Source organism: Thalassospira alkalitolerans (assembly GCF_002115745.1).
In the GTDB taxonomy this organism is placed as follows: Bacteria; Pseudomonadota; Alphaproteobacteria; order Rhodospirillales; family Thalassospiraceae; genus Thalassospira; species Thalassospira alkalitolerans.
The window spans coordinates 1-57,671 of record NZ_JFKB01000013.1 but is presented as its reverse complement, the minus strand read 5'-3'; the positions used below and the strand labels follow the sequence as shown (position 1 = coordinate 57,671).

Below are 57,671 nucleotides of genomic sequence, written 5' to 3'. Positions count from 1 at the left end.
ATTGACGGGCTGTTCTTTACCGGCAGTGTTCCAACCGGAAGCCATTTGCACCGTGCCTTTGCCGGACAGTTGGGTAAAATCCTGGCCCTTGAACTGGGCGGGAATAATCCGCTGGTAATCTGGGATGCCGCCGACCTTGATGCGGTTGCCCACCATACCGTTATGTCGGCCTTTATCACGGCGGGTCAGCGGTGCACCTGTGCGCGCCGATTGATTGTGCCCATGGGCGCAAAGGGCGATGCGATGATTGCCGCGATTGATGCCTATGCCGGTAAATTGATTGTCAGCGCGCCAGACCATGATCCCGAGCCCTTTATGGGACCGGTGATTTCCAACCGGGCGGCAGATTCCCTGATAGCGGCACAGGCAAAACTTGTTGCCAGTGGGGCCAAAATCATTCGTGAAATGACGCGCCCGGATGCAGCGCGCCCGTTGTTAACCCCCGGCCTGATTGACGTTACCAACGTAAAGAACCGCACGGACGAGGAACTGTTTGGCCCGATTTTGCAAATCATCCGGGTCGACAGATTTGATGACGCGATCCTTGAAGCCAATAATACCCGTTTTGGCCTTGCCGCCGGATTGCTGTCCGATAACGCCAAACTGTGGCAACGCTTCATCCATGAAAGCCGGGCCGGAATTGTGAACTGGAACAAACCATTGACCGGCGCATCCAGTGCCGCCCCGTTTGGCGGCATCGGCGATAGCGGCAACCACCGCCCGTCTGCCTATTACGCCGCCGATTATTGCGCATGGCCGGTCGCGACCCTTCAGACCGATAAACTGATCGCCCCCGAAAGCGCGCCCAAAGGAGTCCGCCCATGACCAGATATGCCATCGAGGCCAATTTTGACGGTCTGGTCGGGCCGACCCATAATTATGCCGGATTAAGCTTTGGCAATGTTGCATCGACCAGCAATGCCAGCACCCATTCCGATCCAAAATCGGCCGCCCTTCAGGGCCTAACCAAAATGAAGGCCTTGCACGATATGGGCTTTGTGCAGGGCGTATTGCCGCCCCATGAACGCCCGCATGTCAAAACCCTGCGCGATGTGTTTGGCTTTACCGGGTCGGATGGCGATGTTTTGGCGTCCGCTTGGAAAACCAATCCCAACCTTGTTCTGGCCACGTCATCGGCATCGCCGATGTGGACGGCCAATGCCGCAACCGTTTCGCCCAGTGGGGATACAGGTGATGGCAAGGTGCATTTCACCCCGGCCAATTTATGCGCGATGTTCCACCGGTCGATCGAACATTCGGTGACAGGCCGTGCGCTTGCCGCGACCTTTGCCGATGCCAATCATTTCACCCATCATGCCGCCCTGCCCGGCACGGACCATATGGGCGACGAGGGTGCAGCCAATCACACCCGGTTTTGTGGCGATTACGGTGCACGCGGTGTTGAATTTTTCGTCTATGGCCGCCATGCCTTCGAAGCCGGAAAAACCCGCCCCGGTCGTTATCCGGCCCGCCAGACATATGAGGCCAGCAGCGCGATTGCCCGCCATCACGGCCTGTCAGATAATAGTGTTGTCTATGCACAGCAAAACCCGGACCTGATTGATGCCGGGGTGTTTCATAATGATGTGATTTCAGTCGGTAATGGCAATGTGCTGTTCCATTACGAGGATGCCTTTGTTGATACGCCCGCCGTCCTTGATGACATCAAACGCAAGATGGCTGGTATTGCCGATTTCACCCATATCGAAGTCCCGAAAAGCGCCATCCCGCTTTCCGATGTGGTCAAAAGCTATCTGTTCAATTCACAACTTTTGCGCTTGCCGGAAAACGGCCAGATGATGCTGATCCTGCCGACCGAGGCCAAAGAAACCATATCGGTGCGGGATTATCTTTATGACCTGATTGGCAAGGGTAAGACCCCAATCAAACAGATCAAGTTTTTCGATCTGCGCCAAAGCATGCGCAATGGTGGTGGTCCGGCTTGCCTTCGCCTGCGCGTCGCTTTGACCGAGGCTGAATTGGCCGCCACCAACCAGCACAGCCTGATCAATGATCAGCGCTTTACCGAACTGACGGCCTGGGTCGAAAAACATTATCGCGACCGACTAAGTGCAGAAGATTTCCGCGACCCACTACTTCTTTTTGAGGTCCGCACTGCGTTGGACGAACTGACGCAGTTGCTTGATCTTGGTCCGATTTATGATTTTCAGCACGTGAATTGAAAATATTGATGACGAATTACTTGCGGTGATAAACGCGAAAAAATCTCGTCGATCCATCATGTGCTCTTGCTGCCAAGAAAAAACCTATAAAAGCGCCAACAGCGGCTCCAAAAAGGTAATAGTTGAACTCAAAAGAAATATCCAACCCACTTAAAATAAGTGCCTCGACAATAATGAAAATCACAGCACCAAATATAGCACCCTGCTTCATCTCACCGAACGTAGAACCGTAAACGACCTCAGCTTGACATCCAACACAAACATTTGCACCTCTCATTGCAAGAGTATGACAGTGTGGACAAATTATTTCAGACATATGCGCCCCTAAAATGCATCCAAAAAGAGAATAACTTAATTTAAACGATCAAGGGTTGAGTAATCAATATCATTTAACCGCATTCTCTGCCGTGATGCGTATCGGCTTCGAAATTTAATACGGTCCGCACCATGGCAGAATGTTCAAAATAACGAACGCCCCTGCACGGCCCGCCCACCCCCAACCCATCTCGGGAGACCTGCCATGTCGACCCAATATGATACCGAACGCCTGAGAAAATCCGATGCTGCCCATATCCTGCATCCGGCATCGGTTGTTGCCGATGTTTCCAATAACGGCCCGGCCCGTATCTTTGTCGAGGGCAAGGGCGCATTCATCACCGATACCGAGGGCAAGAAAATGCTCGATGGGGTTGGTGGGCTTTGGTGCATGAATATCGGCTATGGCCGGACCGAGATCGGCGATGCGATGAAGGCCGCATCCGATCAGATGGGCTATTTCCATACCTTTGCCGGGGCATCCAACCCGGCCCAGATCGAATTGGCGGAAAAGCTGATCGCCAAGATGCCCGATCATATCACCAAGGTATTCTTTGGCAGTTCTGGATCGGATGCCAATGATACGCTGATGAAGATTGTCTGGTATTACAACGGGCTTCGCGGCAAGCCGGAAAAACGCAAGATCATTGCCCGGCGCCAAGCCTATCACGGCACCACAATTGCAACCGCGAGCTTGACCGGCTTGGCATCGTTTCACCGCAATTTCGGTCTGCCCATCCCCGAAGTCAAACACACGTCGCTACCGCATTATTACCGCGAAGCCGGATTTAACGAGAGCGAAGAAGAGTTCTCAACCCGGTTAGCGCGCGAGCTGGAAGAATTGATCCTCGCCGAAGGGCCGGAAACCGTCGGGGCCTTCATCGCAGAACCAATCATGGGGGCCGGTGGCGTGATTACCCCGCCCAAAGGGTATTTCGCCGCCGTTCAGGCAATCCTGAAAAAGCACGATATTCTGTTCATCTGTGACGAGGTCGTTTGCGGCTATGGCCGGACCGGGCATTGGTTTGGTCATCAGCTTTATGACATTCGCCCGGATATGATCGCGACCGCCAAGGGCCTGACAAGTGGTTATTTCCCGATGTCGGCGGCCTTTATCAGCGATGACATCTGGAAGGTCCTGCGCGATGGCTCGGCAACACTTGGCGCCTTTGCCCATGGCTTTACCTATTCCGGGCATCCTGTCGGATCGGCCGTGGCATTAGCCAATCTGGCAATCATCGAAGGTGAAAATCTGGTCGCAAATTCGGCCCAAACCGGTGCTTACCTGCATGCTCAACTGAACGATACATTTGGCAATCACGCCCATATCGGCGAAATTCGCGGGGTTGGGCTTTTGGGCGCGCTGCAATTAATGGCGGATCGCGATACCAAAACCGGGTTCGACCTGAAACACAAGATCGCCGCACGCTGTGCGGTGGCGATTGGCAATCATGGCGTGATTGTCCGCCCGCTTCCGACCGCAGACAGCCTTGCCTTTTCACCGCCGCTGACACTGACCCTATCCGAAGCAGATCAGATGGTTGATGCGATCAAAAAAGGCATCAATCAGGTGATGGGCGAGCTTAACGCCGAAGAACGCAAGGGCATGGCCGCCTGATCCCGCCCCAGTATTTTATTCGTACCTTCTGGTAACACCAACCCTGTTATCAACGGACTTACCCGGCTGACATGTTCAGCCGGGTTCTTTTTTCAGATTGTTTTGTTCCCGGTACTTTGCGTGTAAGGTGGCGCAAACAAGATAACGGCGACCCCGATGATCAAGATCGACCAGATCAACCTTAAAATCCTGCGTGCGCTTCAGGCCAATGCCAAGCTGACCAATCTGGCCCTGTCAAAGCTGGTGGGGCTAAGCCCCAGCCCGTGCCTTGACCGGGTCAAAAAGCTTGAAAAAGAGGCCGTGGTTAAACGCTATCGTGCGGTGCTTGATATCGAAAAAATCTGCCCGCATGTCCGGGTTTTTGCCGAAGTCACCCTGACAGGTAAAACCACCGCCGATTTCAAACGCTTTGCCGATGCTGCCAAGACCATCCCCGAAGTCGTCGCCGCCTATCGGATTTCAGGGCCCTATGACTATATGCTGTGCCTTGTTTGCCGCGATGTGCAGCATTATCATTCCCTGTCCGAAGACATGATCCACGGCAACCTTGGCATCACCAAATTCATCGGCCATGTCGCCCTTGCCCAGACCAAGGCGTTCAAGGGTTATCCGGTCTAAAACCATAAAGAAAACACCAAAAGAACATAATTAATTTGTACTAAACTGCATCGTGTGATCTTTTTTGTGTAATTTGGGTAGATCGCGCTTGCATCAAAGCAAATTACATATTACCCATCGAAGTTAAGTGAAATACAATTATAAACACCAAAATATGTGTTGATTGATCGTCAGGAAAGAGAATGCAGCCGAAACTGACCCATCTCCGCCAGCTTGAGGCCGAGAGTATCCATATTATCCGCGAAGTGGCAGCGTCATTTGAGCGCCCGGTGATGCTGTATTCGGTTGGCAAGGATTCATCGGTGCTATTGCATCTGGCACGCAAGGCATTTTATCCGGCCCCGCCGCCCTTTCCGTTGATGCATGTCGATACCACGTGGAAATTCCGCGAAATGATCGAATTTCGCGACCGCATGGCGGCTGAATACGGGTTCGATCTGATTGTCCATATCAATCAGGACGGTGTTGATCGTGGCATTGGGCCGTTCACCCATGGATCGGGCCTGCATACCGACGTCATGAAGACCGAAGGCCTGAAACAGGCGCTGAACAAATACAAATTTGATGCGGCCTTTGGTGGCGCACGTCGTGACGAGGAAAAGGCACGTGCGAAAGAACGCGTGTTTTCATTCCGGACCGAGACCCATCGCTGGGATCCCAAAAAACAGCGCCCGGAATTGTGGGATATCTATAACGCACGGATCAACAAGGGCGAGAGCATACGCGCCTTCCCGATCTCGAACTGGACCGAGCTTGATATCTGGCAATATATCTATCTGGAACAAATCCCGATTGTGCCGCTGTATTATTCGGCAAAACGCCCGGTTGTCGAACGTGACGGTATGCTGATCATGGTTGATGACGACCGTATGCCGCTTAACCCCGGTGAAACTCCGGAAATGAAATCGGTGCGTTTCAGAACGCTGGGCTGCTACCCGTTGACGGGTGCGGTTGAATCAGAAGCCACCACCCTGCCCGACATTATCCAGGAAATGTTGCTGACCCGCTCGAGCGAGCGACAGGGGCGCATGATCGACCATGATGAAGCCGGGTCGATGGAAAAGAAAAAGCAGGAAGGGTACTTCTGATGGCACATAAATCAGACCTGATTGCCGATGATATTCTCGGCTACCTTAAGGCGCAGGAAGAAAAAAGCCTGTTACGGTTTATCACGTGTGGCAGCGTCGATGACGGTAAATCCACCCTGATCGGCCGCTTGCTTTGGGATTCCAAACTGATTTTTGAAGATCAGTTGGCCGCCCTTGAATCTGATAGCCGCAAGGTTGGCACACAGGGCGGCGAAATTGATTTTGCCCTGTTACTTGACGGACTTCAGGCCGAACGCGAACAGGGCATCACGATTGATGTCGCTTATCGGTTTTTCTCGACCGACAAACGTAAATTCATCGTTGCCGATACGCCGGGCCACGAACAATACACCCGCAATATGGCAACCGGGGCCTCGACTGCTGATGTCGCCGTCATCCTGATTGATGGGCGCAAGGGCATTTTGACCCAAACGCGCCGCCACAGCTTTATCACGTCACTGCTTGGCATCAAGCATGTGGTGCTGGCCGTCAACAAGATGGATCTGATCGACTATGATCAGGCCAAATTTGACAGCATCGTTGCCGAATACCGGGAATTTTCCAAAGACCTTGGCTATAGCTCGATCACAGCAATCCCGTTATCGGCCCTTCGCGGCGACAATATGATTGACGCCAGCCCAAATACGCCTTGGTATGAAGGCCCGTCATTACTGGCGCATCTTGAAACCGTTCAGGTCGAACAGGATGCGATCGACAAGCCATTCCGCATGCCGGTTCAGTGGGTCAACCGCCCGAACCTTGATTTCCGCGGGTTTTCCGGCACCATTTCATCGGGCATTGTCAAACAAGGCGATCCGATTGCCGTCACCGCATCGGGCCAGACCAGCAAGGTCAAAGAAATCGTCACCTATGACGGCAATCTTGATCAGGCTTTTGCCGGTCAGGCCGTGACGCTGACACTTGAAGACGAAATCGACATTTCGCGTGGCGATGTTCTGGCCCCGCCAGATGCCTGCCCCGAATTTGCCGACCAGTTCGAAGCCCGCATCATCTGGATGCATGAAGACCATCTTTTACCTGGACGCCCCTATATCATCAAGATGGGCGCGCAGGTCACCAACGCACAGATCAGCGACCTGAAATACAAGGTCAATGTGAATACGCTTGAACATATGGCTGGCAAGACGCTTGAACTGAACGAAGTTGGTATTGCCAATATCTCGACCGACAAGGCGCTTGCCTTTGACCCCTATGACCAAAACCGTCATTCAGGCCGTTTCATCATCATCGACCGCTATTCCAATGCCACGGTCGGTGCGGGCATGGTCAACCATTCGCTGCGCCGTGCGACCAATGTCAAATGGCAGGAAATGGACATCAACAAAAAGTCCCGTGCCTATCAGAAAGGTCAACAATCGGCCGTTCTGTGGTTCACGGGTCTTTCAGGCGCAGGTAAATCGACCATTGCCAATCTGGTCGAGAAAAAGCTGCATGCCATGGGCAAGCACACCTATACACTTGATGGTGACAATGTCCGTCATGGCCTGAACAAGGATCTTGGCTTTACCGATGCCGACCGGGTGGAAAACATCCGCCGTGTCGGCGAAACCGCCAAGCTGTTTGTCGATGCCGGGATTATCACCCTGGTATCCTTTATCTCGCCGTTCCGAAGCGAACGCCAGTTTGCGCGCTCGCTTGTCGATGATGACGAGTTCATCGAAGTGTTCATCGACACCCCGATTGAGGTCTGCGAACAACGCGACGTGAAGGGCCTTTATAAAAAGGCCCGTGCGGGCGAAATCGCCAATTTCACCGGGATCGACAGCCCGTATGAAGCACCAACGAATGCGGAAATTACGGTAAATACCTCGGACCAAACGGCCGAGCAGGCCGCCGAGGTCATCGTTGCCAAGCTTGAAGAATTCGGTGTTCTGGGTGCGTGGTACCCGGAAATCTGATCCTGATCCAAACCGGCATATTTGCTATCTGCTTTACAAACCCCGGCGCCAGAAGCGCCGGGGTTTAATGTCATATCAAAGATTTTTCCAGATCAAGCGTCTGCCATGCGTCATAGGCAGCAACAACCGTTGCCTTCTGGGCGGTATGGGCGGCAATGAAAGCATCGCCATAAATAGTTTCATCGGGATATTCGGTGATCAATGTCAGTGGCACATCATGGCGATCATCAATCGAAATCATACAGGGAAAACCATTGATGATCCGAAAACCGGTTTCCCCGGCATGAATGCGATAAAGATTGATCTGGGCGGCATTAAATTCCAAAAGGCCCGGAATGGCAGCAAGTTTTCGGGTCACCTGATCGATGAAGCTTTCCGCCCGGTCCGTCCAATTATCATGATGGCGCATGATAAGGAAAAAGCCCTTGGGCAAGGTCCACATATCAAAGCCGCGTGGCACATACCCGGAAAGTGGACGGGTCCATTCATGGGATGGATAGCCGTGCAGGTTAATATGCAGGCTTGCACCGCTAATCGCGCGCGCACGCACCCGGATTTCCTTTTCATAAAGGCCATCACCGCTGCGATATTCCATATCATCGCCCAATGCCGTATAACGCGCCGCGTGATGCATGTGGGTCGGGTTATCAACAATCAGGCGTTGATGCAGGGCATAGCCATCCGGGTTTTCCAGTGGTGAAATCGTAAAATGTGCGCCATCGCGTTTTGCAAGTTCCTGCGCCCCGCGCAAGGCACCGGCGACACCGGAAATTTCATTGGGATGTTGCCCGCCACTGATCATGACCGGCAAACCAGTGCCTTTGTGATAGCGCGCATTCAACTGACGCCCAGACCGTGAAACCGCATGGAAATCAGCCCCCCCGATAACATCCAGTTCAGCCCGGATTTGCGCGACCGTCAATGGGCGGATCGCATAATCAAGCGATTGAACATCACCAACTGTTTCGTCTTTTGACAATGGTCGCAATTCAACCGTGACCTTGGCATCCCCGGCCTCGTGCGACTGGCGAATTTCCGGCACAATTTGCCCCGGTTGCAAACCACGATCGCCCAGCGGACGACCTGATTTGATTTGGAAATACTCAAGCAACGAAAAATAGAAATCCTCGTGCAGGGCTTCATGCAGGCTGAGAACTTCATGGCCATGTGCGATCTTCTGATCAATGCCGGGCAGATCAACCGTGATGTTCAGTTCTTCGAAATAGGGTTCCTGATCGCCCCAATCATGGCCCGCGATTGCCGACATGGTTTGGCTAAACAAGGCCTCGTATTCGGTTTCAATGCGGTCATCACGAACAAGATTGCCATCGGCATCGGTCATCCGCAGCCAGCCGGTCGGCGACAGATGGATTTCGTTGACCATATCCCGATGCACCCGGTTCGGCGCAAAGACCGCATGACGGGTTTCCGTACCATCATCTGCCCGCAGGATCACATCATAAGTACAATTGTTCCACTCCCCGGCTTCGAACCGGATGACCACCGGTGCGACCAGAGCCGCCAGTGGATACGTTTCAAGCAAGAAACGATTATCGGCTGCATTTTCATGGCGCGGATAGCGCACCGTAATGTCAACAACCTCGGAGTTTGCCAGATCAAGGTCTTCAAGGAAGAAATGCAAAAGCGGCTTATAAGCGCTTCGAATGCGGGCGGTTATACCCTGCCCGGCCAATTCGGCCTCGGCCGCGCGACGGGTCGTCGCATCATTAAACAGCCATGCATCGACAATCTGCCCGGGGCTGGCAGCAGCCGCGATATCGTGGATCAAGGTCTGGATGGTCGGGGTAAAGCTGGTGGCGAAAATCTGTGTCATTTGGATGTCCTGCCGGTGGGATCAAGGCTATCGCGCAGCCAGTCGCCCAAGAGGTTCAGGCCAAGCACGGTCAGAAGAATGGCCAAACCGGGGAAAACCGACACCCACCAGGCATTTTGCAAATAGGTCCGCCCGTCGGCTAGCATGCCGCCCCAACTGGGAATCAAGGGATCAACCCCCAGACCAAGAAAAGTCAGACTGCTTTCAAGCAGGATATTATTCGCAACATTCAGGGTCATCAGAACAATGACTGGCCCGATCAGGTTCGGTAGAAGATGACGGAACAGGATATGGATATCGCGCACGCCGATTGCCTTGGCCGACTGGATAAATTCCCGATCCCGCAATGACAGCACCGATCCCCGCACCAAACGGGCATATTGCACCCACTGCGAAATGATCAGCAAAATGATCATATTGGTCAGGCCACCGCCGACTATGGCGATAAAGGTGATTGCCAACAAGATGAACGGCAGCGCCAATTGCACATCAGCAAACCGCATCACGATCATATCCCAGAACCCGCGATAATATCCTGATACCAACCCCATGATCACACCGATGACCACCGCACCGGCAACCGACAGCACCCCAACCTGAAGCGAGATTTTACCCCCCGAAACCACACGGGCCAGAACATCACGCCCCAGAGGATCGGTTCCGAAAATATGGTCCGCATGGGCAAATGGCGCCATCAAACGGGCCGCAAGATCGATCTTTTCTGCCCCACCGGGAAACAGAAGATCAGAAAACACGACCAGAAAACAAATGCCGCCAGTCAGAACAGCACCCAGAATGAATTCAAGATTTTTATAGCGCGCGAACCGCGCCTTGGTTGTCGTGGCGGCCATCGGGCTTACTCCGTCCGGATACGTGGATCAATCAAACCATAGGCAATATCGACAAGCAGGTTCACCCCGACAATCAGGATCGACAGAACCGTGATGACGGCTTGGAGAACCGGATAATCGCGCGCACCAACCGCATCAAATGCCAGCGTGCCCATCCCGGGCCAGTTAAACACCAGTTCAACCACAACAATCCCGCCCAAAAGATTGCCGAACTGCAAACCGAAATAGGTCACAAGCGGGATCGCACAATTGCGCAGCGCGTGTTTGTACAAAACGACATTCTCGCTCAACCCTTTGGCACGTGCGACCATGATATATTGTGATTGCAGGGTTTCGAGCATCGCCGTGCGCACCAGTCGCACATTGGTAGCCGTCAAGATGACGCCCATGGTGATGGCCGGCATAATGAAGTTTTCAATTCCGGTCATGCCGCTTGGTGGCAGAAGCCGGAAGGTAATCGACAACAACAGCACCAGCATGATTGCCAGCCAGAAATTCGGAAAAGACAGGCCAACCAGCGACAGAATGCGAATAACCTGATCAGGCCATTTACCGCGTGAAACTGCGGCCTTGATCCCCAACGGGATCGAAATCGCGATGGAGACAAACATTGATGTAAAAGCCAGCATCAAGGTCGCGGGAAGTGCATTGCCAATCAGGGTCGAAACCTGTGTTCCGCCCAGAAAGGATCGACCGAAATCAAGACTGAAAATCCCCAGCATAAAATTGGCATATTGGACAAAGAAGGGCTGGTTCAAACCAAGGGATTCACGAATACGTGCAAGGTCTTCTTCGGTGATGCTGCCCGCCCCCTGACTAAGCATAAGGGCCGGGTCACCCGTCAGGCGGATGGCAAACGCGACAATCAATGTCACAGCCACAACCACGAAAACGGCCTGCAAAAGGCGTTTGATCAGAAATCCAGCCAAAGCACTTGTCCTTTAAAGAAATAGGCACCGATATCGCCCGGACAGATTCCGGGCGATATCGTATTTCACATCAATCGACAGAAACTTCTGTCAGGCGCAGACGGCTATCAGGAACCGGGACGAAGCCCTTGACGCGCTTGGAAACCCCAAAAATGGCATTGAGGTTATAAAGCGGCATTTCCAGCGCCCGATCAGCGGTGTAATGCGCAATCGACTGCAAGATTTCTTCACGTTTGGCACGATCGGTAATGGCACGCTGGGATTCCAGCAGCTTGTCGAGGTCCGGATCGCTGTCATACGGGTTCCATTTTTCGCCCGTGTGATACATGAAATAGGCCGTGTTATCATAATCAAGCGTCCAGCCGCCCCACGACTGCTGGAACATCGCACCGGTTTTACCCGCCGGGATGATGTCATTGAGCAATACGTTGGTTTCATACGGCTTGATCGTCGCATTCAGACCGATAATCTGTAGATAGCTGGCAACCGCCTGAACAACTTCGTTAAAGGTTGCATCATTGCCGCGAATATCGATCTGAATTTTCGCACCCGGTGCAACGCCAGCTTCTTTCAGAAGCGCCTTGGCCTTGGTCGGGTCGTAAGGCAGTGGTTTCATTTCCGGATCGATACCAAACGACAGATCACCCTGGAAACTTGCAATCGGTGCGGCCTGACCACCAAGGATCGAGTCAATAATCGCCTGACGGTCTACACCGTAAATCATAGCCTTACGGACTTTTTCGTCCGCCGTAATACCGTTGCCAGTGTTAAAGCGCAGCGCATAAACCGTCGGGCTTACCGTAGAGACAACATCGATATTTTCGTCTTCTTGAATGGTCGGGATCATGCCGATTGGAATGGTCGGCGGAATGACCAGATCAACATTGCCAGCCTGCAATTCGGCAACGGCGGTGGAGGGTTCGCTGATAAAGCGATATTTGACCATCGAAAGTTTTGGCGCACCGCCCCAATGACCGGCATAGGCTTCAAGCGTCACGCCGACTTTGGGTTCATAGGATACCATCTTGAACGGACCGGTGCCTATCGGATGGGCGTTGAAGAAATCCTCGCCCTTTTCCGCGATATATTTCGGCGGCACGATCATCGCACCATAACCGGCAAGTTTGGTCAAAAGGACCGGATCAGGCTGGGTCAAATTCATATCGACGGTATTCTCGTCGATGACTTCAACCGATTTGATCGCAGCATAGTTTGACCGCTGCGGACCTTTTTTACCTTCGTCGCCCATCAGGCGATCAAAGGTGAATTTAACAGCATCAGCGTTAAAAGCTTCGCCGTTCTGGAAGGTCACGCCTTCGCGTAAATGGAAACGGATACGCGTTCCATTGTCGAGTTCTTCCCAAGACGTTGCCAGCCCCGGAACCAGTTTGGTATCCGGCCCGCGATAGGTCAGACCGTCGTAGATGTTGGTCGCAACCGACGACCAGTTTACCAGAAAGGTATCAACCGGGTCCCAGCTTCCCGGGTCCTGCGGTGATGAAACGGTCAAAGTGCCTTCGGCATGTGCCGGCGCAGTTGCCATCAGGCCGCCCGCAAGGGCAAGGGCCATCAGTGCACTACGCATTCCCTGTTTTTTCGTCATGTTTTTCTCCGTTGTTTGGTGGCGAGGTACTCGGGGAGACAAGATTGCGGCAAACGGGCCGCCTTAACGTGCGTCGGCCACAAAATGACCGGGCGCAATTTCTCGATGGGCAAGAATGGCGGGTTCATCCCCCACCCGACGGATCGGGCTTGGGATTTCACCATCCATCAGAACACGGTCACGCACAAACGTGGGGTCGGCGACCGGTACTGCACTAAGAAGTCGTTGGGTATAGGGGTGGCCGGGTGTTTCAAGAACCTGTTGACGTGTGCCAATTTCAGCTACCTGCCCAAGGTAAAGCACCGCGACACGGTGGCTCATTTTTTCAACCACCGCCATGTCATGACTGATGAACAGATAAGCCAACCCATGTTCTTCCTGAAGCTCCATGAACAGATTGATGATTTGTGCCTGAATTGAAACATCAAGGGCAGAAAGGGCTTCGTCAGCGATGATCAGTTTCGGATTGGATGCAAGCGCACGCGCAATGCAAATACGCTGGCGCTGACCACCGGAAAATTCATGCGGATAACGATCTGCATGGGCCGATATCAGGCCGACACGTTCCAGCAACTGATCAACACGCGCCGTAATCTGCTTGTCGCCTTCGATCAAACGATGGGTGCGGATCGGCTCGGCAATCGAAAACCCGATCTTTTTGCGCGGGTCGAGCGAGGCAAAGGGATCTTGAAAAATATATTGGATTTCCTGACACAGGCGTCGCTGTTCGACCTTGCCCATTGTTGCAAATGGACGTCCATCGAAACTGATGTTGCCTGCGGTTGCCTTTTGCAATTGCTGGATCGTGCGCCCGATGGTCGACTTTCCCGATCCGGATTCCCCGACAAGTGCCAGCGTTTCGCCGCGATAAATATCGAAACTGACATTTTCGACCGCATGCACGCGATGCGAAACACCACCAAACAGGCCTTTTTTGATATCGAAGCGTGTCACAAGGTCGCGCACGGACAAAAGCGGTGCTTCGTCATAACGTGCGGTATTTTGGATATGCTCCGCCCCGACGACGCATGGTGTTTCACCATCCATCACGGTTACCGGGAAACGTTTGGGGAAAACTTCGCCCGTCATACTGCCAAGCTTGGGAACGGCAGATAACAGCGTCTGGGTATAGGGATGCGCCGGATGGGCAAAGATATCAGCAACGGTTCCTTCTTCGACCTTTTTGCCCTTCCACATGACCACGACATCATCGGCAATTTCGGCGACCACGCCCATATCATGGGTAATAAAGATTACCGCCATGCCGAGTTCTTTTTGCAGATCACGGATGATGGTCAGAATTTGCGCCTGAATGGTGACATCAAGGGCCGTGGTCGGTTCGTCGGCAATCAGCACCTTGGGCCGACATGCCAAAGCCATGGCAATCATCACACGCTGACGCATACCGCCAGAAAGCTGATGGGGATAACGGTCCAGCAATTCCTGTGCATCGGGTAAACGCACCATATCAAGCAGACGTTTGCTTTCGGCGCGCGCATCTGATTTTGGCATGCCTTCATGCAGGATCAGGGATTCTGCGATCTGATCCCCAATGGTAAAGACCGGATTCAGCGACGTCATCGGTTCCTGAAAAATCATCGCGATGTCTTTGCCGCGAATGTTGCGCATCTGTTTTTGCGTCAGCGTCAGCAAATCATCCTTGCGATCATCCGGGGTAAACCGGATGGCGCCGGATGCATAGGACGCCCCCATCATATCAGCAAGGCGCATAATCGACATCGATGTCACAGATTTTCCCGACCCGGACTCACCAACAATTGCCAGCGTCCTGCCCGGTTTGACAGCAAAACTCAGATTTTCGACAACTCGGGTGTCGCCGAATTCAACGGATAAATCTTCGACAGACAAAATCGGCGTGGAAACAGCATCAGTCACGCAAACATCCTCGATAAATGTAAGGCGGATGCGCGGGTGGCGCACATCTGTCAAACCGATGTCAGTGCTGCAAGTATGGAACAAGCGCGCGGCAAGGAACTTTCAACAGGTACGGTTGGGAGCCGCGACCTTATGATAAAGCGTGACGGAAAGTTGTAACGCGATCCCTCGAAACGACGATTGCCGACAACCCTGATATCAAATTCTAGTTTTTTTAAGTTTATCCCTAAACATCATCATTTATTCGATAAATTGTCAACGAATTGAATTTAAACAGATTAAATGGCGGCTTCGGCCGCGTCGGTCTGTGACAATCCTCACGGCACCACACCAAATCAACTAATTGTTTTAAAACAATAAATTATCATACATGCACGACACAGGCACAACATTTGGTCCAATCAGAACAAAGCCGCCAAGGCGCTGTTTCTTAACAATTCGGATCAGGAAAACCCGCCAAGACTCCTTTTTTTTAAACGGCCAACACCCCAAAAAAAACGCGGCATTGCGGCTGTCTGACGACAAGATAACTGTCTGTGTTGACGCTTAAAATTGGCTCTGTTCATTTTACAAAACCGGACCTTTTTACGCCCCCAATAATGGTTCAGACTGCATGCATTCTTGCCCCCTAAACAAAGGTCTCGAAATGACATCAGACTTTAAAAACGAATTTGGTCAGCCGGTAGGCCGCCCGGCGGAAAATTGGACCAAACGCCCGTTGCCACCGCGCAGCGATATGATTGGCAACCACGTTATTGTCAGTCCGCTTGATATTACCCGCGATGCCAAACAGCTTTTTGAAGCCAATCGCGAAGCCATGGATGGATCGCGCTTTACCTATCTTTTTACGGACGCGTTCGACGGGTTTGATGCCTATCGCAGTTGGCTTGAAACCATGGCAAAAAATGATGACCCGATGTTTCACACCATCATCGATAAGGCATCCCAAAAGGCCGTTGGTGTTGCCGCCTTTATGCGGATCGACGTTGCATTTGGCGGGATCGAAATCGGCAACATCAATTATTCTCCGGCCCTGTCACAGACCATCGGCGGCACCGAAGCGATGTATCTGATGATGAAGCGCGCCTTTGATGAACTGGGTTATCGTCGTTACGAATGGAAATGCGACGATCAAAACGCCCCGTCACGCGCCGCCGCCGCACGATATGGCTTTACCTATGAAGGCACATTCCGCAACCACATAGTCTATAAAGGGCGCAACCGCGATACAGCATGGTTTTCCATCACCGACCTGGAATGGCCGATGGTCAAAGCTGCCTTTGAGGCATGGTTATCGCCCGATAATTTCGACGACAATGGCAAACAGCGCCGCAGCCTGCAAAGTTTCCGTAAATAACAATACGGCACCACCGCAACATCAGGAACACCCCGGAAATCCACCCGATTTCCGGGGTGAATGCTTGACTAAAAACCGGGGACCTCAATAACACCTTTAATTTTGCACAAATATTATACAGTAATATTTTATAAGATTATTTTTTAATCATTAATAAGCGTGCATCGCACAATTACCACCACATCCCAAAGCTCAAAAATCAACTAACCATCTGATATAAAACAACACACCCCCAATGGCATAACCTTTGCAAGTGCAATAGCAGTCCTACGTGGACAACGAAATATCGCACCCAATGGCGGGTGCACATAAAGGCAAAGCTGCCGAACGATGTAAACACGTTGCGCCCGCAACGGAGCTTACTGTTCGGCAGCTTTTTTTTGTTTTGGGTCAAGGAATGGATACGAAACGATGCGTTCATTGAAATTTTCTCGCCGTACCCTGCTTGCTGCAACAGCATCCTTCATGCTTGCGGCTGGCTTTGCTCTTCCGGCCAGCGCCGAAATGCTCGACGTTGAAAAAGACGAACTTAAATTCGGCTTTATCAAGCTGACCGATATGGCCCCGCTTGCCATTGCGTATGAAAAAGGCTTTTTCGAAGACGAAGGTCTTTATGTCACCCTTGAACCGCAAGCCAACTGGAAGGTTCTGTTGGACCGGGTAATCACCGGCGAGCTTGACGGCGCACATATGCTGGCCGGACAACCGCTTGCCGCGACAATCGGCTTTGGCACCAAAGCCCACATCGTGACCCCGTTCTCGATGGATTTGAATGGCAACGGCATTACCGTTTCCAACGAAGTCTGGGAAATGATGAAACCGCATATCCCGGTTGGCGCCGATGGCAAACCGGTACACCCGATCAAGGCCGACGCGCTGAAACCGGTTATCGATAAATTCAAGGCCGACGGCAAGCCGTTTAATATGGGCATGGTCTTCCCGGTATCGACCCACAATTACGAATTGCGTTATTGGCTGGCATCGGGCGGCATTCACCCCGGCTTCTATTCCGACACCGATATTTCGGGCCAGATCAAGGCCGATGCCATGCTGTCGGTGACACCACCGCCCCAGATGCCGGCAACCCTTGAAGCCGGCACCATCAACGGATATTGCGTTGGCGAACCATGGAACCAGCAGGCCGTCTTCAAAGGTATTGGCGTTCCGGTCATCACCGATTACGAAATCTGGAAGAACAACCCGGAAAAGGTCTTTGGCCTGACCGAACAGTTTGTTGAAGAAAACCCCAACACCACACTGGCCCTGACCAAGGCACTGATCCGGGCGGCAGAGTGGCTTGACGAAAACAACAACGCCAACCGCATGGAAGCCGTCGAAATCCTGTCCCGCCCGGAATATGTCGGCGCCGACAAGGAAGTAATCGCCAATTCCATGACCGGCACCTTTGAATACGAAAAAGGTGACACACGCGACGTCCCGGATTTCAATGTGTTCTTCCGCTATTATGCGACCTATCCGTATTATTCGGATGCCATCTGGTATTTGACCCAGATGCGTCGCTGGGGCCAGATCACCGATCACAAGGATGATAGCTGGTACGCCGAAACCGCCAAATCAGTTTACCGCCCGGACATCTACCTTAAAGCGGCAAAACTGCTTGTCGAAGACGGCGAAGCCGCCGAAGCAGACTTCCCGTGGGATAGCGACGGCTACCGCGAACCAACACCGGCCGCCGACATCATTGACGGCGTCACCTATGACGGCAAACAGCCCAACGCCTATATCAACTCGCTTGCCATCGGCCTGAAATCCAATCAGGTGGTCAAAGGCAACGAGGTTGCTGGCAGCTAACACCCATTTGGACGATGCAGGCCGCCCCGCATGGACGGCCTGCACCTGTTTTCCCGCACTGCAAGGAACCCAAAGATGTCCAATGCGACAGAAACTCTTTCATCCCCGGCATCGGCCCCGCGTCGCGAAAAGGTCTTTGCCGCAATCAACAAGGCCAGCAGTTGGCTTGATGCGCTGGGATTGTCCTGGTTAACGCCGATGCTGAAAATGGCCGCAGGTGACAATCCGCGCGAACAGCTTGGCGAACTCAAGCGTGTTTTGGTGATCCCGCTTTTGGGCATTGGACTGTTTCTGTTGGCCTGGGGTGTCCTTGCCCCAAAAGTCCAGACATCACTGGGCGCCATCCCCGGCCCGGTACAGGTTTGGGAACAAACCACCAATCTTTGGGCCGATCATCTACGCGAGCGTAAAAAGGCCGATGCCTTTTACGAAAGACAGGATGTTCGCAACGCCAAATTCGTTGCCGAAGGCAAACCTGACAAGGTGAAGTACCGCACCTACACCGGCAAGCCGACCTATATCGATCAGATCATCACATCATTGTTCACGGTTGGCCTTGGCTTTGTCATTGCCACGGTAATTGCCGTGCCACTGGGCATTGCATCGGGACTATCCAAGGCTGTCAACGGCGCGATCAATCCGTTGATCCAGCTTTTCAAACCGGTTTCACCGCTGGCGTGGCTTCCGATTGTGACCATGATTGTTTCGGCTGTTTACGTCGATGTGAATGACTTTTTCCCGAAATCCCTGGTGATTTCTGCCGTAACCGTCACGCTTTGTTCGCTTTGGCCGACCCTGATCAATACCGCCCTTGGCGTCGCGTCCATTGACAAGGATCTGATGAATGTCGGCCGTGTCTTGCAACTTCCGACCATGAAAACCATTACCAAACTGGTCCTGCCATCCTCATTACCTCTGATCTTTACAGGCCTACGCCTGTCACTGGGCGTTGGCTGGATGGTGCTGATCGCCGCAGAAATGCTGGCGCAAAACCCCGGCCTCGGCAAATTCGTCTGGGATGAATTCCAGAACGGATCGTCACAGTCGCTTGCCAAAATCATGGTCGCGGTTTTGACCATCGGGATTGTCGGCTTTATGCTGGATCGCCTGATGTATGCATTACAGCGTGCCTTTACCTTCTCGGCCAACCGTTAAGGGGACGAAGAAATGGCATTTCTGGAAATTTCCGCCCTGTCCAAACATTATGGCGAGGGTAAAAACCGCACCGACGTTCTGTCAGACATCAACCTTAAGGTCGAAGAAGGCGAATTCATTGCGATTGTCGGCTTTTCCGGCTCGGGGAAAACCACACTGATCTCGGCCCTTGCCGGATTGATCACGCCCGATCAGGGCGGCGTGATTTTCAAAGGCAAGGAAATCGACGGCCCCGGCCCGGAACGCGGCGTTGTGTTCCAGTCCTATTCGCTGATGCCCTGGCTTTCGGTTTACGGCAACGTTCAACTTGCCGTGGACAGCGTGCTGAAACATAAATCCCGCGCGGAACGCAAGGAAGTGGCTGAAAAATACATCGCCATGGTTGGCCTTGCCCATGCCAGCGACCGCAAGCCCGCCGAACTTTCCGGCGGGATGCGCCAGCGCGTTGCCGTTGCCCGCGCCCTTGCGATGCAACCCGAACTTCTGTTGCTGGACGAGCCCCTTTCGGCCCTTGATGCGCTGACCCGTGCCAAATTGCAGGATGAATTTGCCGCCATCTGTGAACAGGAAAAAAAGACCATCATCCTGATCACCAATGATGTCGACGAAGCCATCCTTTTGGCGGATCGGATCATTCCATTAAAACCCGGCCCCAAGGCAACATTGGGACCAGAATTTCAGGTCACGCTTGCACGCCCGCGCGACCGTGCGGAAATGAACAGCGATGCCGAATTCATCGAATTGCGCGCAGCCATTACCGACTATCTGATGACGGTTGGCGAAGCGCGCGGTACACAGACAGAACGCGAAATCAATCTGCCCAATATCGTTCCGATCACCCAGAAAGCCGCAAACCAAACCACAAAACCAGATAAAGCGCCGCCTGCTGCCTATCAGAAGGAAACCCAATCCGACGCGACGGAAGGCTTCCTTAAATTCAGCGGCATCAGCAAGGTTTACCCAACCGCCAAAGGTCCGCTAACCGTGGTTGACGGGTTTGACTTGTCGATGAACAAGGGTGAATTCATCACCCTGATCGGGCATTCCGGCTGCGGCAAATCCACAGTGCTTTCGATGGTATCAGGCCTGAACGAAATCAGCGATGGCATCATCACCCTTGATAACAACCAGATCACCAAGGCCGGCCCGGACAAAGCCGTGGTATTTCAGGCACCATCACTTTTGCCTTGGCTAAGTGCCTATGAAAATGTCGAACTTGGTGTGGAACAGGTTTATCCCCACGCCGCAAGTTCCGAGCGTCGCGACATTATCGAATATTATCTTGAACGCGTTGGACTTGGTGACAGCATGAAAAAGCTGGCGAACGACCTTTCCAATGGCATGAAACAGCGTGTCGGCATTGCACGCGCCTTTGCATTGTCGCCAAAGCTTCTTTTGCTTGATGAACCGTTTGGCATGCTGGATTCCCTGACACGCTGGGAATTGCAGGACGTACTTATGGATGTTTGGAAACGGACTCAGGTCACAGCGATCTGTGTCACTCATGATGTCGACGAGGCAATTTTACTGGCCGACCGGGTGGTGATGATGTCCAACGGGCCACGGGCAAAAATCGGCAATATCATGAAAGTCGACCTGCCCCGTCCGCGTTCGCGCAAGGCGCTTTTGGATCATCCGGATTACTATGCCTATCGCGAGGAACTGCTGGAGTTTCTTGAAGCCTATGAAGGCGGCGCCAATCCCAGCGAAGCACAGCTTCAATCCATCACACAAAAGCGCACCGAACGCGTTGCCCGGCAACACAGCGCAGAGGCCAGCCCCCTGCACCCGGCGCAAGACCACGAAACCGCCATCGCCGCGGCCCAGTAACAACGGCCCCAGCAATCCTGATAAAGCAAAACGGCATGCCCCATCAGGAGCATGCCGTTTTGCTTTGTCATTCTGTTTCGGGCAGTGCACCCCAACCAATTCCACTGCCTTGCCATGGCCATCCACAGCAGCAAGACCGAAATGATCAGGTGTCCGACGCCACCACCCGGTCCGCCGCCCCCGCCGCAGCAATGGGGGCCGCATTGCGCATGTCAAAAGTACTGTTATCAAGAAACGCATCAGCCCCGACAAGTGCGCGATCCGCAGCATCGTTTAATCCTTCGACCCGCCAATCATCACGCGGCAAGGCGACATCAAGCCCCGCCACCGCGCGGCGATAAAGATCCGGGCGATAGATTTCCGATATGACCGCGTTAAAGTCGACCGAGGCATCAACCTGCCCCCATCGCTGCATCTGGCGACCAACCCAAGCCCCCTGTGACAGCCAGGGGAAGGTCGCGGTATAGCGATAAAACACATGCCGATCTGGCGCATCAATGGGATTACCACCTGGCTTAAGAATCGGACGCCCCAACAAAGACGCACGCAGAATATCAAAAGATGCCCCGACATGATTTTCATCGGACAACAATTGCGCCAGCTCGGTACGGTTTTCAGGCTGATCTGCCCATTCAGCGGAACGCACCAGTGCACGCACCAATGCATCAACCGTATCGGGATTGGAAAGCGCCCAGTCTTCGCGCACACCCAAAACCTTTTCCGGACTGCGCGACCAGATATCATCCTTTAGCGCAACAATTGCCCCGTCCCCATGAAAAACAGCCCGCTGGTTCCAAGGTTCACCAACACAATAGCCATCGACCCAGCCATTGCGCAGACTGTCAAACATCCGCGGCGGCGCGATCACCCCGATATTGACGTCGTTATCAGGATCAATTCCGCTCGACGCCATCCAATAGCGCAATTCATAATTATGGCTTGAGAACGGAAATACCGTTGCAAAAGACATGATGGGGCGACCCGCGGCACGGTCTTCGTCAATCACCTTTTTCAGCGCCCGCGCCGACAGTCCGCGCGGGCCGTGCATGGCAGCCGGATCCGCTTCGAGCATGCGTTGATAAAGACGGATCGATACCGTGATCGCATTCCCGCCCCGACCAAGCGCCATCGGCACAACCAGACGCTGTGCAGGCACCCCGCCAAGACCAAGACGCGATGCCAATGGAATACCAGCCAAAAGATGGGCCGCATCAAAAACACCATAAGACAATTTGTCGCGGATCGCCGCCCAGGACATTTCCCGGGTCAGGGTCAGATCAATATTTTCTTCCTCGGCAAAGCCCTTGGTGCGCGCAACAACCGGCAAAGCACAATCCACAAGCGGCACAAAGCCAAGTCGTACCTGTTTTAGAGGCATGCGTTAGAACTCCAACTGAAAAGCCGTGATGACGCTTTGCGCAATCTCATAAATCTTGCGGTTCTGTTTCATGGCGTTTTTGCGCAGCAGGTTATAGGCATCCTCTTCGGACAGTCCCTTTTCCTGCATCAGAAGCCCTTTTGCCCGGTCGATCAATTTGCGCTCGCTAAGCTTGGCCTTGGCCTCGTCACGTTCCCGCCGAAGCTGATCAAATGCACCGAAACGCGAAATGGCCATCTCGACGATGGGCCGGATGCGATCCTGACGCAAACCATCAACGACATAGGCACTGACCCCGGCCTCCACGGCCTCGCGGATCATATTATGATCACTTTGGTCGACAAACATTGCAATCGGGCGTGCAATGGCACGAGACACCTGAAACATCTGCTCCAGCGTATCGCGATCCGGATTTTCAAGATCAATGATGATGATATCTGGGGCCAGGGCCTGAATACGCTCGACCAGATTGAATGACGTCCCGATACGACTGACGCGGGCATAGCCGCCCTCGACAAGGCCGCGCTCGACAATGGCAGCGCGGTCGGGGTTTTCATCGATCACCAGAATATTGAAGTCTTCTTGCTTCATTTAAATCAGATCCCTGACGATCAAGGTCTCTCTCCTATTTGTTCTTTTTTGACCCGGGCCTTGATGACCCGGTGCCATCGCGGGATGCGACAAATGCCGCATCCCGGCAAAATCAATTGTTATTCCGCCGGTACGGCCTGTGCCCCCGAAAGCGCACCGTTGCGTTCCAGCATGGCCTTTTCAAAACGCGCTTTTTCTTCGGCAACAGTTGCTTCGGAAAAACGCACGGCAAGGGCGGCAAAGGAACAGATAATCACAGCAAAGCCCAGATACATCAGGCCTTCCTGATAGGTCAAAGCCTCGGATTTGAATAAAAAGCCTGCGGCAACTGCACCGGCATTGCCCCCCGCACCAACGATACCGGCGACCGAGCCCAGCGCCTTTCGGTTAATGAACGGGACAATCCCAAAGGTAGCCCCCTCGGACATCTGCACAAACAACGAGAAGACCACCATCATCGACACGGCGATCAGCAATGCATCCATCATTGAAAATGCCACAAGCGCGATACCTTCGATGAACAGCGTCAGGAACAGGAACCTCACACGACCCGACAGACCGCTTTTGGCAGCAAACTTGTCAGAAAACGCCCCGCCCAATGTCCGGGCAAAAATATTCATCAAGCCAAACAACCCGGCAATCAAACCGGCGGTCTGCAAACTCAGTTCGAACCGATCAAAGAAATAGATCGCCGCAATGTTATTGATGGTCAGTTCAACACCGAAACATGCGCCGTAAACCAGAAACAGTGCCCAAACACGAAAATCCCCGGCCGCAGCCAGCATTCCCTTGGTCACGCCTGCATGGTCATCTTCGGGGGGCAACGCACCACTGTTGCGCATGTCGGCAAAGTTCCCATCTGGCGCATCCGTGGTGAAGAACCAGTAGAGAACAGCGACCACCAGCATGATCACACCGGGGAAAACCATTGCCAGACGCCAGCCCATGGTTTCCACAACCCCGAAACCAAGCACCATGGCAAGGATCAATGGCATCACCATCTGGGTCACACCACCGCCAAGGTTGCCCCAGCCCGCCGTTGTGGCATTAGCCGTGCCAACAACATTTGGCGCAAACATGGTCGAGGTATGATACTGCGTGATCACAAATGACGCACCGATCGACCCAATGGCCAGACGCGCCAAAAGGAAGGTTTCATAACTGTCGGCAAGGCCGATCAGCATGACAGGCAGCGACCCCATCACAAGAAGCCCGGTATAGGTTTTGCGCGGCCCGATCTTGTCACAAAGCGGACCGATCAAAAGGCGGACAAGAACGGTAATTGCGACAGACGCAATAATGGTATTGCCGATTTCCCCCTTGGTCAGACCAAGGTCATCCCGCACCAGCGGCATCAACGGCGCAATACCGAACCAGCCAAAAAAGCACAGAAAGAAGGCAAGCCAGGTCAGATGAAATGTCCGCATTTGAACAGTCTTGAGACTGAACAGATTGATGCGCGGCGCCTTGTTCTTGATTTCCATAACAATGAAGCCCTTCGTTTGGGTCGTGCGAACGTAAAGTTTCCCAAGTGTTGCGACCGACGGTTATTCCCCACGGACCGCACGCTTCATCAGTTGGATTGCGCTGGCGGCCCGTCATTCGATACGATCAAGGCTGCACCTTTGCGATGCGCCAGGATCAAACGTCTGATCGCCCGCCATTGGACGAAGAACAGCAAGACACCCATCATTGGGTCTGCCCAAAAGAGACAGCTCACTTAACTATGGACAGGTGCAAACGGTGCGCCAATTTTTCGCACCGCGGAATTTTTCAAGTAATCACCTGAAATAACGAGATTTTCCGCAACCGCAGGTGCACAAACGCAAACTTAACAACCGATACAAACCGATATTTTGTTCATTTTTTAATCCCCACGCCCCTTGTGTGTATATTTTTTAATCAATAAATGATCACACATAATTTACGTGCAGATTTCACCATTGGAAATCCGGTTCAAAATCAGGGACTTGAAAGTTTTCCGCACCACGCCGCAATTCTGGCACGCAACTTGTATAGTAAAAGGCAAGAGCGCGGGCAAGGTCGCCTGCTGCACCGGCAGAAATGCCAAATCTATATATAGAATCCAATGGCGGGTTCACCGGATAACGACGTCCGTTGCGAGATTGCTTTTTTGTAAGGCAGTGCGCATCGGGCGTTTTTTTTTGCCATTTCGCTTCCCGCGACCAGGAGCCAGAGACAAATGAACCACGTCCCTGCTGCACTTACCAAAAAACCCCGTCTTGTCGTTATCGGCAACGGCATGGCCGGCATGCGCACCGTCGAGGAAATCCTCGGTCGCGCTCCGGATAAATACGAGATCACCGTTTTCGGCGCAGAACCCCGTGTTAATTACAATCGCATCATGCTTTCGCCGCTTCTGTCGGGCGAAAAGGAATTTGACGATATCGTCATCAACACGCACGAATGGTATCAGGAAAACCGCATTCACCTGTTTTCTGGCGATCCTGTGATCAAAATCGATCGCGACCGCAAAGTTGTCGTATCCAAAAGCGGTTCTGAGACGGCCTATGACCAGCTTTTGCTCGCCACTGGTTCCGACCCGATCATCATCCCGGTTCCCGGTTACAAACTTTCCGGTGTTGTGACGTTCCGCGACGTTGATGATGTCGATATCATGCTGAAAGTCGCCGAAAATGGTGGCCCTGCAGTGGTTATCGGCGGCGGGCTTTTGGGCCTTGAAGCTGCCGTTGGCCTGCAAGCACGCGGCATGACGGTGACGGTTCTTCATCTTGCCGGTCATGTCATGGAACGCCAGCTTGATCCATCGGCGGGCTATCTTCTGGCGCAGGAACTTGGCCGTCGCGGTATTGATGTAATTACCGAGGCCGATACCGCCGAAATCATAGGTACGGAGTGCGTCACAGGTGTTCGTTTAAAAGACGGGCGCATGATCCCGGCTGATCTGGTGGTTATGGCCGTTGGCATCCGTCCGAACGGACGCCTTGGCGCCGATGCCGGCCTTACCGTTGAACGCGGCATTGTTGTTGACGACGTTATGACCACCAGCGATCCCGACGTTTTCGCCGTTGGCGAATGCGTACAGCATCGCGGCCAGTGCTATGGCCTTGTCGCCCCACTGTTTGAAATGGCAAAATCCTGTGCGGATCATCTGGCTGAAATCCAGACCGATGGCTATGCCGGTTCGGTCACATCGACCAAACTAAAAGTCACCGGTGTTGACGTCTTTTCCGCCGGTGATTTTTCCGGCGGCGGCGAGACCGAGGAAATCGTGTTCCGCGATGCCGGGCGTGGCGTTTACAAACGCATCGTTCTGGAAGACGGCAAGATCAAAGGTGCGGTCCTTTATGGCGACACATCCGATGGCGGCTGGTATTTCCAGTTAATCAAGGATGGTCAGGACGTTACCGAACTGCGCGATACCCTTGCCTTTGGCCAGGCTTTTGCCGGAGGTGCCGCTGGAAACCCGCTTGATGCCGTTGCCGCCCTGCCAGATGACGCAGAGATTTGTGGCTGCAACGGCATTTGCAAAGGAACCATCGTATCGGCCATCACCGAAAAGGGCCTGACCACGCTTGACGAGGTCAAGGGACACACCAAAGCATCCGCATCATGCGGTTCCTGTTCGGGGCTGGTTGAAAACCTTCTGGCCGCAACGCTTGGCGGTGATTACGAAGTTGCGGCTGTCAAACCGATCTGTACCTGCACCGATCACGATCATGACAGTGTCCGACGCCTGATCAAGGCCAAGGATATGAAATCCATGCCCGCCGTGATGCAGGAACTGGAATGGAAATCATCGGATGGTTGCCATATTTGCCGTCCGGCATTGAACTATTACCTGTTGGCAGCATGGCCCAATGAATATGCCGATCATGGCGCATCGCGCTTTATCAATGAACGTGTTCACGCCAACATCCAAAAAGACGGCACCTATTCCGTGGTCCCGCGTATGTGGGGTGGTTTGACCAATCCGCGTGAATTGCGCGCCATTGCCGATGTTGCCGACAAATTCGAGATCCCGACGGTTAAGGTTACTGGCGGTCAGCGTATTGACCTTTTGGGCGTTAAAAAAGAAGATCTTCCGGGTGTCTGGGCCGATTTGAACGCGGCCGGGATGGTTTCGGGTCACGCCTATGGCAAGTCATTGCGCACGGTCAAAACCTGTGTCGGGCAAGAATGGTGCCGGTTCGGCACCCAAATGTCGCTGAGCATGGGGGTCGAACTTGAAAAAATGACATGGGGCTCCTGGATGCCGCACAAATTCAAGATGGCGGTCTCAGGATGCCCGCGCAACTGCGCCGAAGCCACGATCAAGGACTTTGGCATCATCGCAACCGATGGCGGATGGGATCTGCATGTCGGCGGGAATGGCGGCATTCATCTGCGCGGCACCGAGCTTTTATGCAAGGTCACAACCGGTGACGAGGTCAAGGAATATTGCGGTGCCTTTATCCAGCTTTACCGCGAAGAAGCGCGTTATCTTGAACGCACAGCACCTTGGATCGAACGGATTGGTTTGAAACACGTTCAGGAACGTGTGGTGGATGATGCGCAAAACCGTGTCGCCCTGTTTAACCGGTTTATCGAAAGCCAGAAAACAGCACAGATTGATCCATGGGCAGAACGCGCCAGCAAGGCCGTTGATGCGCATGAATTCAAATCCCTTTCCCTGGTCGCGGCGGAGTAACGGCAATGACACATATCGTAAACTGGGTAAATGTCGGACCAATCGCCAATATCCCGCGCCAAGGTGCACGCACCTTGCAAACAGAAACCGACCGCATTGCGATTTTCAAAACCCTTGATGATCAGGTCTTTGCCTTGCTGGATCGTTGCCCGCACAAGGATGGCCCGCTTGCACAGGGGATTGTTCATGGTCATTTCGTGACCTGCCCGCTTCATAACATGGTGTTCTCGCTAGAAACCGGCGAGGCACAGGGCCTTGATGACGGATGCGCGGCCAAAGTTGAAATTCGTCTGATTGACGGCTCGGTTCATGTTGGACTGACGGCCGAACAAATCGGATTGCGCCATGCGGGGTGAGGTTAAAACCACTTGTCCCTATTGCGGGGTTGGCTGTGGCTTGATCGTGTCACCGGCACGCGATGGCTGGGCTGTTGGCGGCGATCCAGATCACCCGGCCAATTTGGGGCGCATTTGTTCCAAGGGTGCGGCATTGATCGACACCATTACGGCGGAAATGAACCGCGATTTTCGCCTGCTAAAACCCGAAGTCGACGGCAAAACCGTCGACTGGCCGACCGCGACACGCGAAACCGCGGACCGTCTGCGCGCTACCATTGAACAACACGGGCCAAAATCGGTGGCGTTTTATGTCTCAGGTCAGCTGTTGACCGAAGATTATTATATCGCCAACAAGCTGATCAAAGGCTTTATCGGGTCGCCCCATATCGATACCAATTCGCGGCTTTGCATGGCATCAACCGTGGTTGGCCACAAACGCGCCTTTGGCGCGGATGTTGTTCCGGGTTGCTACGAAGACCTTGAAATTGCCGATCTTGTCATATTGACCGGATCAAACCTTGCATGGTGCCACCCGGTATTGAACCAGCGTTTACGCATGGCCAAGGAAAAGCACGGCACCAAAATCGTCGTAATCGATCCGCGCAAGACGGCAAGTTGTGATATCGCCGATCTGCATCTGCCGATCAAACCGGGCAGCGACGTTGCCCTGTTTAACGGGTTGCTGGCTTGGCTTGATCAAAATGGCCACACCGACCTTAAATATATCGCCCGCCACGTCAGTGGCTATGAAGCAGCCGTCGCAGAAGCCCGTGCCGATTGCCCCGATATAGCAAGCACTGCAAAAAAATGCGGCCTCGATTACCCTGCCGGGATCAACGAGCACAGTAATGAAGATGGCTCGGGTCTGGGGAAACTGGAAACGTTCTTTGGCTGGTTTGCCGCGTTTGATCGCACCGTCACGGTGTTTTCACAAGGCGTGAACCAGTCCAGCAGCGGCTCGGACAAGGTCAATGCAATCATCAACACCCATCTGGCAACCGGACGGGTCGGCAAACCGGGATCAAGCCCGTTTTCCGTCACCGGACAGCCAAATGCCATGGGCGGGCGCGAAGTTGGCGGCCTTGCCAATCAGCTTGCCGCCCACATGGACCCGAACGATGTTAACGATGTTGACAGGGTCAAACGATTTTGGAAATCCGACATTCTTGAACCGGGCGAAGGATACAAGGCCGTCGATATGTTCCGCGCCATTGAAACCGGCAAGATCAAAGCCGTCTGGGTCATGGCGACCAATCCCGCCGTCAGCATGCCGGATGCGGACCGAGTGCGTCTTGCCCTGTCGCGGTGCCCGCTTGTCATTGTTTCCGATACGGTCAACGATACCGACACGCTGCGCTATGCCCATATCAAATTGCCCGCCGCGGGCTGGGCCGAGAAATCCGGCACGGTAACCAATTCTGAACGCTGCATTTCGCGCCAGCGCCCGTTCCGCGACCTTCAGGGGGATGCCAAACCCGATTGGTGGATCATGACCCAGATCGCGCAGGCCATGGGATATGGCAAGGCGTTCAAATACCATGACCCGGCCGAAATTTTTGCCGAACATGCCGCTCTGTCAGAATTCGAAAACGAAGGCCTGCGGGCCTTTGACATCGGACAATGGCACAAGGCAAAGAAACCGGCCTATGACGCAATGACACCGTTCCAATGGCCTGCATCCCGCAAAAACCAGCCTGCGGGTGGTGCAGAACGCCTTTATGGCAATGGCATCTTTACCACATCAAATGGCCGCGCGCGCATGCTGGCGGTACAACAGACCGCACCACTTTCGCAGACCAACAAGGAATTTCCGCTGGTCGCGAACAGCGGGCGGTATCGCGATCAATGGCACACGATGACCCGCACCGGCACGGCGGCACGGCTTTCGGCCCACCGCCCCGAACCGTTACTTGAACTCAACATCTGTGATGCAAAACGATACAAGCTTATCGATGGTGGGCTTGCACGGATCAAAAGCCCGCAGGGAACGGCATTGATGCGGGTATCGATATCCGATGCCCAGGCACCCGGCGACGTCTTTATGCCAATGCACTGGAATGATGTCTTTTCATCGGCTGGCGGGATTGGTCGATTATTACCGGCCAATGTTGATCCATATTCAGGCCAGCCCGAAAGCAAATATATCCCGGTTTCGGTTGAACCGTTTGAACCGCTTTGGCAGGGATTGCTGTTTTCCAATACGCCGGTTGATCTTTCCAATCAGCCCTATTGGGTGGCGGCAACCGGCCCGGGTTGCATGATTTATGAAATCGCAGGCGATCAACCCTGTCTGTTCAAATCAATGCTGCCCGTTGCCGCCAATTCAGACAGCGACGCCGGTCCCGAACAGATCATTGAATACAATGACGGGAAAAAAGGCGTTCATCGCTATGCCCGCATGCGCAAGGATCGTATCACCGGGGCGCTTTTTGTCGGCCCGGATCGCCCGGCACTTGGCCGGGACTGGATATCGGGATTGCTGGGTACTGATGCGATCAGCGGCCCGGAACGCATTGCGCTTTTGGCTGGCCGCATGCCCGATGCCCGGGCAATCAATGATCGATTGATCTGTTCGTGTTTCTCGGTCGGGCTGGCGGCGATCACGCGTGCTATTCATGAACAGAATGCGGTCAGCACGACCGATATCGGACGCCTGCTTCAGGCCGGAACCGGATGTGGATCGTGCCTGTCAGAACTCAAGGAGATTCTTGATGACGCATTACCACGCGCCGCAGAATAGCGCGCACAAACCAATAGATCCGAACCCGGCAGACATTTCTGCTGATCAACTGCCATTGAATGCAAAGGCAAAGGAAACCTTTCCCTATTTTCCGGCCTTTATCAATGTTACCGGCAAAAAGGTGGTTGTTCTTGGTGGCGGCGAAGTTGCGGCGGGAAAACTTCGCCTTCTGGTGCGAAGCCAGGCCGATATAACGGTTATTTCCCCCGAAATATGCAGCGATATCGCCACCATGCATAACGGCGGAACCATCCACTGGGAACCCGCCCCCTTTGTCGATACCATGCTGAACGGGGCGGTGATGGTTTTTGATGCCACAGATGACATGCATCTGACACGCCGGGTAAAGGCAGCGACCAAACCCCGCAATATCTTGTTAAACGTTGTCGATAAAACCGACCATTGCGATTTCATCGTTCCGGCAATCCTTGATCGTGCGCCGGTGATGGTCACGATTTCGACCGGTGGCTGTGCCCCCGCATTGGCGCGCATCATTCGCCAGCGCCTTGAAACCACCCTGCCTGCCTCGATGGCACAACTGGCAAGCCTTGCGCGCAGTGCTCGCAAGCGGGTGGCGGCCCATCTGCCCGACAATGTCGCACGTCAGCGTTTCTGGACCCACTTTTTCCAGAACGGATTACAAGACACCCATCTGACCCAAAGCACCCCCGGCGATATCGACGCCGCCCTGACGCGCTTTATCCCCGAAGGCAGTGCCGCAACCGTGCCCGGTGGTCAAATCCTGCATGCCGATATCAAGGTCGATAATGCCTTTGACCTAGCACACGGCATTGCGCGTGCCATCGAAACATCAGATATCATTTTCCACATGCCGGGCATTGCGCCTGATATCCTTGGCCTTGCCAGACGCGATGCCACGGTGATTGAACTTGAAACTGACGATACCGCCGATATTGACGATGATGCGCGTGAACGCCTGAAACATCAGGCCACGTTCTTTGCCCGACAAGGTAGCAACATTACCTGTCTGTATCGTGCGGTGAGTTAAGCCAACGAAATCATCCCTAACGTTTCAGGAACTTTGCCAAGCCGTCCATCGCCTTGTGAATGCGACCCTCGGAGACGGCATAGCATGCACGAATATGCCCTGCCCCTTCGGGACCGAAGGCCTCGCCCGGGGCCAGACCGATGCCCTTGGACAGCAACAAATCCTTGGCGAAAGCAAGTGTATCGTCAACGCCCTCGACCCGGAAAAACGCATAAAATGCCCCATCCGCCCGGGGAAGATGGATGCGGTTCATATCACGCAACCGTTCAATGATTGCCGCCCGGGCGCGTTGATATCGAGCGCGGGATTGGGCAACGAAATCTTCGCCCTGTGTTACCGCTGCAATGCCAGCCTGTTGCACGAAACCGGCCGGGCAAGACACATTGAATTCCATCAGCTTTTCAAGTTGATCGCCAACACCACAGGGTGCGGTAATCCAGCCCAGCCGCCAGCCGGTCATCGCCCAGCTTTTGGAAAAGCTGTTGATCACCATGATCCGCGTGTCATCAGTCACATAGGGCACAAAGGATGGTGCCGCCTCGGAACCATCATAAATCAACCGAGCATAAACCTCGTCCGCGATTAGCCATATCCCGCGTTCGGTGGCAAATTCAACCAGACGTTTCTGATCGTCGGCGGGCATCACCCAGCCGGTCGGGTTATTGGGCGAATTGATCAGGATTGCGCGTGTATCGGGCGTACAGGCCGTGATCAATTCATCAATATCAAGCTGCCAGCCGATATCCCCGGCTTTACCAACGCGTAAAGGAACCGTGGCAACATGTGCCCCTAAAACCTTTGGCATGGCTACGATATTTGGCCAGATCGGTGCTGTCGTCACCAATCTGTCACCTGCTTTCAGGATCGATTGCATCGCAATCATCAGGGCATTCAACCCCGATACCGTCACAGTAATATTGCCCGCCGCAAGTGAGGTGCCATAAAGACGATTACCATAATCGGCCAGCGCATCGCGCAACGGCGTAATACCGCGATTGGGCTGATAGAATGTATCGCCTGCTTCCAGTGCGGCAATCGCCGCCTTGCGAATGAATTCGGGGGTTGGTTGGTCCGGCTCGCCAAACCACAACGGCACAATATTGTCACGCCCCATGCCAAGATGGGCGACCTCGCGGATCAGCGACGCCCCGATATCGCGGACATCATCCCGAATACCGTTTAGGGCAAAGGATGACGTTGTAAAAGGCTGGGAAATAGACATATGACAGCGCCCTGATCTTATAGTTTTTCTGTAAACGACAGCCAATCCGGTTTTCCCGCCCACGTCAATCGGACAATTTCAAAACCATACCATCGCGCATGCGTGATTTCCGAAAACACCGTGTTAGGATTATGGTCGCGCCAACAATGATTTAACCGGGAAATGCAATGTTTGATGCCCGCCTGCGCCCCCTGATCGACATCCCGCTAAATGCGATGGCCCGTCGTCTTTCCGGAACTGGAATCACGCCCAATATGATTACCGGGCTTGGCTTTGCAATCGGCTTTCTGGCCGCAACGGCACTTGCCTTTCAGCTTAATCAGATCGCACTGGTCCTGATCCTGCTGAGCCGTTTCATGGATGGTTTGGATGGGGCTGTTGCCCGCCACAGCAAACCACGATCGCGCCATGCCGGATCAAAATCACAGGAAACCGACCTTGGCGGTTATTACGACATTGTCGCCGATTTCCTGTTTTATTCAGGGATCATTCTGGCCTTTGCCATTGGGCGGCCCGAACATGCGTTAATGGCGGCTTTTCTGATCTTTTGTTTTGTCGGAACAGGATCAAGCTTTCTGGCCTATGCTATTATTGCTGCCAAAACCGGCCGCAATCATGAAAAACAGGGGCGGAAAAGTTTCTATTACCTGACCGGCATTACCGAAGGCAGTGAAACCATTTTTGTTCTGATTCTGATTTGCCTGTTTCCACACTGGTTTGACCGGATTGCCGCGATCTTTGGTGTACTGTGCCTGATGACAACAATGGGACGCGTCATGCAGGCACGCCGCGATTTTGGATAACGCCCGGATATCATTTCATTCTTGAACCCGGCATCACCAAACGCCATATCAACTGCACTTGGATACTGCGCCTTTTACGCAATAACAACGAGACAGGCATGAGATTTCCCAAAGCCCTTTATGCATTAGCGATCAGTAGCGTTGTATTATTTGGCTGCGGAGATACCGGCCCGATCAAAATCGGCTTTATCGCAGGCCTGTCCGGCGGGGATGCCGATACAGGAAATGCGTCGCTGAATGCCCTGAAACTTGCCGCGTCCGAAGTCAACAAGACAGGCGGCATCAAAGGACGCACAATCGAAATCATCGCACGCGATGATCAAAAAGACCCGAAAACAGCCCTGGCCGCAATCCGTGAATTTGACCAGCTTGGCATCACCGCAGTTATTGGACCGATCATCAGTTCAATCGGCATGGCAATGCTGCCGGTGATTAACGAACTTGGTATTGTCACCGTTTCACCAACCGTTTCAGCCGCCGAATTCGCGGGCCTGCACGACTACCTTTTCCGCATCAACTCAACGACACGTGATAATGCAACCGCCTATGCCCGGCACAATATTGAAAAAGGCCGCAAGCGTATCGCCCTTGCGCTGGACGGCGAAAACGAAGCATTCACCGAAAGCTGGTATCGGGAATTTCTGCTCGATTTTGACAAGCGGAACGGACGCGTGGTGTCAAAAGTCTGGATCAATACGCCCGAGACTTCGATCGCACTTGCCGCCCGACATCTCTTGGCTGAAGAACCGGATGCAATTGTCCTGATCACCAATGCCGCCGACAGTGCAAAACTGGCACGCGAAATCCGCAAAATCGACAGAAATATTACCCTGTCCGCCGCAGAATGGGCCGGATCAGAACAGTTAATTGAGCTGGGCGGGGATGCCGTCGAAGGAATGGAACTTGTCCAAGCCTATGACCGCTATTCAAACGATACCAAATACAAAAAATTCATCGATGACTATCAACAGATGTTTGGCACCCAGCCGGGTTACACCAGCGTTTTGACCTATGATGCGGCAACAATCCTGTTTGCGGCCCTTGATCATCAAGACCCGAAACAATCGCTTGCCGATGCAATGATCACCCTTCCTCCGCAGCAAGGATTGCAACAAGACCTGATCTTTGACCAGTTTGGTGACGGAAACCGCAATGCCTATTTCGTCCGGATACGAGACGGGAAATTCATTGTTGAATAAACAAAATCCCCGAAAAATCGGGGATTTTTTCTTTTAGCCAAACATCACGATCAGTGATCTGATTCTTCAACGAAATTCTCGGCAAGGCCGGTATCATATTCCAGCCCTTCACGGGTCAGAACGACGCTTGTCGGGAAACCTTCTCGGGCAAGCCCCTTGCGGGCCAAGACCACCCAAACAGCCGGATTGGAAAAACCACTGGCATCACGGGCGGCAACAACAAATTTACCAACATGAACGTGATCACCATGGGCATGGGGAATGCGCAACAAGGTCGCATCACCAGTTGCTTCATCAATCGAACCTGAATTCGGATCCTTGGCAATAATCTGTGCCAGCACAAGCGTGCGCAGTTGCAAGTTATTAAGCTTCAGCGGATTTTTGCGTTGTACCGGCATGATGTCATCCTGATGGTTTGAATGTTGTGGCCACATATCTGTGACTGCGCGCAAATATTCAAGTCCTGATTTGTTGACCGCCTATCCACCCGCCAGCATTTTGCGCAATTTACGATCCCGTTTCAGGTGCCATTCACGGCTCATGGCGTCGCCAAAGGTACGGAACCGTTCAACATAGACAAGCTGCCATTGCCGTCCGCGCGTTGTCTTTGCCCCTTTGCCACTATTATGCGTCATTAATCTGGCTTCAACATCGGTTGACCAGCCAACATAAGTGCGCGGGCGGGGAACATCCCGCTCGCGCAATACATAGACAAAGGTGAAGCTTGCCATATAACAGCCCCGAACCGGTGGCTTAGCCCATGGTCGAATTAAATGCCCCGCCATCCAGCAAGACATTCTGTCCGACCATGAATTTCGCATGCTCGCTGCACATAAATGCGCAGGTCGCCCCGAAATCAATTGGGTCGCCAAAACGCCCGGTCGGCAAACCGGCCTGAGTTTTATTGCGCGCGTCTTCAAGGCTGATCGCCTCGTTTTCCGCACGTTTGGTCATCAAGGCATTAATGCGATCGGTATCATGCTGCCCCGGCAAAAGATTATTCATGATCACCCCGTCTTTGGCGACCTGACGTGCGGTACCGGCAACAAAACCGGTCAGACCGGCACGGGCCGCATTGGACAAGCCCAAATGCGGTATCGGTGATTTGACCGAACCCGACGTGATGTTCACGATCCGGCCCCACCCGCGCGAAATCATCCCCGGCAAAACCGCGGTTGCCAGCAAGATCGGCGTCAGCATGTTGGACTGAACGGCGGCTTCCCATTCGGCTTGTCCCCAATCGGACCATACACCGGGCGGCGGGCCACCGGCATTATTAACCAGAATATCGGGCGCGCCCTGTGCCGCCAGAACCTTATTGCGGCCTTCCTCGGTTGTGATGTCGCAGGCAACTGTCGTCACATTGACGCCAAAGGTATCACGAATATATTCCGCTGTTTCCGCAAGCGGCCCTTCGGAACGCGCATTCAGCGTCAGATCAACACCGGCTTCTGCCAGTTTGATCGCACACCCACGCCCCAGCCCCTTGGACGAAGCACAAACGATGGCCTTACGGCCCTTAATTCCCAGATCCAATGGATCCTCCCATTTTTAAGAATTCAAACAATGGCTGGAATTTAAACCGCGCACCCATCCGGGGTCAAACACCGTTCCACGATCCGGAAGACAATTAAGAGATCCCGCCCCTAGCCCGCAAATACCGCGTCATGCGCCGTTACGAAGGCAACAGCGCGCCCCGATACTTCGTCCGCTGTCAGGCCGGGTTTATAAATCCCCGATCCAAGGCCAAAACCATCGCACCCCGCCTTGGCATAGGTCGCAAAATCATCCGGTCCAACACCACCAACCGCATAAACCGGCATATCTTTTGGCAAAACCGCCCGCATCGCCGAAATCCCCGATGCGCCAATGATGCTGGCAGGGAATATTTTAAGCCCATCCGCCCCGGCCTTGATCGCGGCGAAACATTCGGTCGGAGTCAGCACCCCCGGCCAACTTCCCATACCGACTTCCTTGGTTTTTTTTATCACATCGACATCGCAATTGGGCGACACGATAAATTCACCGCCCGCGTCACGAACGTTCACAACATCCTCGACCGTTAAGACCGTTCCTGCCCCGATCAGGGCCGCATCACCGACTTCTGCCTTCATGATCGCAATGCTTTTAAGCGGCTGCGGGGAATTCAGCGGCACCTCGATCATCGTGATACCGGCATCGACCAGCACACGCGCCATGGATGCCGCTTCATCGGGCTTCACTCCGCGTAAAATAGCAATCAGTTTGCGGTGCGAAACCTTACCTGCTGTGTCGATAATCTGTGAATTGACCGCGGTCGGATATGCCATATTACACCTATGAAACCTTGAAAAATCCAGACACTAAACGCTACTATTTCTTGTGAATAACACGATAAGCAGCACCAAGTCCGGCCAGTGTGATTGATGCACTGTCAACTATGTCAGCATCAACACCATGGACGGCAAGTGCCTTGCGATACAACCCGGCCAGCTTGCCATCGCCAATCAATGCAATCTTTGCCCCCGGCGCCAACATGCTGATCATATCGGCGATTTCAGTTCCGATCACCGTCCCGGAAAGAACCGCAGCACCGGGTTCGTTTGCGACCCTGTCATTCCCCACCAATCCGCTTGCGCGCACCGTAAATAACTTGTGCAAAAACCCGGTTGGTTGGTTCGCGGTTTCGCGGATTGTGGCCTCGAACACGGCATCATCCCAACGGTCATCGACTGAATGACGCAAGATAGATTGGCTGGAAAGCAGGGCAAAAACCTCGCCGCTCATATAGGTGCGAAAGGCACTAATCGTGCCATCAAAAACCCGCGCCCATTTAGAATGGGTTCCTGGCAAACAGACCCAGCCATCAAACCCCGGATGCACTGCCATAAAGCCGACCAACTGAGTTTCTTCACCGCGCATGACATCGGGATCATCAACTTGCTTTAACCCCGGCAAGATTGATACGGCAATACGCCGATCATCAACATCCGGTATGACAGCCTCGGCTGCCAGTTTTGCCGGATGTACAGGCACCGAACAATACGGTGCTTCCAACCACCCCTGTTTGGCCCCGGCCATACCGCAAATGATAACGGGAAGTCGATTTGCGTAACCATCGTCGAGCCAATTTTCGATCAACCCGATCAGAACACTTTCAAAACTAAGCGTTTCATCCGCGGCAATCGCATTCATTCCCTGCGAACTACTCGCCTGGCCGAGGATGTTAGCGCTATCATCCATCGCCCAAACACGAAGGTTCGACGTTCCCCAATCCACGGCAATCCATGCTGGTGAAATTTTATCTGATAATCCGGCCTCTGAAGATCTTGACGTGGTCACCCTGCCCTCATGGATTATTATATGGATTTTATATCCTCATACTATTTGGCAAGAGGCGGGTCAATGCACGTCTTCAGATCAACAAATTATTGCCTGCCGCTGTATTCAAGTATGTCATGCCCCATCTTTTTCCAGCAATTTCTGGTGTGAACGCCAGTTCTGCGCCTCGATAAAGACTTTCGATACTACGGGAATGGTCGCGCGGATTTCACGTTCAAGTTGGGAAACGATGGCTTCGATCTGGTTTGAGGTGATTTTATCCTGAAAATCAAGACTGATGCAGACCATCAGGCTCTGCGGACCATGATGAATGGTAATGATTTCATTCGCACGTTTGACTCCGGGAATATCCTCGACCATCGCGGAAATCATGTCACGGGTTTGCGCGCTGGCACTTTCGCCAATCAATAAACCCTTGCATTCAACTGCAAGGAAAAAGGCCGTCACAGCCAAAATGATGCCGATGGTAACAGATGCCAGCCCGTCAAGAATGGGCATGTTGAACGCATAGGCCGCCGAGATCCCGAAAAAGGCAACAATCAAACCAAGCATCGCGGCCGAATCTTCAAACAAGATAACGATCACGGTCGGGTCTTTGGTATTGCGGATCGCCTTAAAGATCGGCGTATCGGGGTTTTGCGCGACAAAGGCGATATAGGCCGTCCGAAAGGCCGCCCCTTCAAGAAACATGGCAACGACCAAGATCGACAACACCACGTGATAGGTTTGAATATCAAATCCGACGACACTGGCAACCACATGGATATCAAGCACATGGGGATGAATAACCTTGTCGATACCTTCCCAGATCGACACCCCGGCCCCCAAGCCAAAAATCATCACTGCGACCAGAAATGACCAGAAATAGGTTTCCTTGCCATAGCCCAACGGGTGTTTCTTGTCGGGTTGCTTGGTTGAAAGTTTAAGGCCAAGCAATAATAAGCCCTGATTGCCGGTATCGACCAGCGAATGGATGCCTTCAGACATCATCGCCGCCGAGCCGGTAATTGCCGCCCCGCCAAATTTGGCAACAGCAATCAGCAGGTTGGCGGCAGCGGCCATGTAAATGGCGCCTTTGGACGAATGAGACATGGTATGGCGGTTTCCGGATTTGATTGGGGTGCAGACAGATAATTTCTGCCTATTCTCTCTTGCCTGTGGCGATTAGAAAGCAAGTCATCAATAGCTGCAAGCTTGTTAGCGGCCGATGAAGATTACCTTCTTCGGAGAGAGGGAGAAAACTTGCAGCTTTCCTGCACTTTGAACGAGTAGTTAACTCCGACAATAGATTGTCCCTAAATGATGATTAACCCCATCATTGACAAACGCCAAAGCATGAACGCCTTCACAACAGTTATGTATATTCATCATATAAAATTTAAGTGCCGCTTTTTCCAAAACAGGCAACCCCAGTTCCTTCTTATTGAACCTTATGAAATAATTACATAAACTGCGGTCACATTCAGACTATCCAGATCAGTCCCGTGATCATGGAGCAGAATGGAACAGGTTATTGTTCGTTGTAATTCTGCGTTATACCAAAAGGGAATTCACATGACATATCTTACAAATCATCAGGTTTTTGCGTCTCGTGACCTTGGCGAAACACAAGATATGTTGTCCAATTTGAATGCCATTCATAAACTGGAAGTCTTGGGGCGCAGGGCATCCGTTGATACCGCAATTCACGCCGCTTGCTTCAGCAACCTGAACCTACTTTATGCTTCATTCGGAGATGTCCGGGTTAAGATTGAAACACCGGAATGTGACACAAACTCACTATTCTTAGTGGTTGTAACCAATGGCGGGGGTACAGTTCGCCATCAAGGCCAAGACTTTGATGTATCTCAGGACAGGGGCATGATCCGTGACATGCGAACGCCCCTTTCCGCAACCGAAGATCATTTTTCCGCACTTGGAATAGAGCTTCCTCTTAATCTGTTAAGACAGCAAGCACACGCCTTGATCGGCGATGCAGCATTAATGGTTGATCTGAAGTTTAAAACCGGTATCGATCTAAAGAAACCTGGCGGACGCCATATACGCAACACTCTGAATTATATTGCGCGGACCATCGACGAGCCCCTGCCTAATCTTGATAATACCTTTCTTTTTGATAGTCTGCGTGACCTGATGCTGGTCAATGTCTTGATGCAACTTCCCAATTCCTTTTCCGACCTTCTGCAACATCAAACAGTATCCAGCGCAATTCCTTATTATGTTAAACGCGCCCGTGATTATATTCACGAACATGCTGATACTTCGATCACCCTGCAAAAACTTGTTAGCCATGCCGGGTGCAGTTATCGGACACTGCAGGTCGGTTTCAATGAAGCCTATGGCATGTCGCCAATGGCCTATCTGAAGTCGGTGCGACTGGCACGGGCTCACCTCGACCTTATGAATGCAGGCCCGGATGGTACAGTTTCCGAAATTGCGGCAAAATGGGGTTTCATTCATATGGGCCGCTTTTCCCATGCCTATGCAAAGCGCTTTAGTGTTTTACCTTCTGAAACCTTGCGCCGCAGCCTCTGACAGATCCACGTGCCTTATCCCCAAACGCAATGGTTATCCATAAAGACGAGCTGATAACCAATATGTTTAAATATCCTGCAATGATGCAGTCTGCGTGCGGTCTAACGCCCGCACTCAACCTTCAGACTAAAATTGCTTCACTGGAGCAATTTCTTGCAAAAAACGAGGCACGATTGGAAGCAATGTCTTCGGCAGGCAGACAAATCGAGCGCGAACTTAGGCTAAGCTTCGTCGGGCCCGACAAGAGGAAATTACTGCCGAGATTATTAAATTGGGCACCGGAATAACATCCGAAAATCATAAGAAAAAATATGATTTCTGTTCATTTTCGCCCATTTCATCTATGGTAACAACCATGTGCTTCATTTAACCAGCCTAACAGTACATTGGATTAGTCAATCTGGCTGAACCACACCTAGCTGGTTAAGGATATTGCCTTGGCATATGTTCCAACACCACTTGGCCTAGACACCAAATATGATCAATTCCTGCAAACACTGGTCGGCAACGATCAAACACGAACCCGCGTTACGGTGCTTTCGATGCTTGCAAGGCTTGGCGTCGACCCATGGCAAGAAGCATCTGATCTGGCAGCACTCCCCAAAGGTTCTGCTTGGCAACGGTTAGACGCGCTGATGGCACGCTTCACCGATGTCCCTTCTTTGATTACCGAACGCGCTGACGTTACAACACGCCTCATTGCATTTTTGCCGCACGGCACCCTATACGACAATACCAAAACGACCGGCAATCGAGCGCCAAAAGCATTCGACACACGCATTTATTTCATTGTCGCAATCGCAGTTTTTATTGTGCAAGTAAGCATTCTGATATTCAGAGACTAGAATGCGCTTCACACAATAACTCGTAAATTGTGTGCGACATCCTGCCGGAAGGGCTTTTGATGACCGATACAGACAACCTATGGGTACTGGAAAAAAAATTCTGGACAGAAGGTGCGGACGGTGTTCACCATTTGACCGCAAAAGGAGCACTTGCTGTTCTTCCATATCCCGCCGGAATTCTTGTTGATGAAGCCATTTGGCGTGATAATGCCGTCGCACAAAGATGGCGAACGGTTGCATTCACCGAACCTGTCATAACCCTCAAAGGCGATGTCGCTGTTCTTGCTTATCACGTGTCGGCAGAACGGGCCGAGGTGCCAATTTACGAAGCGCTCTGCACCTCCACCTATTTACGTGACGAAGACGAATGGTTCCGGCTGTCGCATCAACAAACACCGACTGCAGAACAAGACTGAAAGCAGCACGGAACACTCTTTTCGGCCTAACCGGATGAACTTCAACATCATAAAAATCTGCACAGTCAAACTGGTCGCTCCGTCGTAGCAACAGCTATTTTTAAGGACAAAATATTCAAAAATGGGGACCTAAATCCCCTTGCAAGCGACAATTCGCTGTTAAGTCGATTTTTATGATAATTTTTCTCTTTCCGATTGAGTTCGTGACGCTTATAAATTGAATGGATCAGAGGTACGAAAAGCAGTTGTTATGCATGCAATTCATATACCCTGAGATTGATCGAATAAAAAATCCTCACATTTGCGGCATAACACAATCAGATCCCCTTTTCTGACCTGTCCATAGCTCGACCTCCACGCGATCTCGACCTTCAGAGTCCTCCCGGCATAGCTCCCTGATCGCGAAGTCAGCCAATCGGCCATTATTGCCGAACGTAAAGCCCGAAACATAGCCATCCCACTTGTGAAATGGCCACAGAACCGGGTTGCCATATACCTACCTAAAAAAATCCGACACCTAATGTCGATCAACTCTGCTCCACACATTCTTCGGAACTCTTCGTCATGTGCATTACCAGCGCCTGCGTGCGTATCGGAACCGATAACTCGCGGCCATAACTTTTGCCGAACATCAACGTTTGGCGACAATTTCACAGCTTCAAACATCTCAGGAGAACGACATGGCAAAAGGCAACAACCGCCGCGGCAGAGAAGAAAAGAAACCGAAGCAGAAAAAGACTGCGCCCGCGCCGATCCTGTCACTCAACAAGGGCCTGACCATCGCGAAAAAACCGAAGGCCAAAAAAACCTAACCCGGATTCCAGATACGGATCTTTCAAACCGAAATGAGAAGCACAGCGAACGCCCCAAGGCCCATACAGGGCAGATCGTTGTCCATCCCGTAGCTATAAACTGTAGCGCGAATATTTTCGCATTCATCGTTCTGTATGCGGGATATTTCATTCTATGGCGCGTATTTAGCCAATTATTGCCCTGGAGGCTTCTTAATGAGCGGCCGATTGCCTAGATGGTTACCGCTCCGCCGTGGCGACACAGCCCCTTGGAATGACATTAATCCCGTACGGGCCGAGCTTTTCGGGCTGGAACGGCTGGAACAGCATGCGAGTAGTCTTGCACGGGAACAGAAAGTCTCTGCATCTCCACCGCATGTTGCCTCGCTTCAGCAACGACTGGAAGACAATGCAATCGCCTTGCTGGCCACCCGCAGAGCCTGCAGCCTTGAACTTACCGCAGGTCACCCGATTGTGCCTGCGGCTCAGTGGTTTCTGGACAATTACCACCAGGTGGACGCTCAAATTCGCGAATGCCGCACTGATCTGCCCCCCAGCTACTATCGGATACTACCAAAACTCGCCGAAGGACCATTTCGCGGCTATCCAAGGGTATTCGGACTGGTCTGGGCTTATGTCGCACATACTGACAGCCATCTAGACGGGCCAGCACTATCACGGTATTTGCGCGCATATCAACGGGTCCAGCCTCTTACCATCGGCGAACTCTGGGCCGTGCCGATTACGCTTCGCCTCGTCCTTCTGGAAAATCTCCGGCGTCTGGCTGATCAGATCGCCTTCGGGCATCAACATCGCCACGACGCTGACCTGTTGGCCGACCGAATTCTGGGCATCGACAGCGTGCAGCCCGTCCAGCTTACCGACGTCGATGCTTGCCCTAATGGCGACCTCCTGCCTGAAGTCTTTGCCGCACAATTGGCCAAACGACTGCGCGACTGCGATCCGCTTACCACACCAGCCATTGCATGGCTCGAAAAACGGCTAGCGACGCAGGGCACCAAAGTCGATCTGGTGGTACAACATGCCCAGGAACGACAAGGGGCATCCAACGTTACTGTGCGCAACTTCATCACCAGCCTGCGCACAATTTCCGAGATGGACTGGCAGGATCTGTTCGAAGGCGTCAGCCTTGTCGATGCAAAACTACGGGAACATCCCGGATTTGCCGACATGGATTTCGCAAGCCGCAATCTCTACCGCACGGCCATCGAGGATCTTTCCCGCCACAGCGACAACAGCGAAACCAAGGTAGCAGAGCAGGTGCTGGCGGCTGCAAAGGCAGCACCGGGGACGGCCGATACACGACTTGCCGATACGGAAACTTTGCGCCGCAGCGATCCCGGCTGGCATCTGCTAGCCGAGGGCCGAACAGCCTTTAACCGCCAGATTGGCTATCGGCAAACGGGATGGCATCGGATAGGTTTCCGCCCCGGGCTCTCCGGTTATATCTGCAGTCTCATCGGTGTCACCCTTGGACTGCTTGCGATCGGCCTCTGGGCGCTAGGCATTCTGGCTGGACCGAGCACAACCGGACCATCACTGGCCCTGTGGGCCCTTTGGACCTTTGCCGCCCTGATCCCGGCCAGCGCCATTGCACAGCTTCTGGTCGACCGGCTGGTCGGCTGGACCGTACCCGCCGCAGCGCTGCCGGGACTTTCGCTTGACGGCGGGATTCCGGCGACGCTCCGCACACTTGTGGTCGTACCGACCCTTCTGACCAATTCCCGCGATGACATGCAGGAGCAGGTCGAGGGGCTGGAAATGCATTTTCTCTCCGGCGCGCAGGGAGATATTACCTTCGCGCTTCTAACCGACGGGCTGGACGCACCGCAACAGGACATGCCGGACGATGCTGCACTTCTGGCACTTATCACCGAGCGGATGCTTGAATTGAACCAACGCTACGGTCCGGGGCCCTCTGGTGTTCGCTTTTTGCACCTGCACCGCCAGCGCCGCTATAATCCGGTCGAGATGATCTGGATGGGGTGGGAGCGCAAGCGCGGCAAGCTGCACGAGTTGAACCGCCTGCTGCGCGGCGCCACAGACACCGATTACCGTGGGCCCGATGGCAGCACTCCCGTCGTGCCCTCTGGCGTACGCTATGTGCTGACGCTGGATTCCGACACACGGATGCCGCGCGACACAGCTCTGCGACTGATCGGCAAGATGGCCCACCCGCTGAACCGGCCAGTGATTGACCCTGATCTGCGTCGGGTAAGTGCGGGCCACGCAATTCTGCAACCGCGGGTCACCCCGTCCCTGCCTGCTGGCCGAACCGGTACGGCCTTTTTGCGCGCCACATCCGGGCCAGGCGGGATGGACCCCTATGCCGCCGCCGCGTCGGACATCTATCAGGACCTCTTCGGCGAGGGTTCCTTCACCGGCAAGGGCATCTATGATCTCGACGCTTTTGAAACGGTAATGACCGGACGCGTACCCGAAAACACCTTGCTGAGTCACGATCTGCTGGAGGGAATCTTCGCGCGGGCGGGGCTGGCCTCGGACGTGGAACTGGTCGAGGCTTTCCCTGATCGGCAGGACCTTGCCGCTCGACGCGTGCACCGATGGTGCCGGGGCGACTGGCAACTTCTGCCCTGGCTCGGCCCGAACGGCGGGCTGAGTACGCTGGGACGGGTCAAGGTACTCGACACTCTACGGCGCTCGCTGCTGGCACCTGCGACCCTGGCGATGCTGATCTTGGGCTGGCTGTTTCCCGGTCTGGCTGCTGCGTTGGCGATGGCGCTGGCTCTGGTAGTCCTGATGCTTCCTGCGTTCCTTCATGCGGCGATCTCCGCCGTACCGCACCGCACAGGTCTGCACCTTCGAACGCATCTGCGCCTAATGCGCGAGGATCTGGCGCTAGCACTGCTGCAGATGGGGCTTGCTGCGGCATTTCTGGCCGACGCCGCATGGCGATCACTAGACGCCATCACCCGTACGCTCTGGCGACTGGGGATATCCCGACGACACCTGCTGGAATGGACCACGGCCGCCTCCGCCGCCGCCGCGCCGCGCCCCGACCTACGCGGTTTTGCCCGTGCCATGGTACCCGGTACTGCTCTGGGACTAACGGCAGCCGGGCTGGTCGGCATGGCTGCTCCTACCGCGCTACCTCTGATCCTGACTTTTGCCGGGGTCTGGCTTGCTGCCCCATTCATAGCCTTCCGCGTCAGTCAGCCGCCCAAAGCTCAGCCAGATGCTGCGCTGACCTCGCAGGATGCGCAGACCTTGCGCCTGATCGCCCGCCGGACATGGTGCTATTTCGAAACCTTCGTCACCGCCGAGGACAGCAACTTACCACCTGACAACTTTCAGGAAGAACCGAGCCCAACAGTTGCTCACCGGACCTCCCCCACCAATATCGGGCTCTATCTTCTCGCGACGGCCACGGCTCGGGATTTCGGCTGGATTGGGCGCCGGCAGGCCGCCGAACGGATTGCAGCGACCCTTACCACGATGGAGGCGTTACCGCGTCTCAACGGGCATTTCTACAATTGGTATGACACGCGGGACGGCCGGGTTCTCGACCCGCCCTATATCTCATCAGTGGACAGTGGTAATCTGGCGGGTCATCTGATCGCGCTGGCAAATACCTGCGACGAGTGGGCTGAAGTCCCCGCACCCGACCTGCAGCGCAGGGCACACGGAATGATCGATCTTCTGGATCTGGCAGAGATTGACGCCGCCAAGTCCCAAACCCCAACGGATCCATCCCTGACCGCAACAATCGCGGAGCTACGCAAAGGCCTGAAGCAGGCAAAGATCGACTGGCACGATCTGCAACGCCTTGCCGCCAAGGTCGAAAGCCCCGCCTGGGCCGGTAGCCTGACAAACGGAATTGTCCCCTCGTGGATGTCCTTGCTGCGCGACGGTCTGGTCAAGGCGATCGTCGACGCCACCGTAACCGAAATCGAATGTGCAGAACTGACCGGACATCTGCGCCAACTTGGGAGAACCGCGCGCCAACTGGCCATAGATATGGATTTCACGTTCCTTTTGGATCCCGAGCGCAAGCTGCTCTCGATCGGCTATTCGGTCCACGAAAACACCCTTGATCCATCCTGCTATGACCTTCTGGCCTCCGAGGCTCGTCTGGCCAGCCTCTTCGCCATTGCCAAGCAGGACGTGCCTTTGCGCCACTGGTTCCGGTTGGGCCGCGCCGCGACGGCGATCCCCGGCGGCACAGCGCTGGTTTCCTGGGCCGGATCAATGTTCGAATATCTAATGCCCGAACTGGTGATGCGCGAACCCGAGGGCGGCCAACTCGGCCGCACCTGCCGTTTGGTCGTCGCACGTCAGATCGCCTATGGTCGAGCGCAAGGCGTACCCTGGGGCATCTCTGAATCCGGCTTCAACGCGCGAGATGTCGAATTCACCTACCAGTATTCGACATTCGGCGTACCGGGGCTCGGGCTGAAGCGCGGCCTTGCCGGCGATCTGGTGATCGCCCCCTATGCAACCGGGCTTGCGACGATGCTCGACCCGGGTGCCGCGCGACGCAATTACGACGCGTTGGAGGCCTTAGGCGGGCTTGGCGTCTACGGATTCTACGAGGCGCTGGACTTCACACCCGAACGGGTATTGCCGGGACAACGCGTTTCAGTGGTGCAAAGCTATATGGCGCATCATCAGGGTATGACCATCGTCGCCATCGCCAATGCGCTCAGTGACGGACTGATGCGCCGAAGGTTCCACCGCGAACCAATGATCCATGCCAGTGAATTGCTACTGCACGAACGCCTGCCCCGCGACATCGCCCGCGCTCTGCCCCCCCTTGAGGAGCCCTCAGCGCCACGTACCCTCCCTTCGGACGCAGAGCGCGGTCGCCGGATCGAAGGCTGCCCGAGCGGACCGCCAGTCAGCCATCTGATGTCGAACGGACGTTACGCGGTGATGCTGACAGCAACCGGGGGTGGTTACAGCCGCTGGGGCGACATCGCCCTGACCCGCTGGCGTGAAGATGCCACGCGCGACAATCAGGGCGCCTTTCTGCATCTGCGCAACCTTTCGGAAGGGACAGAGCAGAGCTTTGGCCCCTGTGGCCCTGACACGAAAAATACCCAGCAAGATGTACAATTCTTCGAGGACCACACGACATTCACCGCCCGGACCGGCCAGCTCGACACGGTACTAGACATCCTCGTCTCGGGCGAGGCGGATGCCGAGGTGCGCCGCCTGTCGGTTACCAACTCTGGACGTAAAGCCTGCGAGATGGAGGTCAGTTCCTATGTTGAACTGACGCTCGCTACACCCGCCTCCGAAGCAGCACATCCCGCCTTTTCGCAGATGTTCGTACAGACAGAATTCCTTCCCGAATACGGCGCGCTAATTGCCTGGCGGCGTCGGCGCAACCCGAAAGAGCCCGAGATCTGGGCCGCGCAGTTCACCATCGTCGAAGGCGAGACGACTGCCCTCCTGCAATATGACAGCGATCGAGCCACTGCGCTTGGTCGTGACCACGCACAAGTGGAACCGTACGCCACAAGTGACCCTGCCCCACTGGCGGGGCATACAGGCACCGTGCTTGATCCCGTTTTCGCTTTACGCAACCGGCTGCGTATCGCACCGGGGCGCACCGCACGTGTGATGATCTGGATGGTGGCCGCCGACAGCCGCGAGGCACTGATCGATCTGATTGATCGTCACCATGATCGCAATGCCTATGACCGTGCTCGCACGCTGGCCTGGACACGGGCCCAGGTACAATTGCGTCACCTCGGCATCTCGCCGAGCGAAGCTGCCGATTTTCAACGCCTTGCCGCCCCGATCCTCTATCACGACGCCCGTTTTCGTCCCCCCGCCGAGGTGCTTGCACAAGGCGCGGGACGTCAATCAGGACTCTGGCCTCTGGCAATATCGGGTGATCTGCCGATTGTATTACTGCGTATTGACGACCCAGTTGATATCGGACAAGTTCGTAGCTTGCTTCAGGCACATGAATATTGGCGCAACAAACAGCTCACCATCGATCTGGTCATCCTGAATGAACACCCGGCGTCCTATGTCCAAGACCTGCAGATAGCGATTGATACCGCCCTTCGCCGTAGCCAATCACGGCCAGGCAGTGGCGAACACATGGCACACGGATCGGCGTTCGCGCTACGCGCTGATCTGATTTCGCCCGAGGCACGTGCGCAGCTTCTGTCCGCCGCAAGGGTAGTTTTGCTGGCACGGCGTGGTGACATCAGTGGCCAACTTGGTACATTACTCCATGATCCTGAACTCGTCTTTACAGCGGTCACAGCTCCGAATACACGCACAATCCGTCTCAATGCAACAATCCCCCAAGCCAGTGGAGAGGGGCTCGAGTTCTTTAACGGCACAGGCGGTTTTGACCTGAACGGACGGGAATATGTAATCCAGCTTGGTCCGAACGACACAACCCCCGCGCCCTGGATCAATGTCATCGCAAATCCCGGCTTTGGCTTTCAGGTTTCGGCAAGCGGCAGTGGCTTCACCTGGGCCGAAAACAGCAGAGACAACCAATTAACACCATGGTCCAACGATGCCGTAGTCGACCCGTCCGGCGAGGCTTTTTACATCCGCGACGACACGAGCGGCGTATTGATCTCGCCGACAGCACGCCCGCTTTCTGCAACCGGGAACAGGCAGGATCATGAGGGCGGGCTGCATGTCGTGCGCCACGGTTTTGGCTATAGCCGGTTCACCCATCAGGCCGACAACATCGCCTGTGACATGGTGCAATTTGTTCCGCGTGATGCACCGGTCCGAATATCTATATTGCGCCTGAGCAATACCGGAACAAAACCACGTCAGCTTAGCGTTGCGGCCTATAGCGAACCAGTCATGGGTGTCTCGCGCGCAGCCTCGGCCCCCTTCCTTATAACGTCTCGCGATAATGAGACGGGTGCACTTCTGGTGCGCAACCCTTGGAACACCGCCTTTCCAGGCCGTGTCATGTTTGCCGACCTCTTCTCCCCTGACAGCAACGCCGAAAGCTGGACAGGCGACCGCACAGAGTTTCTCGGATCAGGCGGCAGCCCGGCCGCGCCCGCAGGCCTGCGCCATCACGTGACACTGTCGGGCAGGCTTGGTGCCGGGCTTGATCCCTGTCTGGCTCTGATGAAAACTGTGACATTGGCCCCCGGCGAAAGCGTGGAGTTTATACATCTGCTTGGACAATGCTCCGACGCGACAGCAGCTGTTGCGCTCGTGAAAGAGATGCGCTCTACCGATCCGCACGCAGCGTTGGCAAAGGTTCAGGGGTATTGGCAAGAAACCCTGGGGGATCTTCAAATCGAGACGCCAGACCGCGCCATGGACATCATGGTCAACGGCTGGCTGCCGTATCAAACACTTTCCTGCCGGATCGAGGCCCGCGCTGCCTTCTATCAGGCAAGCGGTGCATATGGTTTCCGCGACCAATTACAAGACAATATGGCCTTAACCCTGACCCAACCTGCGCGCACCCGTGCACATTTGCTACGCGCCGCCGCGCGTCAATTCCCCGAAGGAGACGTTCAACATTGGTGGCTCCCCCATTCCGGCCAAGGAGTGCGCACCCGTATTTCGGATGACTGTGTCTGGCTCGGGCACGCAGTTGCCACCTATGTCACTGCCACAGGTGACACGGCAGTACTGGACGAAAAAATCAGTTTCCTCGACGGGCATAACCTTCACGAGGACGAACATGATGCTTTCTTCCTGCCCGATGATGCGGGCCATGGTGCCTCGTTGTTTGATCACTGCGCGCTGGGGCTGGATCGTGCCTTGAGGCTAACCGGTCAACATGGCCTGCCGCTAATTGGCACTGGCGACTGGAATGACGGCATGAACCGCGTGGGTGCCGAAGGACAAGGCGAAAGCGTGTGGCTCGGCTGGTTGCTGTTGCAAACGCTGCTGGCTTTTGCATCGCTGGCCGAACCACGCAATGGCGCCATTGCACATCGTTGGCGCGAACAGGCCGAGAAACTGCGCCAGTCCATCGAAGCCAATGCCTGGGATGGTGCATGGTACAAACGCGCAACCTTTGACGATGGCACATGGCTGGGCACAGTTGCGTCCCCTGCCTGCGCCATAGACTCTATCGTGCAAAGCTGGTCGGTGCTATCGGGGCAGGCCGATCCCGCGCGTGCCAAACAAGCGATGGAAGCGTTCGACCAACATCTTGTCCGCCATAACGACGGTCTGTCGCTGCTTTTCGACCCGGCTTTCGGAACAGGTCCGGTACCCGAGGCGCATGACCCAGGTTATATTGCTGGATATCCGCCAGGCTTGCGCGAGAACGGCGGGCAATACAGCCATGCTGCCATGTGGGCAATTCTCGCCTGGGCCCGACTGGGCGATGGTGACCACGCCGCCGAGTTGTTTGCACTGCTCAACCCGATCAACCATGCACGCACACCGAAGACAACTCAGCGTTACAAGACCGAACCCTATGTTGTGGCTGCCGATGTCTATTCCGTCGCCCCTCATGTTGGACGCGGCGGCTGGAGCTGGTACACCGGATCTGCCGCCTGGATGCACCGCGCCGCGATTGAGGGTATCCTTGGCATAACTCGTGAGGGCAACCGCCTGCGTATCGCCCCTAACATCCCAAAAGACTGGCCGGGCTTTTCCGCCCGACTGAAGGTGGCCGATACTGTATGCAACATTCACGTAGAGCAAACAGACATAGCTATAACTCGGCTTGACGGAGAAGTCATCGCCGCCGCGCCACGGGTCTATCTGCCGCTTGACGGCGTCCCGCACGATCTGTTTCTTGCTCTCAACCGTGACCAAGCAAAAACGCCTGCCAAATGATAAGACCTGCTCTGAGACCCAATGCTGGACCGCCGGAGATTAGAGTTTTCCGGCTTTTATCACGGTGACGGGTTGGTAACATCGCCGGGATAATGCAGCAAAATCGGGACCTTGTACCCGATTGCCGAATGAGGACGATCCTCGTTGTAGTGTCTACGCCAATTCTCTAACTTTTCACGGGAATCTGCAAGGCTCATGAACCAATGGGTGTTCAGACATTCCATCCGTAGTTTACTGTTAAAAGCCTCGAAGAAGCCGTTATCCGTCGGTTTTCCAGGACGTGAAAAGTCCAGTGTAACGCTATTTGCATAGGCCCAGAGATCGAGATCACGAGAGATAAATTCGCTGCCACTATCCACCCTGATCGTCTTTGGATAGCCAGCTTGCTTGCATACTCTTTCGAGCGTTTGAACCACATCCTCGCCGCGATAGGTAAACCGAGGGTCGGTAGCAGGACAATAGCGTGAATGGGTATCGACAACGGTCAGAATGCGTAACTTCATTCCGGTAGCAAGCTGATCATGCACAAAATCCATCGCCCAGATGTCGTTTGGTCCAACTGCAATCTGCCGGTCCTCGCGCCGCTTGGCCTTGACCCGCCGCTTGGGATGCTTGTTTCTGAGTTGCAAACCCAACTCTTTGTAAATCCGACGCGTTTTTTTCATGTTGATCATCCAGCCTTCCCGGCGCAACAGGACGTGAACACGCCGATAGCCATAACGAACACGCGCTTCGCAAATCTCCTTGATTCGTCTTTCGACAGCGGCCTGATCCGTCCGACGGGATTTGTAATGATAGGTCGATGTGTCAAACGGTAAAATCTTGCAGGCCCGCCTGATGGATATTCCACATTCCGCCAACATCCCGTCGACCAGCTTGCGCTTCCAGACAGGCCTTAAAGCTTTCGGCTAATAACATCCTGCAGCATTTCACGATCGAGTGTCAGGCCGGCAACAATCTTTTTCAGCCGGTTATTTTCATCTTCAAGAGCCTTCAGCCGACGCATCTCGTCAGGTAACAAACCCGCATATTTCTTTTTCCAGTTGAAATACGTCGCCTGACTGATACCGGCCTTGCGACATATCTCTGCAACCGGCATTCCACTCTCGCCCTGCTTCAAAATGAACGCCTTCTGTGCGTCCGAAAAATTCGATGCTTTCATATCTTCCGCTCCTTTTTCCAACCAGAAATTTAGCGCGGAAAACTCCAATCAAAAACGATCCAGTTTAAAGGGCGCAGAGCACCCTGGAGCACCATCAGCCAATTCGTTAATCGTACCTGCGTCTGCACCAGCCCCCCAAACCGCCGTTGCAGTAACACTTTCATTCTGCTGATCAGCCATAACTGTTCCCCCTTGGTGCCCTGTGAATTGTCTAATGAATGAGGATGTCCCTAGATGGGAACCGCTACCTACCTGAATTTAATAATGAATATTAAGACGAAGATTGCGAAGCATGTCACGTTTTAAAATTTTATAAACACGTAAAAGTTTAGTGAAAAATTATAAGGCACGACAAAAGGAATATATAATCTGATTATTTCAACCTTTATGTGCGCAATTACAGACGCCTTGAAAATCAAGTGCGCTTACATCGCAAAAAAGCCCCACAACAACTGCTGCGGGGCTGATCATTTAGGCCTCGGGTCTTATAGCGTTAATAACAACCACAGAAACTCATCTTTCTCTCAGCGCCTCATCCCCATACTTCATCACAGGCGACAGCAGAAATTCGATAATACGTCGTTTCCCGGTTTTGACTTCGACAGATGCCGTCATCCCCGGTGTGAGTTTGACCATCCGACCATCTGCAAATATTTCTGACGTATTCAGGCTCGCCCTAACCTCATAAACCAAACCAAGATCTTCATCCTGAATGGCATCGCGCGAGATGCTTTTGATCTTCCCATCAATCTTGCCATAGCGGGTGAAGGGAAAGCTGTCGATCTTGATCACCGCATCCTGGTGGGTACGGACAAACCCGGCATCCTTGTTTTGCACCTTGGCAACGACTTCAAGCTCCACATCATCGGGCACAACCACCATCAAGCTTTCGGCAGGCGAAACAACACCCCGTACGGTATGGACGGTAAGCTGCTGGATCGTGCCGCTGACGGGGGCGCGCAATTGATGGCGGTCTTCGCGGCTTTCGGCTTTGCGGAGTGTAATCACCGCCGTTTCAAACTTGTTGCGCGCATCAAGCAGTTCTTCGAGGGTTTGTTGTTTGGTTTGCGCGATCAGGTTTTCGCGGTCCTTTTCTGCCGCCGTGATCGACGCATCAGCTTCTTCAATGCGGTTGCGGTAAATCTCAAGATTGCTGGTGGTTTCGATCAGCTGTTGTTTGACTTCTAGCCAAACCGGCTTGGTGCTGATCCCATCCGTAACCAGCCCCGAAAGCGATCCTTCGCGCTCCACCAGAAGCGGAAGAAGCTCCCGGCTTTTGGCGATTTCGGCATTGATCGAAGCACGCTCTGCCCGAAGTTTTGCCGCCTCCGCATCCTTGGTCGCCAATTTGGCAAAGAAGGCTGTTAGATCACTGCGCAGCTTTTGTTCTGCGGTCTCAAGAATTTCGTCATTAAGTGCTGCGTGCCGGGCAAGGGCAGGAACGTCGCTTTTATCCATGCCGTCAAGGAAGGCCCGAAGTCGGGCGATATCAAGGGCGGATGCATCGCGTTCATGCAAAAGCTGCCCCTTGTCGGCCTCGCTTTCGGTCGGGTCGAGTTCGATCAGAAGGTCGCCTGCTTTGACATGTTGGCCATCACGGACATGAATGGCCCGTACCGTTCCGATCTCAAGCGGCTGTATTTGCTTCACACCGCCATTTGGCACCAAACGCCCCTGTGCGACGGCAACAACATCAACCTCGCCAATCACCGCCCAGCCAAGGGCGATGGTAAAGAACCCGGCAAGGGACAGCGCCACCGTCCGACCAATCGGGTTGGCAGGTGTTTCCATGATTTCAATTGCTGCGGGCAGGAATGCGCGTTCTTGCGCTGATCGCTTTGACTTTGCCTTGTCCGAGCTTGCCGTTAGGCGCGCAAAGCGTTCCCGGATCGCGGTCACGACCGCCGACAGGATGGCGCGCATGCGCTCTAACATATTGCCAAACCTATTGCGCAGCGACATCACTTACCGTCCCTGCTTGCAATTGATAAAGTTTGGCATATCGCCCGCCCTTGCGGACCAGGTCATCATGCGTGCCATCTTCGATGACCTGCCCGTCTTCAACCGTGATGATCCGGTGCGCATCACGCACTGCTGCCAGCCGGTGGGCGATGATCAGAACCGTTCTGCCCTTGCAAATTCGGCGCATGTTTTCTTGAATGATCTTTTCAGATTCATAATCCAAGGCGCTGGTGGCTTCGTCAAAGATCAGAATGCGCGGATTATTAACCAGTGCCCGGGCAATCGCTATGCGTTGACGTTGCCCACCCGAAAGGTTGGACCCACGTTCACCAATTTTGGTGTCATAACCATCGGATAAGGACAGGATGAATTCATGGGCACCTGCAAGTTTGGCGGCCTCTATCACGCGCTCCATCGGCATGCCGGGGTCCGACAGCGCAATGTTTTCACGAAGGGATCGGTTAAACAGGATGTTTTCCTGCAGAACCACACCAACTTGACGTCTGAGCCACGCGGTATCAACCATCGAAAGATCAATCCCATCGATTAGGACGCGTCCGCTTTCAGGCACATACATGCGCTGAACAAGCTTGGTCAGGGTACTTTTGCCCGATCCACTTGACCCGACGATGCCAACCACTTCGCCTGCCTTAATGGATAGATCCACCCGACGCAGAATTTCCGGCCCATCGGGACGGTACCGGAAGGTCACAAGATCAAACTTAATGTCACCCTTGATGTTATTGAGCGTAGATCGGTTTGGGTTATAGGTCGGTTCGGTCGGGGAATTAAGAATATCACCCAGACGATCAATCGAAATTCGCGCTTGCTGGAAATCATTCCACAATTGCGCCAGACGCAGGATCGGGCCGGTTACGCGGCCCGCCAGCATATTGAATGCGACAAGCTGCCCCACCGTCATATCGCCGCCAACGACCGCCGTGGCACCAAAATACAATGTCAGTACGGTGGTGATTTTTGAAATAAGCTGTGTGAGCTGTCCAGCGACATTGCCAAGATTAGCGGTCTTAAAGCTTGAATGCACATAACCGGCAAGCTGTTCTTCCCAGCGACGCTGCATTTGCGGCTCGACCGCTAGGGCTTTCAGTGTTTCAACACCGGTAACACTTTCGACCAGAAACGCCTGATTTTCTGCCCCGCGCTGGAACTTGTCATCAAGGCGTTTCCGCAATACCGGAGTTACCACAAAGGCGAGAATGACGAAAAACGGGATGGAGCCCAGAACGATCATGGTCAAAAGCGGGCTGAAATGCCACATCACCGCAAAGAAAACGACCGTAAAAAACAGATCAATCACAAGGGTTAGTGCCGACCCGGTAATGAAATTGCGGATACTTTCAAGTTCGCGCACGCGCGCAACACTTTGCCCGACCTGACGTGCTTGAAAATACCCCATAGGAAGCGACATCAGATGGCGGAACAGGCGTGCGCCAAGTTCTACATCAACCCGGTTGGTCGTATGCGAGAAGATATAGGTACGAAGGGTTCCCAACAGGACTTCAAACACCGACACCACAAGCAAACCGAACACAAGCACATCAAGTGTCGTCAGCCCGCGATGCACCAGAACCTTGTCAATCACGACTTGGAAAAACAACGGGGAAATCAGCGCGAAAAGCTGCAAGAAAAACGAAGCAATCAGGACTTCGATAAAGATGCGACGATATTTGGACAGGGCTGCAACAAACCAGGAAATATCAAACTTGCCACCCTGTCCCAAAATGGCGGCGCGACGGGTGGCCAGCAACAAACGTCCTGTCCATTTTTCCTCAAATGCGGCTTTTTCGACCGCAACAGCACGCCCGGCCACCGGGTCCTGCAGCAAGACTTTACCCTGCTCTGCATCAATCTTTGCCAAAACGACAAAGCTGCCATTTTCAAGTTCGGCAATGGCTGGCAGGTTTGTCTTCGCAAGCCGATCCCAGTCAGATTGTACAATCTTGGATTTCAGGCTAAGGCGCTTGGCTGCTAGTTGCAGGTCATCAGTGGCAAACACGGCACCGGGCTTACCAAACTGATGACGTATCTGCTCCGCATCCGCAGGCAGATTGAAAAATCGTAAAACCGTCACCAAAGCCGCCAAACCACTATCCGTCGGTTTGTCCGTCTCTGGCCGGTTGTCCCCATTTGCGTCCCGCAAAAGACTTCCCCACCTTGGCGCAGAAGCCCCCTGCATCTGCGCGCAAGATGAAATTAATAAACAATCAACCGCAAACTGCAATTAAAGATTGTGTAATTTAGGTGCTTGACATCTCGAACACTGATAAACGCTGTTCTGGGAAAGGATATTCCAATTAACCTAGTCACTTATCCATGAGGCCCCTTAGCCACCTGATAGCCCCTGCACGATAAGGCCACGTCGTCCGGCTTGGTGCAGAATTTCGGCGAACAAATGATTACGGGCAGTATCACGCGCACAACGACTGTTGGCTGACAGAAACAACGTATCTCCCTGCAATGAGACGTTGATCTTGGATAACCAAGCGCCCGGATTTCGACATCCAGAAACCTCCCTTTTAGAAATTACCCGGCAGATCTCACGCCATGCTTCTGGTGCGTCTTCATCACATGCTTGAGGCCATTGAGAACTATCATCGCCCAACGGGACAAGCGGTTGCAGATCGTCAAGAACATCCAGTATCGCCAGACGCGAAGGTCTTTTTTTCTTCTGTCGTAAACCATCAAGCTCCGACCTAACGACATCAAAACCAACACGCTCAATCGCCTCATTCACCCGCAAACAGGCGTTTGCCAACGTCCAAGGCTCGGAACACATCCGCTGCCACTCCCTGGCTAAAATCAAACATTGATCATCGACGGCAGGAAGGATGGTTGCTCCGGTTCCAGAAACGGCATTTGCCTGTTCTCTTTCAT

At 53.8% G+C, this 57,671-nt stretch carries 41 protein-coding genes and 1 pseudogene (1 of these 42 running past the window's edge); 21 read left to right on the top strand and 21 right to left on the bottom strand.

All coding sequences use genetic code 11. The annotated features are described in order from the left end of the window. On the top strand, positions 1-825 hold the 3' portion of the coding sequence (astD, locus tag TALK_RS17025) for a succinylglutamate-semialdehyde dehydrogenase (protein WP_085620351.1). 657 nt of this gene lie to the left of the window's left edge; 825 of the gene's 1,482 nt are visible here — the last part of the coding sequence; its start codon lies off the left edge, out of view; it ends in the stop codon at positions 823-825. Continuing rightward, positions 822-2,183: an N-succinylarginine dihydrolase gene (astB, locus tag TALK_RS17020; RefSeq protein WP_085620350.1), complete on the top strand. Its 1,362-nt coding sequence runs from the start codon at positions 822-824 to the stop codon at positions 2,181-2,183. The genes astD and astB overlap by 4 nt, the downstream gene beginning before the upstream one ends. 16 nt (positions 2,184-2,199) lie before the next feature. Here the strand turns inward: astB and TALK_RS17015 are convergent, their stop codons facing one another. Next, positions 2,200-2,499: a hypothetical protein gene (locus TALK_RS17015; RefSeq protein ID WP_085620349.1), complete on the bottom strand. Its 300-nt coding sequence runs from the start codon at positions 2,497-2,499 to the stop codon at positions 2,200-2,202. 204 nt (positions 2,500-2,703) lie between these two features. On the opposite strand from TALK_RS17015, the gene TALK_RS17010 reads away from it, so the two are divergent. The 4 genes from TALK_RS17010 (at position 2,704) to cysN (ending at position 7,741) form a co-directional block, all read left to right on the top strand. Next, positions 2,704-4,116: an aminotransferase gene (locus TALK_RS17010; RefSeq protein WP_085620348.1), complete on the top strand. Its 1,413-nt coding sequence runs from the start codon at positions 2,704-2,706 to the stop codon at positions 4,114-4,116. Positions 4,117-4,272: 156 nt separating this feature from the next. Then, positions 4,273-4,734: an Lrp/AsnC family transcriptional regulator gene (locus tag TALK_RS17005; RefSeq protein ID WP_085620347.1), complete on the top strand. Its 462-nt coding sequence runs from the start codon at positions 4,273-4,275 to the stop codon at positions 4,732-4,734. A 194-nt stretch (positions 4,735-4,928) separates the two neighbouring features. Then, complete coding sequence (cysD, locus tag TALK_RS17000; RefSeq protein WP_245830006.1) at positions 4,929-5,822, top strand: sulfate adenylyltransferase subunit CysD; 894 nt, start codon at positions 4,929-4,931, stop codon at positions 5,820-5,822. Beyond that, the gene (gene cysN / locus TALK_RS16995; protein ID WP_085620345.1) at positions 5,822-7,741 is read left to right on the top strand and encodes a sulfate adenylyltransferase subunit CysN; all 1,920 of its coding nucleotides are present in this window, start codon (positions 5,822-5,824) and stop codon (positions 7,739-7,741) included. The genes cysD and cysN overlap by 1 nt, the downstream gene beginning before the upstream one ends. A 70-nt stretch (positions 7,742-7,811) precedes the next feature. Here cysN and TALK_RS16990 read toward each other — a convergent pair whose 3' ends face one another. From TALK_RS16990 to TALK_RS16970, 5 genes are all read right to left on the bottom strand, one after another. Beyond that, positions 7,812-9,575, bottom strand: coding sequence for a M14 family metallopeptidase (locus tag TALK_RS16990; RefSeq protein WP_085620344.1), 1,764 nt, complete (start codon positions 9,573-9,575; stop codon positions 7,812-7,814). Then, complete coding sequence (locus TALK_RS16985; protein WP_085620343.1) at positions 9,572-10,426, bottom strand: ABC transporter permease; 855 nt, start codon at positions 10,424-10,426, stop codon at positions 9,572-9,574. Before TALK_RS16985 ends, TALK_RS16990 begins: the two co-directional genes overlap by 4 nt. A 5-nt stretch (positions 10,427-10,431) precedes the next feature. Beyond that, positions 10,432-11,355 carry an ABC transporter permease gene (locus TALK_RS16980; RefSeq protein WP_085620342.1) on the bottom strand — a complete coding sequence of 308 codons (924 nt, stop codon included), beginning with the start codon at positions 11,353-11,355 and terminating at the stop codon, positions 10,432-10,434. Positions 11,356-11,425: 70 nt separating this feature from the next. Further along, positions 11,426-12,958: an ABC transporter substrate-binding protein gene (locus TALK_RS16975; RefSeq protein ID WP_085620341.1), complete on the bottom strand. Its 1,533-nt coding sequence runs from the start codon at positions 12,956-12,958 to the stop codon at positions 11,426-11,428. A gap of 63 nt (positions 12,959-13,021) precedes the next feature. Beyond that, positions 13,022-14,854: an ABC transporter ATP-binding protein gene (locus tag TALK_RS16970; RefSeq protein ID WP_085620340.1), complete on the bottom strand. Its 1,833-nt coding sequence runs from the start codon at positions 14,852-14,854 to the stop codon at positions 13,022-13,024. Positions 14,855-15,500: 646 nt separating this feature from the next. Between TALK_RS16970 and TALK_RS16965 the strand changes: the two genes are divergently transcribed. From TALK_RS16965 to TALK_RS16950, 4 genes are all read left to right on the top strand, one after another. Beyond that, positions 15,501-16,211: a GNAT family N-acetyltransferase gene (locus tag TALK_RS16965; protein WP_085620339.1), complete on the top strand. Its 711-nt coding sequence runs from the start codon at positions 15,501-15,503 to the stop codon at positions 16,209-16,211. A 411-nt stretch (positions 16,212-16,622) separates the two neighbouring features. Further along, positions 16,623-18,023 carry a CmpA/NrtA family ABC transporter substrate-binding protein gene (locus TALK_RS16960; protein WP_085620338.1) on the top strand — a complete coding sequence of 467 codons (1,401 nt, stop codon included), beginning with the start codon at positions 16,623-16,625 and terminating at the stop codon, positions 18,021-18,023. Positions 18,024-18,098: 75 nt separating this feature from the next. Next, positions 18,099-19,178 carry an ABC transporter permease gene (locus tag TALK_RS16955; protein ID WP_085620337.1) on the top strand — a complete coding sequence of 360 codons (1,080 nt, stop codon included), beginning with the start codon at positions 18,099-18,101 and terminating at the stop codon, positions 19,176-19,178. Between the two features lie 12 nt (positions 19,179-19,190). Then, positions 19,191-21,008 carry an ABC transporter ATP-binding protein gene (locus TALK_RS16950; protein WP_085620336.1) on the top strand — a complete coding sequence of 606 codons (1,818 nt, stop codon included), beginning with the start codon at positions 19,191-19,193 and terminating at the stop codon, positions 21,006-21,008. Between the two features lie 145 nt (positions 21,009-21,153). Here the strand turns inward: TALK_RS16950 and TALK_RS16945 are convergent, their stop codons facing one another. The 3 genes from TALK_RS16945 to TALK_RS16935 form a co-directional block, all read right to left on the bottom strand. Further along, positions 21,154-22,386 (bottom strand): CmpA/NrtA family ABC transporter substrate-binding protein, encoded by a 1,233-nt coding sequence (locus TALK_RS16945; protein ID WP_085620335.1) that lies wholly within the window; start codon positions 22,384-22,386, stop codon positions 21,154-21,156. Between the two features lie 3 nt (positions 22,387-22,389). Next, positions 22,390-22,977, bottom strand: a complete 588-nt coding sequence (locus tag TALK_RS16940) for an ANTAR domain-containing response regulator (protein WP_085620334.1) — start codon at positions 22,975-22,977, stop codon at positions 22,390-22,392. A 119-nt stretch (positions 22,978-23,096) separates the two neighbouring features. Then, positions 23,097-24,404 carry an MFS transporter gene (locus TALK_RS16935; protein ID WP_245829999.1) on the bottom strand — a complete coding sequence of 436 codons (1,308 nt, stop codon included), beginning with the start codon at positions 24,402-24,404 and terminating at the stop codon, positions 23,097-23,099. A gap of 776 nt (positions 24,405-25,180) precedes the next feature. Here TALK_RS16935 and nirB point away from each other — a divergent pair. From nirB to TALK_RS16910, 4 genes are read left to right on the top strand one after another with little or no spacing between them, the layout of a single operon-like run. Then, complete coding sequence (gene nirB, locus TALK_RS16925) at positions 25,181-27,649, top strand: nitrite reductase large subunit NirB (RefSeq protein ID WP_085620331.1); 2,469 nt, start codon at positions 25,181-25,183, stop codon at positions 27,647-27,649. A 5-nt stretch (positions 27,650-27,654) separates the two neighbouring features. Continuing rightward, positions 27,655-28,005: a nitrite reductase small subunit NirD gene (gene nirD, locus TALK_RS16920; protein WP_085620330.1), complete on the top strand. Its 351-nt coding sequence runs from the start codon at positions 27,655-27,657 to the stop codon at positions 28,003-28,005. Continuing rightward, positions 27,995-30,727 carry a nitrate reductase gene (locus TALK_RS16915; RefSeq protein ID WP_085620329.1) on the top strand — a complete coding sequence of 911 codons (2,733 nt, stop codon included), beginning with the start codon at positions 27,995-27,997 and terminating at the stop codon, positions 30,725-30,727. The genes nirD and TALK_RS16915 overlap by 11 nt, the downstream gene beginning before the upstream one ends. Next, positions 30,699-31,736: a precorrin-2 dehydrogenase/sirohydrochlorin ferrochelatase family protein gene (locus tag TALK_RS16910; protein WP_085620328.1), complete on the top strand. Its 1,038-nt coding sequence runs from the start codon at positions 30,699-30,701 to the stop codon at positions 31,734-31,736. Before TALK_RS16915 ends, TALK_RS16910 begins: the two co-directional genes overlap by 29 nt. Before the next feature lie 16 nt (positions 31,737-31,752). Here TALK_RS16910 and TALK_RS16905 read toward each other — a convergent pair whose 3' ends face one another. Then, positions 31,753-32,958 carry a pyridoxal phosphate-dependent aminotransferase gene (locus tag TALK_RS16905; RefSeq protein WP_085620327.1) on the bottom strand — a complete coding sequence of 402 codons (1,206 nt, stop codon included), beginning with the start codon at positions 32,956-32,958 and terminating at the stop codon, positions 31,753-31,755. 167 nt (positions 32,959-33,125) lie between these two features. Between TALK_RS16905 and TALK_RS16900 the strand changes: the two genes are divergently transcribed. Both TALK_RS16900 and TALK_RS16895 read left to right on the top strand, forming a co-directional pair. Beyond that, complete coding sequence (locus TALK_RS16900) at positions 33,126-33,761, top strand: CDP-alcohol phosphatidyltransferase family protein (protein WP_085620326.1); 636 nt, start codon at positions 33,126-33,128, stop codon at positions 33,759-33,761. Positions 33,762-33,859: 98 nt separating this feature from the next. Then, positions 33,860-34,960: an ABC transporter substrate-binding protein gene (locus tag TALK_RS16895; RefSeq protein WP_085620383.1), complete on the top strand. Its 1,101-nt coding sequence runs from the start codon at positions 33,860-33,862 to the stop codon at positions 34,958-34,960. 50 nt (positions 34,961-35,010) lie between these two features. Here the strand turns inward: TALK_RS16895 and TALK_RS16890 are convergent, their stop codons facing one another. From TALK_RS16890 to TALK_RS16865, 6 genes are all read right to left on the bottom strand, one after another. Further along, positions 35,011-35,358, bottom strand: coding sequence for a hypothetical protein (locus tag TALK_RS16890; protein ID WP_085620382.1), 348 nt, complete (start codon positions 35,356-35,358; stop codon positions 35,011-35,013). 81 nt (positions 35,359-35,439) lie between these two features. Next, complete coding sequence (locus TALK_RS16885) at positions 35,440-35,691, bottom strand: GIY-YIG nuclease family protein (RefSeq protein ID WP_085620325.1); 252 nt, start codon at positions 35,689-35,691, stop codon at positions 35,440-35,442. Positions 35,692-35,713: 22 nt separating this feature from the next. Continuing rightward, positions 35,714-36,496 (bottom strand): SDR family oxidoreductase, encoded by a 783-nt coding sequence (locus tag TALK_RS16880; RefSeq protein ID WP_085620324.1) that lies wholly within the window; start codon positions 36,494-36,496, stop codon positions 35,714-35,716. A 110-nt stretch (positions 36,497-36,606) separates the two neighbouring features. Continuing rightward, complete coding sequence (locus tag TALK_RS16875) at positions 36,607-37,269, bottom strand: 2-dehydro-3-deoxy-6-phosphogalactonate aldolase (RefSeq protein ID WP_085620323.1); 663 nt, start codon at positions 37,267-37,269, stop codon at positions 36,607-36,609. 43 nt (positions 37,270-37,312) lie between these two features. Further along, entirely contained in the window at positions 37,313-38,281 is a 969-nt protein-coding gene (locus TALK_RS16870; RefSeq protein ID WP_245829997.1) for a 2-dehydro-3-deoxygalactonokinase, read from the bottom strand. Between the two features lie 114 nt (positions 38,282-38,395). Continuing rightward, positions 38,396-39,373, bottom strand: a complete 978-nt coding sequence (locus TALK_RS16865; protein ID WP_085620322.1) for a cation diffusion facilitator family transporter — start codon at positions 39,371-39,373, stop codon at positions 38,396-38,398. 462 nt (positions 39,374-39,835) lie between these two features. Between TALK_RS16865 and TALK_RS16860 the strand changes: the two genes are divergently transcribed. From TALK_RS16860 to TALK_RS16840, 5 genes are all read left to right on the top strand, one after another. Further along, positions 39,836-40,816, top strand: coding sequence for a helix-turn-helix transcriptional regulator (locus TALK_RS16860; RefSeq protein ID WP_169715061.1), 981 nt, complete (start codon positions 39,836-39,838; stop codon positions 40,814-40,816). Between the two features lie 437 nt (positions 40,817-41,253). After that, positions 41,254-41,661, top strand: a complete 408-nt coding sequence (locus TALK_RS16850) for a hypothetical protein (RefSeq protein WP_085620319.1) — start codon at positions 41,254-41,256, stop codon at positions 41,659-41,661. A 59-nt stretch (positions 41,662-41,720) separates the two neighbouring features. Then, positions 41,721-42,077, top strand: coding sequence for a hypothetical protein (locus TALK_RS16845; protein ID WP_211274840.1), 357 nt, complete (start codon positions 41,721-41,723; stop codon positions 42,075-42,077). A 680-nt stretch (positions 42,078-42,757) separates the two neighbouring features. Continuing rightward, positions 42,758-42,889: a hypothetical protein gene (locus tag TALK_RS22370; RefSeq protein ID WP_281251311.1), complete on the top strand. Its 132-nt coding sequence runs from the start codon at positions 42,758-42,760 to the stop codon at positions 42,887-42,889. Between the two features lie 195 nt (positions 42,890-43,084). Then, positions 43,085-51,652: a glycoside hydrolase family 94 protein gene (locus TALK_RS16840; RefSeq protein ID WP_085620318.1), complete on the top strand. Its 8,568-nt coding sequence runs from the start codon at positions 43,085-43,087 to the stop codon at positions 51,650-51,652. Between the two features lie 59 nt (positions 51,653-51,711). Here the strand turns inward: TALK_RS16840 and TALK_RS16835 are convergent. The 5 genes and pseudogenes from TALK_RS16835 to TALK_RS22150 form a co-directional block, all read right to left on the bottom strand. Then, a protein-coding gene (locus TALK_RS16835; protein WP_139833869.1) for an IS3 family transposase occupies positions 51,712-52,814 on the bottom strand; the annotation gives its coding sequence in 2 pieces (ribosomal slippage) (positions 51,712-52,553 and positions 52,553-52,814; 1,104 coding nt in all). A 48-nt stretch (positions 52,815-52,862) separates the two neighbouring features. After that, positions 52,863-52,994 carry a hypothetical protein gene (locus tag TALK_RS22365; RefSeq protein WP_281251310.1) on the bottom strand — a complete coding sequence of 44 codons (132 nt, stop codon included), beginning with the start codon at positions 52,992-52,994 and terminating at the stop codon, positions 52,863-52,865. A 333-nt stretch (positions 52,995-53,327) separates the two neighbouring features. Beyond that, entirely contained in the window at positions 53,328-54,776 is a 1,449-nt protein-coding gene (locus TALK_RS16830) for an HlyD family type I secretion periplasmic adaptor subunit (RefSeq protein ID WP_085620317.1), read from the bottom strand. After that, a complete protein-coding gene (locus TALK_RS16825; RefSeq protein ID WP_245829995.1) occupies positions 54,760-56,937 on the bottom strand; it encodes a type I secretion system permease/ATPase in 2,178 nt (725 codons plus the stop codon). Before TALK_RS16825 ends, TALK_RS16830 begins: the two co-directional genes overlap by 17 nt. 183 nt (positions 56,938-57,120) lie before the next feature. Next, a pseudogene (locus TALK_RS22150) lies at positions 57,121-57,671 on the bottom strand (helix-turn-helix domain-containing protein); the annotation flags it as partial.

Coding starts and splice junctions, on each gene's coding strand:
- TALK_RS16860 (WP_169715061.1), top strand. CDS start 39,836: ATGACATATCTTACAAATCATCAGGTTTTTGCGTCTCGTGACCTTGGC.
- TALK_RS16985 (WP_085620343.1), bottom strand. CDS start 10,426: ATGGCCGCCACGACAACCAAGGCGCGGTTCGCGCGCTATAAAAATCTT.
- TALK_RS16900 (WP_085620326.1), top strand. CDS start 33,126: ATGTTTGATGCCCGCCTGCGCCCCCTGATCGACATCCCGCTAAATGCG.
- TALK_RS22365 (WP_281251310.1), bottom strand. CDS start 52,994: ATGGCTGATCAGCAGAATGAAAGTGTTACTGCAACGGCGGTTTGGGGG.
- TALK_RS16940 (WP_085620334.1), bottom strand. CDS start 22,977: ATGAAGCAAGAAGACTTCAATATTCTGGTGATCGATGAAAACCCCGAC.
- TALK_RS16950 (WP_085620336.1), top strand. CDS start 19,191: ATGGCATTTCTGGAAATTTCCGCCCTGTCCAAACATTATGGCGAGGGT.
- TALK_RS16965 (WP_085620339.1), top strand. CDS start 15,501: ATGACATCAGACTTTAAAAACGAATTTGGTCAGCCGGTAGGCCGCCCG.
- TALK_RS16885 (WP_085620325.1), bottom strand. CDS start 35,691: ATGGCAAGCTTCACCTTTGTCTATGTATTGCGCGAGCGGGATGTTCCC.
- TALK_RS16845 (WP_211274840.1), top strand. CDS start 41,721: ATGACCGATACAGACAACCTATGGGTACTGGAAAAAAAATTCTGGACA.
- TALK_RS16830 (WP_085620317.1), bottom strand. CDS start 54,776: ATGTCGCTGCGCAATAGGTTTGGCAATATGTTAGAGCGCATGCGCGCC.
- TALK_RS16890 (WP_085620382.1), bottom strand. CDS start 35,358: ATGCCGGTACAACGCAAAAATCCGCTGAAGCTTAATAACTTGCAACTG.
- TALK_RS16975 (WP_085620341.1), bottom strand. CDS start 12,958: ATGACGAAAAAACAGGGAATGCGTAGTGCACTGATGGCCCTTGCCCTT.
- nirD (WP_085620330.1), top strand. CDS start 27,655: ATGACACATATCGTAAACTGGGTAAATGTCGGACCAATCGCCAATATC.
- astB (WP_085620350.1), top strand. CDS start 822: ATGACCAGATATGCCATCGAGGCCAATTTTGACGGTCTGGTCGGGCCG.
- TALK_RS16905 (WP_085620327.1), bottom strand. CDS start 32,958: ATGTCTATTTCCCAGCCTTTTACAACGTCATCCTTTGCCCTAAACGGT.
- TALK_RS16865 (WP_085620322.1), bottom strand. CDS start 39,373: ATGTCTCATTCGTCCAAAGGCGCCATTTACATGGCCGCTGCCGCCAAC.
- TALK_RS17010 (WP_085620348.1), top strand. CDS start 2,704: ATGTCGACCCAATATGATACCGAACGCCTGAGAAAATCCGATGCTGCC.
- TALK_RS16895 (WP_085620383.1), top strand. CDS start 33,860: ATGAGATTTCCCAAAGCCCTTTATGCATTAGCGATCAGTAGCGTTGTA.
- TALK_RS16990 (WP_085620344.1), bottom strand. CDS start 9,575: ATGACACAGATTTTCGCCACCAGCTTTACCCCGACCATCCAGACCTTG.
- TALK_RS16960 (WP_085620338.1), top strand. CDS start 16,623: ATGCGTTCATTGAAATTTTCTCGCCGTACCCTGCTTGCTGCAACAGCA.
- TALK_RS16840 (WP_085620318.1), top strand. CDS start 43,085: ATGAGCGGCCGATTGCCTAGATGGTTACCGCTCCGCCGTGGCGACACA.
- cysN (WP_085620345.1), top strand. CDS start 5,822: ATGGCACATAAATCAGACCTGATTGCCGATGATATTCTCGGCTACCTT.
- TALK_RS16910 (WP_085620328.1), top strand. CDS start 30,699: ATGACGCATTACCACGCGCCGCAGAATAGCGCGCACAAACCAATAGAT.
- TALK_RS17005 (WP_085620347.1), top strand. CDS start 4,273: ATGATCAAGATCGACCAGATCAACCTTAAAATCCTGCGTGCGCTTCAG.
- TALK_RS17015 (WP_085620349.1), bottom strand. CDS start 2,499: ATGTCTGAAATAATTTGTCCACACTGTCATACTCTTGCAATGAGAGGT.
- TALK_RS16945 (WP_085620335.1), bottom strand. CDS start 22,386: ATGCCTCTAAAACAGGTACGACTTGGCTTTGTGCCGCTTGTGGATTGT.
- TALK_RS22370 (WP_281251311.1), top strand. CDS start 42,758: ATGGCAAAAGGCAACAACCGCCGCGGCAGAGAAGAAAAGAAACCGAAG.
- TALK_RS16935 (WP_245829999.1), bottom strand. CDS start 24,404: ATGCGGACATTTCATCTGACCTGGCTTGCCTTCTTTCTGTGCTTTTTT.
- TALK_RS16875 (WP_085620323.1), bottom strand. CDS start 37,269: ATGGCATATCCGACCGCGGTCAATTCACAGATTATCGACACAGCAGGT.
- TALK_RS16955 (WP_085620337.1), top strand. CDS start 18,099: ATGTCCAATGCGACAGAAACTCTTTCATCCCCGGCATCGGCCCCGCGT.
- TALK_RS16915 (WP_085620329.1), top strand. CDS start 27,995: ATGCGGGGTGAGGTTAAAACCACTTGTCCCTATTGCGGGGTTGGCTGT.
- nirB (WP_085620331.1), top strand. CDS start 25,181: ATGAACCACGTCCCTGCTGCACTTACCAAAAAACCCCGTCTTGTCGTT.